Source organism: Phaeovulum sp., assembly GCF_041596715.1.
GTDB lineage: Bacteria > Pseudomonadota > Alphaproteobacteria > Rhodobacterales > Rhodobacteraceae > UBA6213.
This window is the reverse complement of sequence record NZ_JBFHIA010000002.1, coordinates 1-42,107: the sequence shown is the minus strand read 5'-3', so window position 1 is coordinate 42,107 and position 42,107 is coordinate 1. Positions and strand designations below refer to the sequence as shown.

The following is a 42,107-nucleotide window of genomic DNA, read 5'->3' as shown; positions in this document are numbered from 1 at the left end:
TGCCGGCACGGCAAACAGCAATACAAAAAGCCAAAGGCGAAGCGCGGCGATCATGCCGCGTCCTGCTTGATCGCCTTGATCGCTTCTTCCAGTTCCGAAAAGCTCGGGCGGATATGGTGCGGGGTATTCTGACGCCCGACCTCGATGCAGATGTTGGTTGCGTGATTGTGCAAATTGGCCACTAACACTTCACGGATCAACTTGTAGAAATGGCTGTCTTCCTCGACCACGGCTTTGACTTTTTGCGCGAAGGGCCCGGCAAACCCGTATGCCATGAACACGCCCAGAAACGTGCCGACCAGCGCGCCGCCGATCATTTCCCCAAGGATTTCGGGTGGTTGATCTATAGAGCCCATGGTCTTGATCACGCCAAGAACGGCGGCGACAATGCCAAGCGCGGGCAGCGCATCGGCCATGGATTGCAGCGCGTGGCTACCGTGCAGCGCGTGCTGAAGGTTTGCGTCAAGCTGCTTTTCCAACACCTCTTCCACCTGATGCGGATCGTCATAGTTCATTGAGGCAGAGCGCAGCGTGTCGCAGATCAGTTCGATCGCTGCATGATCCTTGAGGATTTTCGGGTATTTGCCAAAGATACTGGAGCTTTCCGGCGACTCGATATGTTCTTCGATCGCCACCGGATTCTGCCGCGCCAGCCGAATAAGCTCGAAGAGCAAGCAGAGCAGATCGCGGAAGTCAGCGGGCTTCCACGTCGCGCCTTTGAAGACCTTGGCGACATCCTTGAGCGTGTGCTTGATCGTGGGAAAATCGTTGGAGATGATGAAGGCACCCACGGCAGCACCACCTATGGTGATCATTTCGTGAGGCACGGCTTCCAAGATGATTTCGAGGTGTCCGCCAGCGAGTTTGAAGCCGCCGAACACCATCACGAAGATGACAATTATGCCGATAATGCCGATCATGCGCGCGCCTCCGTCATGCTCGGAACCTTCGCAGGGCGCTGTTAAGAAACTCTCTGCGCATTATTGCACCGGTGCTGTGGCATTGCGCCCGGCGATCAGCACGCTAATGGCATAGGCCGATTTCGGTTCCAGTCCGGCAAAAACCAAGGCCGCAGCGTCGGGGCGCATACGCGCCAGAAACTCTGCGGCGAATTCGGGTGCCATTTCGGAAAAAACGGCGGCGGCTTCCTTGGGCTTCATGTTTTCATAGACAGTCACAAGCCGCGCAACATCACCCTCGGCCGCGCCATCTGTCATGGCGAGTGTTGCCGCGAGCCGATCCTCCGCCGCCACCAGCTCGGCCAGCTTCAGCTCAAGTTGCGAATGGGCAAGTGCTACTGTTTGCGCGCGGCTTTCCAGCGCGGCCTCGCGCGTGGCTAGCACCGATTCGCGTCTGCGCAGTTCGTTGAGCAGTGCACCGGCGTCGGGCGCGGGTTCGCAGGTTGCCACAGCTTCTGCCTCGTGCGGAGCGCCCGATGCGGCAAATGCTCTGCCGGTGTTCTCTCCGATGCGGATCAGCCCAGAACTTGCGAGCAAAACAACGATAACCCAAAGAGTTCCGGGCCCGCCCCGGCGTCGCCGCTTTGGCGGTGCCGGCCGTGCGATTGCGGCCTGCCTTGCGGGCGCATCGCTCATTCCGCCGCCTCAAGATCTTCGTGTTGCACGCGCCGCCGCACCACCTTGAACCGACGGCCGCCTTTGCCCGGCTCGGGCAGATCGTGCATCGACGCCAGCAACAGCTCTAGCCGTTCGGCGGCCTTCTCAGATCGTTCGGTCAGTGTGCCGAGCGTGGAAACCGATTTGCCGGCGGCATCCTGCGCCTTTTGCAATGCCCGTGTCATGTCATCGACCTGTGCCGATAGAACCGCGATGGCACCGCCCATGCCGGTTTCAAGCTGGTTGAACCGCTTCAGCCGCGCCGCGAGCACAAGGCAATAGACCGCAGCACCAAGTGCGCCCGCGCCAAGTAGAATATCTGCAATAAAATCCATCGCTCGCGCTCCTCAGTTTACCACGAACTCTGTCACCAGCAGGTCGCGCACGCGCCCTTCGCCGGTGACAATCTGCACCCGGCGCAGCATCTGCGCGCGCAGCCTGATGAGTGCAGAGCTATCCTCGAGTTCCGCAATCTCGACGGCGCGCAGGTATCCGTTCAGCACGTCCATCACGCGCGGTAGTAAAAGCTGGACATCCGCTTGAAAGGCCGACGCAACCTCGAGCTGCGCGCGAAAGAGCAGATGGCGCGCCGAACTGCCAGCACCAAGCTGGATAACAAGTGCCTCCAGCGGCACAAAGGCGATATCGGGCAGTGCGGCCACAACGACATCGCTTTGCGTGGTGTGTGTTTCAGTCGCGGCAGGTCCGAGAATCAGCCCGGAGTACACAGCATAGAACGCACCACCGCCAAGCAGGACCATGGCACCAAGCCCCGCAAACAGGGGCAATTTTGATTTTCTTTCGGGTGCGGCTTGCGCCGCAAGGTCGGTATCGGCCATCGCATCCCCGCTGATCCGGTAGCTCGATATAGACCAAAGCTCACTAACCGATTGTTAAGCGCAATCGAGCAATGATCTGGCCGATGAAGGGCAGAAGCCCGTTCACCGGGAGGTGCCTTTGCAACAGTTGATAGCCATCTGGATGACGCTCGACATGCGTCGTCGTGTGACTGTCGGCATTGCCACGTTGGTGGTGTTTGCTGCGGTGCTGGGGCTTTCGAACATTGCATCGAAGCCGTCGATGGCGCTGCTTTATGCGCGGCTGGAGGGAACGCAGGCGGGCGATGTCGTGACCGCGCTTGATCAGCGCGGCGCAACCTACGAGGTGCGGGGCGACGCCATTTATGTGGAATCCGCGCGGCGGGACGAGTTGCGTATGCTTCTTGCCAGCGAAGGGCTGCCGGCACCCGGTGGCGCAGGCTATGAGTTGCTCGATTCTCTATCGGGCTTTGGCACTACTTCGCAAATGTTTGACGCGGCATATTGGCGTGCCAAGGAGGGCGAACTGGGGCGCACGATTGCGTCAAGCCCGCTGATCCGTAGCGCGCGGGTCCATATTGCGAACCCGACCTCGCATCCCTTTCGTAAGGAGCTGCACCCAAGCGCCTCGGTTATCGTGGCAACGGCGGCAGGCGGGCTTTCACCCGCGCAAGCCAAGGCGCTGAAATACCTTGTTTCCTCTGCCGTAACTGGAATGACGCCCGAAGATGTCTCGGTAATCGACACAATCGGCGGCTTGATCGCCTCGGGCGAAGAGCTTGCCGCGGTGCCGGGCAGTGAAAGCCGCGCGCAAGAGTTGAAGCAGAGTGTCGAGCGTCTGCTCGAGGCGCGTGTGGGATACGGCAACGCGGTCGTCGAGGTTTCGATCGAGACTGTTACCGAGCGCGAGGCGATCACCGAACGCACCTTCGACCCTTCGACCCGCGTGGCGATTTCTACAGAAACGCAGGAACGCAGCAATTCCTCGACTGACAGCGGTCAGGGTGCGGTGACTGTGGCGTCCAATCTGCCCTCGGGCGCAGGTGGCGTGGGCGGCAACTCGCAAAGTCAGCAAAGCGAAACCAGCGAACGAGTAAACTTCGAGGTGTCTGAAACCACGCGGGAGGTCTTGCGCAGCCCCGGAGCCATCAAGCGCCTGAGCGTGGCTGTGCTGGTCGATGCCGTACAAACCTCTGCCGCCGATGGCAGCACGGTCATTGAACCGCGCTCCGAGGAAGAGCTTGCGGCGCTGCATGATCTGGTTGCCTCGACCGTCGGTTATGATGCAGCGCGCGGCGATGTCATCACCCTAAAATCGCTGCCATTCCAACCTATTGCGGTGCCAGACGAGGCATTGGTTCCGGGCGTGTTTTCGAGCCTTGCGGTTGATGTGATGTCACTTGTTCAGCTTGCTGTGCTTGCGGTTGTGGCGCTGGTGCTCGGTCTTTTCGTGCTCCGACCGATTTTCACCCGGCCTATGCCTGCGCGGCTTTCCGAATTGCCAGCACCTGAAACGCCAGCCACCACACGGCCCACGGCGGCGCTGAGCGGCGTGATTGACGAGGAAAGCTATGTTCCAGCGGACCTGCCGGTGATTTCAGGTTTCGAAATGGCGATGCCGATGGGAACCGGCGATTTCGGAGAGCGCAATGACGCGCAGGACCCGGTGGCGCGGCTGAAACGGCTGATCAATGAACGGCAGGATGAGTCTGTCGAGATCTTGCGCAGTTGGATGGAAGATCATGGGGAGCAAGCCTGATGGTGCAGCTATTCCGTCTCGAAGCATTTGATACCGAAAACTCGGGCGGTGAAGCAGTCCGGATGAATCTGGCAGACCTTGAAGAGGCAAAGCTTGCCGCATTCGAAAAAGGATATAGCGCCGGGTGGGAAGACGCCGTCGCAGCCCAAGAGGGCGAGGCCGCAAAACTGCGCGCCGACCTTGGCCGCAACCTACAGGCGCTTGCCTTCAGCTATCACGAGGCGCGCAGCCATGTGCTACGCGCGCTTAGGCCACTTCTGCACGACATGGTGGCCAAGGTTCTGCCCCGTCTAGCGCGCGAGTCAGTGGGTATGGTGGCGCTCGAAAAGCTCATGCCTATGGCCGAGAAATTGGCAGAGACGCCCCTGACCGTTGTTGTCAGCCCTGAAAGCCGAGAGACGGTCGAGGCGGTCTTGCGGCCGCGCGCGGGGTTTCCGCTACAGTTTGCCGAAGAGCCCTCGCTTAGTGATGCGCAGGTCTATCTGCGTTTTGACGACGCAGAAACACGCATCGATCTCGACCATGTCACCGCTGCCATGTCTGCTGCCGTGACGGCCTTTTTCCAACTTGAAATCCAGAAAGAATGCGATGGATAGCTCTAGCCAGCCCGATGCGCGCTTCGCCAACCCTTTCACGCAAGTGCCGATCGAAATTACCATTTCTGTCGGCAAGGCACGCCCACTAGTGCGCGAGTTGTTGCGGCTGAAGCGCGACGCGATCCTTCCGCTTGATCGGCGCGTCGATGACCCAGTAGAGCTTTACGTTGGCGACAAGCTCATCGCGCGCGGCGAGTTGACAGAGCTTTCCGGCGACCAGACGGGGCAGCTTGCCGTGCGGCTGACCGAAGTGGTCGATCTGCAAAACGGCCTCTGACATGCGCGCGGCGCTGATCTTTGTGTTCTGGCTGCTGGCCGCGCCAGCCGGTGCGCAGGAAATCACCCTCTCTCTGGGTGATGGCGACAGCCTTGCCGGGCGCACCATGCTGACCATCGCTTTGTTGACCGTGCTGAGTCTTGCGCCGGGCATCGCGATCATGGTCACGTGCTTTCCCTTCATCGTGACTGTTCTGTCGATTCTGCGGCAGGCGATCGGCTTGCAGCAATCGCCCCCGAACATGCTGATCGTCAGCCTCGCGATGTTTCTGACATGGTTCGTTATGGAGCCCGTATTTACCGAGGCTTGGGCAGTGGCCGCCGCGCCGCTGATTGAGGGAGAAATTGATATTCCCACCGCCTTCGGGCTTGGCGCGGCACCATTTCGCACCTTCATGGCGGCGCGGATTGATGCAGATACCTTTACCTCGCTTTTGTCACTGCGCCCCGAACCGCGTGTTGAGGGTGCTATCGGTGATGCACCGCTTTCGGTGCTGGTGCCTTCGTTCATGCTTTCAGAGGTGTCGCGGGCCTTCGAGATCGGCTTCCTTCTCTACCTTCCGTTCCTGATCATCGATCTGGTGGTTTCCGCCGTGCTGATGTCGATGGGCATGATGATGGTGCCGCCCGCAATTGTGGCGCTACCCTTCAAGCTTGCGTTCTTTGTGGTGGCTGACGGCTGGACGCTGGTTTCCGGCGCGCTGGTGCGAAGTTACTTCTGATCAGGAATGGTCCGCGCCCGATGCGCGCAGCAGCGTAACGATCGTGCCGCCGTAGCGACGCTGGTCCAGCAGGTCAAAGCCGGGCGGCGGTGCGGCCACAATGCCCTCTTCCCAAACGACCATCGCGCCGGGTCGAAGCCACCCCCCCACGCTCAACGAGGCAAGCGCGCGCTCGCCAAGGCCGCTTTCATAGGGGGGGTCAAGGAACACAAGATCATAACGCGGGCCGCGGTTTTCGCCCATGTTGCATGCATCGTGGCGCCAGATCTCGGTCGTGTCGTTTGCGCGCATCCGCTCGATATTCTGGCGCAACAAGCCCCGCGCCGCCGTTCCGCTATCGACGAAGGTCGCATGTGCCGCCCCACGCGACAGCGCCTCGAGGCCAAGCGCGCCGGTACCCGCAAATAGATCGAGCACCCGCGCTCCGGGGATCGGGTTGCCATGCGTGCCGTTGACAAGCAGGTTGAAGATCGACTCGCGCACCCGGTCGGATGTGGGGCGCAAATGCGCCAACGGGTCGCCCTCGCCAACCTCGGCCAGCTTGAGGCCGCGTGCGTTGCCGCCGATGATCCTCACAAAAATGCCTTGAGGTCGATCGCAGGGTCGGCAATGGCTGCGGCATCGGGGCTTTTTTGCGCCTCGATCAAGCGCTTGCCGACCATGTAGGCGCGCGCATCGTTCAGCGCGTCAACGGCAATCAGCGTTGTGCCGCGGAAATACCAAGCCGAGAAACCGCCCGCGCGGCGCGTGACCACCCGGTCATGTCCGGTCAACAACCCCGCAATTTGCAGCTTTGCATCATATTGGTCTGACCAGAACCAAGGTTTGGGCACATAAGCGCGGGGTTCGCCCGCGATATTGGCGGCAACCAGTTCGCCCATGTCGATAGCGTTGCCGACGCTTTCAAGCCGCATCCGCCCGCCTTCGAACGGAAAAACCGCGCAATCACCCGCCGCCCAAATGGCCGGGTCGGAGGTGCGGCAAAACTCATCGACGACGATGCCGCCGTCCACGTCCAGCCCCGCCGCCTTGGCAAGCGCCGCCTCGGCGGTCACACCAATGCCGACAATCACAAGTTCGGCAGGCAGGTGGCGGCCGTCTGCCAGATCAACGCCGGTTACACGATCATCGCCCGTGATTTTCGCAATGCCGATACCTTCCAAGATATCAACCCCATGCGCGGCGTGCAGGGCGCGTATTTCGTCTGCCGTTTCGGCGCAGGCAACGCGGCCGAGTATGCGCGGCGCGGCCTCGACCAGTGTCACCTCCAACCCGAGCTTGCGCGCAACTGCGGCCGCCTCTAGCCCGATATAGCCACCACCGATCACCACCAGCCGCGCACCGGGGCGCATATCGGGTGCCATGCCATCGACATCGGCAAGATTTCGCACGACATGCACGCCTTTCAGCGCGCCGCCGATGGCGGCGGGCAAGTGGCGTGGCGCAGCACCGGTAGCAAGGACAAGATGCTGGTAGCCGACGGTCGCGCCGTCTGCCAGTCGCACCTGCTTTGCCGCACGGTCGATTGCCTCTACCCGCGTGCCCAGACGTAATTCCACCTGCTGCTCGGCCCAAAACTCGTGCGGGCGCAGCCAAAGCCGCTCAAGCGGCATCTGCCCCAGCAAGTAGGCTTTTGACAGCGGCGGGCGCTGATAAGGCGGTTGAGGTTCGTCGCCGATAAGGGTGATCGGTTCGCTATAGCCAGACGACCGGAGCTTTGCCGCAGCCGAGGCCGCAGCTTGGCCAGCGCCAACAATTACTACCCCTGCCATGCCGCTACTCCTACTGTTCATTTTCTGCGCGGAACCTATAACTGTGCGTAACCTGAACACAATGCGCGAGGACTTCACGATGTCGATTACAGTCGGTGATAAACTGCCCGCAGCCACGTTTTTGCGCATGGGCCCGTCTGGCCCCGAACCTGTCGAGCTTGCACCAAGGCTTGCCGGAAAGCGCGTAGTGATCTTTGCATTGCCCGGTGCCTATACTGGCCCCTGCACAACCGCGCATGTTCCAAGCTTCATTCGCACGAAGCCACAGTTCGATGCCAAGGGTATTGCTGAAATCATCTGCATCGCGGTCAACGACCCGCATGTGATGAAGGCATTTGGCGATTCAACGGGTGCCGCGAAGGCAGGTATCACCATGCTTTCCGACGCCGAGGCAACCTTTACCAAAGCGATGGGCATGGATTTTACCGCGCCCGCAGCGGGCCTGATCAACCGCTCGCGACGCTATGCGATGCTGGTCGATGATGGCGTCGTGAAAGTGTTGCACGCCGAGGAATCGAACGGCACCTGTGATATTTCTGGCGGCGAGGCGATGCTTGCGGTCGTCTAAGCGGGGGTGTTGGCGCGCACCCATGCCGGGCGCGCCATCAGCCTGTCATGATAGGCAACCAGTGCGGGGCGCGGGGGTAGGGTCTTGAACATAAGGCCCCATACCACCTGCGCACCAAGGTACACGTCTGCCGCTGTAAAGCGCCCGCCCGCCACATAGTCGGAACCAGCGAGCTTGCCTTCCAACGCGGCCACCACTGTATCAAAGTCGCCATAGCCTGCCATGCCGCGGCGCTCGGGCGGTGCCTCAAGGCCCAATGCCCGCGCGGTGACAACGGCTTCAAGTGGCCCTGCGGCAAAGAACATCCAGCGGAAATAGTCGGCCCGTTCTTCGGGCTTTGGCGCAAGGCCCGCTTTTGGAAAGGCTTCCGCAAGGTAGGCGCATATTGCGGCGGCTTCGGTAACCACGGCCTCGCCATGCACCAGCACCGGCACCTTGCCCATCGGGTTCAGCGCAAGAAACTCGGGCGTGCGCATCGGGGCACCGAACTCTAGCACGACCTTTCGATAGGGTTGGCCGATCTCTTCAAGCATTCTTTGCACGATCAACCCGCGTGATTTCGGGTTTGTGTAAAGCGTCAATTCCGCAGTCATGAATGCTCTCCTACCGAACGCGGCGCTGCCGCAAACCGTTGTTACATCAAGCCCTGCTCTGATCGCGGCGAAACGGGCTGAGCGTAGCAAGCTCGTCGATCTCTTGCAGAACCGCCCTGCGCTCTCGTTCAAGATACTCTGCTACCGCGCGGCGAAAGCCGGGATCAGCGATATAGTGTAGCGAATGCACCTCGGTGCCAAGATAGCCGCGCGCGAGTTTGTGTTCGCCTTGCGCACCTGCCTCGACACGCAGCAGGCCATGCGCAATCGCCCAATCAATCGCGCGGTGATAGCACAACTCGAAATGCAGGCTCGCATGGTCTTCGATTGCGCCCCAATACCGCCCGAACAGCGCCTCGCGCCCGATGAAGTTAAGCGCACCGGCAACCCAGCGGCCATTTCGGCGTGCCAGCACCATCAGCACATCGGGGTTGAACGCCATCGCGTTGTCGAAAAACGCCTGCGTCAGATAGGGCCGACCCCATTTCCGCGCGCCAGTGTCTTGATAAAATTGCCAGAGCGCCTGCCAATGTTCCGGCGCAATCTCCGGGCCTGTCAGCGTTACGATTTCGCCGCCAAAGGCCTGCGCCTCGGCGCGTTCCTTGCGCAGTGCCTTGCGCTTGCGCGAGGACAGGTCTGCCAGAAAATCGTCGTATTCTGCGTAGCCCCGGTTCTGCCAATGGTACTGGATCGTAAGGCGGTGCAGAAAACCGTGCGCAGGCCCGGCTGCCGCCTCGTCAGCGGTGCAAAAGGTTACATGCGCAGATGAAAGCTCTGTTTGCTCTGTCATGGTGCGCAGTGCGGCCAATATGCCAGCCCGTGCCTCTGCCTCGCGTCCGGGCCGCGCCAGTAGCCGCCGCCCGGTTGCCGGGGTGAATGGCACCGCCACCTGAAGTTTTGGATAATACTGCCCGCCCGCGCGTTCCAAAGCATCGGCCCATGCATGGTCGAAGATGTATTCGCCTTGCGAATGTTGCTTGATAAACAGCGGTGCCGCAGCGACCAGCACATCATCGGCGCGCAAAAGCAGCGGGCGCGGCAACCAGCCCGTACCCGGCCCGATCGAACCCGAGGACTCAAGCGCCGACAGAAACCTGTAGGTCATGAAAGGATCAAGTGGCCTGCCGCCTAATTGCGCTTCGGGGCAGGCGCAGGAATCCCAATCATCTTCAGATATTTCTGAAAATGACGAAAATACCTGTGCTGCCAGAGGTTCCACCGTTGCCCCTATGCGCTGGGCCGTGCTGCGGCATACCCTTCGAAGGTGATGTTATGCGCCACTTCGCGCGCCTTGGCCTCGGCCTCGGGCGAGCGGATCGTCCAGCATAGAACCTTCGCGCCTGCGGCTTTCAAGTCGGCCACCCGTGGCCGCGCAAGGTCGCTTGCCTCGTGCGAAATGAAGGTTGCGCCGACGCGGTCATAGTCGCGTATGTCGCGCAGATGATCGCAGACGGCACCAAGCAGTTCGGGGTATTCCTCGGGCTCGTAGGCGGCAGTGGTAAGGCCCACGGCGATGCCGGGTGCTTGGGTGTGAAAGGCGGCAACCGAATGCGGGTTGAACGACATCACCGCCACCGGGCCCGCGTAGCCCGCAAGCACCTTGGCAACAGCAGCCTCCAGCGCCCCAACTTCGGGCCCGCTGGTGCCGCTTTGGTCCTTGATCTCGATCAGCAGCGGCACTTTGCCTGCAATCTCGGCCAAAACGTGCGCCAGTGTTGGCACAGCTTCGCACCCGCCGATCAGCGGCAGGCGCGACAGCGCGTCGGCGGAAAGGTCCGAAATCTTGCCCTGCCGCCCCGTCATCCGCGCGAGATCGTAATCGTGAAACACCATCGGCACCGCATCGGCCGAAGGTTGAATATCAATTTCAATGCCATATCCCGCATCGACGGCGGCACGAACCGCTTCGATCGAGTTCTCTGGCCGCCCCTTGGTCTTGTCGTGATACGCGCGGTGCGCAAGGGGCAGGCGCAGAAAATCGGGGTGCAACGCAGGCATCATTTCACCTCGAAAATCGCATCGATTTCGACCGCGACACCGCGCGGCAAAGAGGGCACCGAGACCGCGGCGCGCGCGTGGCGGCCAGCTTCGCCAAAAACCTCAACCATCAGATCAGAACAACCGTTGATCACCTCGGGCTGGTCCGTGAAATCGGGCGAGGAGTTTACAAATCCGGTCAGTTTGACCACCCGCAGGACCTTGTCCAGATCGCCGCCGCAAGCAGCGCGCGCTTGCGCCAAAAGCGCCAAGCCACAATGTCGTGCGGCCACAGCACCCTCTTCGACCCCCATCCCGGCACCGAGTTTGCCGCGGATCAGACCGCTTGCGCCCTGACTGATTTGCCCCGAGACGAACAGCATATTGCCGCTTTGCACAAACGGCACATAGTTCGCCGCCGGAGCGGGAGCCGCAGGCAAGCTGATGCCAAGAGCCTTCAATTGCGCGTCGATCTTTCCACTCATATCCGTTCTCCATGTAGTCAGTGCTGCACCATGCGGCGCAGCGTTGGTATTGAACAGCGCCGCAGCAGCCCTATGAAATCATCGCCTCCGCGCGTTTCAGATCGACGCTGACAAGCTGGCTGACGCCTTGCTCTATCATGGTCACGCCAAACAGCCTATCCATCCGCGCCATTGTCACTGCATGGTGCGTGATGATCAGAAAGCGCGTGTCGGTGCGCCGCGTCATTTCATCCAGCAGATCGCAAAAGCGCGTCACGTTGGCATCGTCCAGCGGCGCGTCCACCTCGTCGAGCACGCAGATCGGCGCGGGGTTGGCAAGGAAAACCGCGAAAATCAGCGCCATCGCGGTTAGTGTCTGTTCGCCCCCCGACAGGAGGCTGATGGACGAAAGTTTCTTGCCCGGCGGTTGGCACATGATTTCGAGTCCGGCTTCCAGCGGGTCATCGGACTCGACCAGTAGCAGCCGCGCATCACCACCGCCGAAGAGATGTTTGAACAGCATCCCGAAGTTCTCGTTGACCTGTTCGAATGCGGTCAACAAACGTTCGCGGCCTTCGCGGTTCAGGCTGCCGATGCCTGCGCGCAGCTTGCGAATTGCCTGTTCGAGGTCTTCGCGCTCTTGCACCAGCGTTTCGTGCTCGCTCTTCACCCCTTGCGCGTCTTCCTCTGCAAGCAAGTTGACTGCGCCAAGCGCCTCGCGCTGACGACGAAGCCGGGCCAGATCGATTTCAAGCGCCTCGGTTGCGGGCAGGTCGGCGGCATCGACGCCAAGTGATGCCAACAAATCTTGGGGTTCTACGTCAGAGGCTTCGCGGATGTTGTCGGCTGCGGCTGCAACCAACTCCGCCCCGGAATCGCGCCTAGCCGCCGCGGCGGCGCGCGTTTCTCGCGCCTCACCTGCGGCGCGTTCGGCCTCGCGTTCTGCGTCACTGGCTGCGCGCAGCGCCGCTTCACCCGCAGCAAGGGCCTCGGCGGCGTTCTTGCGCCGCTTTTCGGCGGTTGCGATCGCGTCTTCAAGTGCTGTGCGACGGGTGGCAAGTTCGGCAGGCGCAGCCTTTGCTGCCTGGAGGGCGGTTTCAGTCTCTTGCCGGCGCATTGATAGCTCTTCGCTGCGCTTTTCTGCGGTGTCGAGCCGAAGCTTCCAACCGGAAACCTCGCGCACAATCTCGTGCCGTCGGCGCAAACGCGCTTCGCCCTCGCGCCGCAGGTCTTCATGTGCCGATCGCTCGGACAACATGCTGCGCCGTGCCGCCTCGACCGAAAGTTTGGTGCGCTCGACCTCGCCGCGCGCGGTGTCGAGATCTGGCAAGGCGGCCTGCGCCGTTTCAGCCTCGGCGGCGCGCAACCCGGCGGCAGAAGCCTCTTCTGCGTGGCGCTGGCGCGCGGCGGTGGCCGATTCGAGCCTGCTTGCGGCAATCGAGCGTTCCGATTCAGCGCGGCTGAGCGCACGGCCTGCCTCGGCCAAGGCCCGGTCGGCCTCGCGCCGGGCCTCTCGTGCGGCGCTATCGGCGCGCCCTGCCTCGGCCAAGGCGCGGGTCAGCATTTCATGGGCTTGCGCAGCCCCGGTAGCGCGCGCCGAAACTTCTTCGAGATCGCGCTTCAACTCGACGAGCCGGTTAAGCTGTTGCAGGCGCAGCGCAGTTGCCGAAGGCGCGTCTTCCGCCGCTGCGCGCAATCCGTCCCAACGCCAGAGATCGCCTGCGACCGTTACAAGCCGTTGCCCCGGTGCCAGCGCGGCCTGTAGGCGCTTTCCGGTTGCGCGGTCGGGCACGACGCCAATTTGCGCCAAGCGCCGCGCAAGCAGCGCGGGTGCCTGCACATGCGCACCAAGCGGGCTTGCGCCCTCGGGCAGCGGCTGCACGGTTGGATAATCCGGCAGCGTGGCCCAGCCGCTATCGGCATTTTCGGCGGCATCGGCGGTGCGAAGGTCGTCTGAAAGCGCGGCCCCAAGCGCAAGTTCAAAGCCACGCGCCACCTGCACACGATCAAGCAGTTGATTGCCACCGCCCGTTTCGCGCTCGACAAGCCGCGCCAAGGCTGCGGCTTGCGCGCGCAACGCACCGGCTTCGCCCTCGGCTTCGGCACGTGCGGCGCGCGCGCGGGACTCGCGCTCTTGCACTTCCGCGCGGGTGTTTTCTGCGGTGCCAAGGGCTGCTTCGGCTGCTTTCGCAGTTGCATCGGCACTGACCCGGGCCGCCTCGGCCCGTGCAAAGTCGCGCCCGGCATTTTCCAGTGCAGCTTGCGCCTCGGTCGCAGTTGCAACCGCGCGCGCCACCTCGGCCTCGTTTCGCGCCACCGCGCCGCGTGCTTCCGCCAACAGCCTCTCGGCTGACTGGTGGCGTGCGGCAAGCCTTGCTGCATCTTCGGTCAATTCGGCAAGTTCGGCTTCGCGCGCTTGCAGGGCTTGCGCTGCCGTTGCCGCGGCAACCGCCGCGGCTTCAAGACGCGCTTCGTAACCGTCGCCTGCCTTGACGATCTGGCCCTGTTCCCATTCCAGCCGCGCGATGGTTTCTGCCGCATCGCGGTTAAGCCCAGCTTCGCGGGCGGCATCTTCTTCGATTCGCGAAAGCTGCGCCTTCAGCCCGGCAATGCGTGCCTCTGCCTCGGCCACCTGCACGCCGAGTGCATCGCGTTGCAGCAACAGCCGTTGAAGAATCGTGCCAGAGACGGCCTCTTCTTCGCGCAGCGGTGGCAGTGCCTGCTCACAACCCTCGCGGCTTCGGGCCGCTCCACGCGCCGCAACCTCGGCGCGCCCCGCGGCCAGGCTTGCCGCCGTCAGTGCTGTTTCGGCCTCGACAAGCTGTTCTGCCGCACCGCGCCAGCGCAGGTAAAGCAAGATCCCCTCGGCGCGCCGCAACTCGATGCCGATTTCGCGGTAGCGCGCCGCAGCCCGCGCCTGCCGCATCAGCGACGCAAGTTGCTGTGCCAACTGCTCTACCACGTCATCGACCCGAAGCAGATTTGCCTCGGCACCGCTCAGCTTCAACTCGGCTTCATGGCGGCGCTGATACAGCCCCGAGATGCCCGCGGCTTCTTCAAGAATCAGTCGCCGCGCACGGGGTTTGGCGTTGATCAGTTCGGATATCTGCCCCTGCCGCACCAACGCGGGCGAATGTGCCCCGGTCGAGGCATCGGCAAACAGCATCTGCACGTCGCGCGCGCGCACTTCGCGCGTGTTGACCCTGTAGGCCGAACCCGAATCGCGGGTAATGCGCCTTGCGATCTCGATCGTATCGGTGTCGTTGAAACCCGAAGGTGCCAGCCGTTCGCTATTGTCGAGCGATAGTGACACTTCGGCAAAAGAGCGGGCGGTGCGCGAGGCGGCACCAGCAAAGATCACGTCCTCCATCCCCTCGCCGCGCATCACGGTTGGGCGGGTTTCGCCCATCACCCAGCGAAGCGCTTCGAGCAGATTCGATTTGCCGCAGCCATTCGGCCCGACAACGCCAGTTAACCCGTCCTGAATGACGAGGTCGGTCGGGTCGACAAAGCTTTTGAAGCCATTGAGGCGAAGCCGGGTGAACCGCAAACCGTTGATCCTTTGCACCGGTGCATCTGTCCGGCAGGAAATAGTTGGCGCGATGGGTCGCGCTGTCAACCGGTGCGCGCAGCATCTGGCGGAATCAGGCGCGTTATCCACAAGATATACGGCTGAACCCCCGGGTCGCTTGCGCGAATGCCCGGTGAAGCCTTGGCCCGCATCCCGATGCAGCTGAATGCGACATGTGCACCCAAAGTCGCAGGGCGATTGCATTTCGCGCGCCGCAGGACTATTTCACCCCGACGTGACGTCACGGGGGCACCGCAGATGAACTGGATCTCGAACTACGTCAGGCCAAAGATCAACTCGCTGTTTTCGCGCCGAGAGCTGCCAGAGAATCTTTGGACCAAGTGCCCCGAGTGCGGGACCATGCTGTTCCACCGCGAGCTGAGCGATAACCTCAACGTCTGCACCTCTTGTGACCACCACATGGCGTTCACCCCGCGCGATCGCTTTGCCGCGCTGTTTGACGCTGGCAGCTTTGTCGAGGTTGCTGTGCCGGATCCGGTGTCCGATCCGCTCGGTTTTCGTGACCAGAAAAAATATCCTGACCGCGTGAAGGCCGCGCAAAAGGCGACTGGCGAAAAAGAGGCGATGCTTGTCGCCGAAGGCGAAATCGGGCGCACGCCGATTGTTGCCGCCGCGCAGGACTTTGCCTTCATGGGCGGCTCTATGGGCATGTATGTGGGCAACGCAATCATCGCCGCCGCCGAGCGCGCGGTGAAACTAAAGCGCCCCTTGGTGCTGTTTTCCGCTGCTGGCGGCGCGCGTATGCAGGAAGGGATTCTTAGCCTCATGCAGATGCCGCGCACGACTGTGGCTGTGCAGATGCTGAAAGAAGCGCGGCTTCCTTACATCGTCGTTCTTACCCATCCGACGACCGGCGGTGTCACTGCCTCTTACGCCATGCTGGGCGATGTTCAGATCGCCGAACCCAACGCGCTGATCTGCTTTGCCGGTCCTCGCGTGATCGAACAGACGATTCGCGAAAAACTGCCCGAAGGCTTTCAGCGTGCCGAATACCTGCTGGACCACGGGATGCTCGACCGCGTGACGCACCGCAAGAACCTGCGCAACGAACTTATCACCATCCTGCGCCAGATGATGCGCTTGCCACCGGCTATTGTGGCCGATCTGCCTGCCCCCCGCGCTGCCACGCCTTGAGGTTTCATTGACCAAAACCCCTTTTGACGGGTGAATGCGCGCTGGCGCAAAAGGGGGGCAGAATGCCTTCCTTATCCCTTAGCCGGAATCCCGCGATGCCGCAGCCATCCGACGAAATCCTGACCCGCCTGATGACGCTTCATCCGAAGATCATCGACCTTACGCTTGATCGGGTAGAGCGGCTTCTGGCGGCCTTGGGCCATCCGGAGGCGGCAATTCCGCCGGTTATCCATATCGCGGGCACCAACGGCAAAGGCTCGACTCAGGCGATGATGCGCGCGGGCATGGAGGCTGCGGGCAAAACGGTGCACGCCTATACGTCGCCGCATCTTGCGCGGTTTCACGAACGCATCCGCATCGCTGGAAAAATCATACCCGAGCCGCAACTTGTCGCGCTGCTAGATGAATGCGAACAGGCAAACCTCGGCCAACCGATCACATTCTTCGAGATTACCACCTGCGCGGCCTTCCTTGGCTTTGCGCGCACGGCTGCTGATTACACCCTGCTGGAGGTCGGCCTTGGCGGCAGGCTTGATGCGACCAACGTGCTACCCCGCCCGGCGCTATGCGTGATCACACCGGTTTCGATCGACCATCAGCAATATCTTGGCGAAACCCTGCCCGAGATCGCAGGCGAAAAAGCTGGCATCCTAAAGCGCGGCGTGCCCTGCGTGGTCGGCCCGCAAGCCACCGATGCTTTGGCGGTGATCGAGGCGCGCGCCGCCCGGCTGGGCTGCCCACTTTTGGTGCATGGGCAACATTGGCACGCCTCAGAGGAACGTGGCCGTCTGATCTATCAAGATGAGACAGGGCTGCTTGATCTGTCGCTTCCAAACCTGCCCGGTCCGCATCAGATCGAGAATGCGGGCGCAGCCATTGCTGCATTGCGCCATCTGGGGTTCGACGATGCTGCCTGCGAAGCCGCCGTTTCGCGCGCCGAATGGCCCGCGCGGATGCAGCGCCTGACGCGCGGACCGCTGGTGGAAGCGGCCCCTCTGGCCGAGCTTTGGCTTGACGGTGGTCACAACCCGGCAGGTGGGCAGGCAATTGCAGCAACCTTGGCAAGAATGCCGCGGCGGCCCACGCACCTTGTGGTCGGGATGCTGAACACAAAAGACATTGCAGGCTACTTGCGCCCGCTGGCTGCGCAAGCAGCCACGCTTACCGCTGTTTCAATTCCGGGCGAGCCGAACACGCTTAGCGCCACCGAAACAGAGGCGGCGGCAAAGGCCGTAGGGATTACCGCCAGCACCGCCGATAGCGTGCTTGCGGCGGTACGGGCGATTTCTGCGGCAGAACCCCGCGCGCGGATTTTGATTTGCGGTTCGCTCTACCTTGCGGGGGGTGTGCTGCGCGAAAACGGCTAGGCGCGCGGTGCCCAATCGGCCGCCTGCATCTCGCGCAAGCGGCTGGCTGTGCGGGCGAATTCAAAGATGCCTTCGCCTTCTACATAAAGCCGCTCGGGCAGGTCTGCGGCAGAGCAGATCAGCCGGAGCTTTGCTTCATAGGCGGCGTCAATCAAAGTCACGAATCGCTTGGCTTCATTGAAATTGGACGCCGAAAGCAGCGGGATCTGGTCGATCATCAACACACGCACCGCCGCCGCAAGCGCCAAGTAATCGGCCGGGCCCAGAGGGCGGGCGCACAGATCCCAGAAACTGGCGCGCGCGACCCCGGCGTGGTGATGCTCTATCACCAACTCGCGCCCCAAAACCGTCAACCGCAGCGGTGTCCCCGGATCGGCCCCGGTCAGATCGTCCCACATTTTCTGCATCATGGCTTCGGCGCGCGCGTCTGCGGGTGTGAAATAGACTTGCGCCCCGGCCAATCGATGCTGGCGGTAATCCGTTTCGCTTTCCAACTCGTGCACCACCATCCGTGCTTGCAATAACGCGATGAAGGGCAGGAACAGGGCACGGTTCAGGCCGTTGCGATAAAGGTCGTCTGGCGCGCGGTTCGACGTTGTCACCACCACCACGCCGAGTTCGTCGAGGTATTGAAACAGACGCCCGACAATCATCGCGTCAGCTATGTCGCCGATCTGCATTTCGTCAAAACACAACAGCCGAACTTTGGCGGCGATTTCTTCCGCCACGGGGCGAATCACGTCTTGCAGTTCGGTCTTGCGCAGCGAGTGCAACTTGGCCTGCACCTCTTGCATGAAGGCATGAAAATGTACGCGTCGCTTGGCGGGCGTGGCCACATGTGCAAAAAACAGGTCCATCAACATCGACTTGCCGCGCCCGACCCCGCCCCAGAGGTAGACCCCCTTGGGTGTCGCCTCAGGCGGTGGGCGCTTGAGTATCGCGCGCAAGCCGCTTGCGCGAGGGCGCGACCTTGCTGCCAGAGACTTTCGCACCGCATCCAGCAGCGGCAAGGCGGCACGCTGCGCCGGGTCCGCACGTAGGGTGCCCGCCGCCACCAATCCATCGTAGATTTCAACTAGGCTCTTGTTCATGTGCCTCCGATAGCCTGCCGCGCCCGGCTTGAGAACCCCGCCCGCATCGCATAGGTTCATCCCGCCGGCCCGGCGATTGAAGGAAACCCGATGGCGCAGCGTATTCACCCCGCGTTCTATCTCTGAACAGTGCCGAACATGCCGCGTTCATTCGCCCTATGGCTGCATCTGCGCACACGCGCAAACGGCAAATCTGTGCAGCATGCGCTACCCGCGCAAGCGGTCGAGCGGCCTGAGGGGCCGCTGCTTTGGCTACAGATCGCCACGCCCGAATCGGCGAATGCGGCGCTCCATCTGATTCACACGATCTTGCGGCTTCGGCCAGATTTGAACATTCTGGTCAGTGGCGCACCCGATGCGATGGTGCTTCCCGAAGGGGTGCTGCGCCAGTCGGGGCCCGTCGAAACCGTGTCTGCCGCGAGGGCGATGGTGTCCGCATGGGACCCTGCGCTATTCGTGCTGCTTGGCGCACCTGCGCCCAATGCTTTGCCTGCCGCGTTGATATCCGAAGCATCGGCGCAGGGTGCTGCACTTGCGCTGCTAGAGGCGCGGCCGCCTCAGCTTGGTGGGCTGCGCACATTCTCAAGGCTTTGGTGGCGGGCTATTGCGCGCGCGGTTTATGCGCGCTTTGATATTGCGATCTCGCCTGACAAGGCTAGCGCCGTCTGGCTTGAGAGGATGGGGATTTCGACCGCGGCGATCACGGTTTCGGGCCCGATCCGAGAGCCGGTAGAACCTTTGTCCTGCACCGAGGCCGAACGCGCAGCATTGGCGCAGCAATTGCAATCGCGACCGCTTTGGTTTGCCGTGGCCGTGCCTGAGGCAGAAGAGGACGCTGTGCTGGCTGCCCATGAAAAGGCACTTCTTCGGGCGCATCGGATGCTGCTGGTATTGATGCCTGATGGCCCGGGGCGCGCAGAACGAATCGCCGCCGAGATCGAGTCGCGTGGCCACCGTGCTGCGTGGCGCGCCGTCGAAGAAGAGCCAGAGGATGACGTGCAGGTTCTTATCGTTGAGGACGAACGCGAACTTGGGCTTTGGTATCGGCTTGCGCCGCTGACATGGATGGGCGGCACGCTTTACGCAGGTGGTGCCGCGCGCTCACCGCTAGAGGCGGCTGCGCTGGGTTCGGCAGTGGTGCACGGCCCGGTCACAGGACAATACGCAGACGACTATGCGCGTCTGGCCGATGCCGGTGCTTGCCGACTGGCCGTTTCGCCAGAAGCATTGGCCGATGTGGTTGCAGAACTGATAGCACCCGACCGGGTGGCGGCGCTGGCGCATAACGCATGGGCCATGATCTCGGGGCAGGCGGGGGCGGCCGAACAGGTAGCGCGACGCTTGCTGGGCGAAGTTGACGCGGCGCTATCGCGCAAAGAACGGGGGAAAGTCTGATGCAGGCCCCGAGATTCTGGTTTACCTCGCCTGAACGACCGGCACTTGCCGCGCGTCTGCTTGCCCCGCTTGGCGCGATTTACGGCGCAGCGACAGCGCGTCGTTTGGCGCAGGGTGGCGCGGGCTTGGTGCCGGGGGTGCCGGTGATTTCGGTGGGCAACCTCAATGCGGGTGGTACCGGCAAGACACCCACGGTGATTGCGCTGGTGCAGCATCTGGCCGCGCGTGGTGTCACGGCGCATGTCGTCAGCCGCGGCTACGGCGGGCATACCAAGGGCCCGCTGCGGGTGTCAGAGCGCGACCACACTGCCGAAGAGGTGGGCGACGAGCCGCTGTTATTGTCTGCATTCGGTCCCACATGGGTGTCGCGCGACCGCGTCGCAGGCGCGCTGGCGGCGGTCTCTGCGGGGGCGCAGGCATTGGTGTTGGACGACGCGCACCAGAACCCGGCGCTACATAAGGATGTGTCAATCGTGGTGGTTGATGCCGTGAAGGGTTTTGGCAATGGCCGATGCCTGCCCGCCGGCCCGCTGCGCGAGCGGGTGCCGGTGGGGCTGGCGCGTGCCGACCTTGTGCTGTCGATCGGGCCCGATACAGCACAGGCCATGTTTGCCGCGCGCTGGGGCAGCCAAATCGGTGTGCCGCATATGACTGGCGTGCTCGCGCCATTGGAAACCGGGATGGACTGGGCCGGGCTGCGGGTTCTGGCCTTTGCCGGTATCGGCCACCCGGAAAAGTTTTTTGCCACGCTGCGCGCGCTTGGCGCTGACGTGCTGCGGGGCGAGGCGCTGGAAGATCATCGGCCTTTCAGCCCCGCGCTTCTAACCCGGCTGGAAACCGAGTCGCGCCTGCGTGGCGCGCAACTGGTAACGACCGAAAAGGATGCCGTCCGCCTGCCGCCAGAGTTTCGCCCCAAGGTTCTTGCACTTCCAGTGCGCTTGCGGCTGTCTGATGAAGCGCCGCTTGATGCGGCGCTGGCGCGGCTAGGGCTTTAGGCTTTCGCGCACTTCGTGGTCATGTTCGCCCAACCGGGGCGAGGGGCGATCGAGCGCCAGTTCAGCCCCCGAAAAGCGGACCGGCAAGCGCACCCCCGGCACCCCGCCCGGTGCGATCTGCATCCCGCGCGCAACGATTTGCGGATCGGCAAACACCTCTGCCATTTCGTTGATCGGCCCGGCGGGTACGCCAGCGGCTTCGCAGGCGGCCAACAGGTCTGCCTTGTGCCAATGCAGCGTCGCTGCCGTGATAAGGTCTGTCAACGCATCGCGATTGGTGATCCGGTCGGCGTTGGTTCGGTAGGGCGCAGCTTCTGCAATTTCTGGAAGTTTCAGAATATGGCAAAGCCTACGATACTGCGCGTCATTACCGGTTGCCAGAATGAGGTGGCCATCGGCGCAGGGAAATACCGCGTAGGGCACAAGGTTCGGGTGTGCATTGCCCAACCTGCGCGGCGAGGTGCCGGTGGCAAGGTAGTTCATCGCCTGATTGGCCATCACCGAGGTTGCCACATCGAAAAGCGCCATATCGATCATCTGCCCGGCACCTGTGGCGGCACGCTGGTGCACAGCGGCAAGAATGGCGGTGCTGGCGTAAACCCCTGTGAACACGTCCACCACAGCCACGCCCACCTTTTGCGGCTGCCCCGCCGGATCGCCGGTAACACTCATCAGCCCCGACATGCCTTGGATGATATAGTCGTAGCCCGCGCGCTCGGCATAGGGACCATCTTGTCCGAAACCGGTGATCGAGCAATAAATCAGCCGCGGGTTCAGCGCACGCAAACTGGCATAGTCGAGCCCATATTTGGCCAGCCCGCCAACCTTGAAGTTTTCGATCACCACATCTGCATCGGCGATCAGATCGCGCACGAAAGCCTGCCCCTCGGGCGTGCGAAAATCACATATGACAGAGCGTTTGCCGCGATTGGTGGCATGAAAATAGGCCGCCGCCTCTTCCCCTTCATGGGTCAGAAACGGCGGCCCCCAACGGCGGGTATCATCGCCTTCGGGCGCCTCGACCTTGATAACGTCAGCGCCAAGATCCGCCAGAATCTGCCCAGCCCAAGGCCCTGCAAGGATTCTTGCAAGCTCGACGACCTTCAGCCCGGCTAGCGGAGTCATGCTTATTTCGCCAGTTCGGCGTCGATGATTTTCTTGAGGTCCGCGTAGGCCATGTTGGAATATTTTACGCCATTTACAAACAGCGTCGGGGTGGCGTTGACATCGTCAGCACCGGCGCGTGCAAGGTAGTTGGCGACCATGGCTTCGGCCCGCGCATTGTCGGAGATGCAGGCGTTGACTGCCTCTTGCGAAAGGCCCGATTTCAGGCCGATCTTGATGAGGTTGTTGATGATCGTGGACTCTGCGCCGTCGCCGTACCATTCCACTTGAGTGTCATAGATGACACCCATGACCGGAAAGTATTTCTCAGGCCCGCCGCAATTGGCGATCATAGCGGCCATCAGGCCGAACTTGTCAAAATACACCTCGCGGTGGATGAACTGGACCAGCCCGGTGTCGATGTATTCGGATTGCAGCGGTGCAAAGACATTGGCGTGAAAATCACCGCAATGCGGGCATGTGAACGAGGCGTATTCGATCACCGTGACTTTTGCATCCTCGTTGCCGATTACCATGTCGGGCAAAAGCTCTGCGGTCTCGGTGCTTGCCTCTTGCGCAATCGCCGCAAGGGTAAAATCCGCAACGCTTGTTTTAGGCCGGACAAGCCACCAACCGCCAGCAGCCACGGCGGCCGCTGCGACTAGTCCAAGGAGCATCATCGGGGTGGTTTTTGCCATGTTTCAGCCTTTCAGGGTGTCTTTGTCGGTCTGGTCGCGGTCTTGCGCACGTTTCGCGCGAAGTAATACGTTCTGCCCTAATATCGCAAGGGCGCTACGAAGGTCCGGGTCGGAAACCGCCGAAACCGCCGCCTCGGCACGCTTCAATAGCGCAGGATCGGGGGCAGGGGCCTGCGCTTTAGGCGCGGGGCGGAAAACCGCCCGCCCCTCGGCAAAACCCGTTGGCGCGGTTTGGGTCAGCACGACACGCGAGACGGCGTTGTAGCCGTAGCAGGCATTTACACGCTCGCGGATGCGTTCGGACTGCATCTGCATGATTGGCGCCGCAGGCCCGCTTGTCAAAAGCGTCAGCGTGGCCCCAAGCCCGCCGCGCCCGTAGCTAACCCTGACAGGAAGTGTTTGCGCCGCGATATCTTCGCCAACGACTTCCGCCCACTGCGTCAGCAACCGGGTTACCGAAAAGCCCCGTGCCTCGCCTGCCTTGCGCAGCGGGTCGCGCACAAGCCCGGAGGCGGGCTCGAAGCCGCGCATCCGGCGCTTGCTGGGCGTTTGAGACATTGATGGCTTTCCCTTTTTCCATGGTCATTCTAGGCAGGTTGGTAGCATTTGCCAGTGGAATGCCGAGCGGAGGCATAAAGATTGCGTGACGCCAAAGAAGCGGAAATCAGCGCGGCGCTGCTGGATTGGTACGACCGGCACGCCCGGGTTCTGCCTTGGCGGGTAGGGCCCGCCGCGCGCGCTGGCGGCGAGCGGCCCGACCCCTACCGCGTCTGGCTTTCCGAAGTGATGTTGCAGCAAACGACGGTTGCCGCTGTTGCGGGCCACTTCGCGCGGTTTACGACCACTTGGCCTAATGTGGCTGCATTGGCCGCGGCACCCGACGCAGAGGTGATGGCGGCATGGGCCGGCCTTGGCTACTATGCGCGCGCACGCAACCTTTTGGCCTGCGCAAGAAAGGTTGCAAACGAACACGGTGGCCACTTTCCCGAATCCGCGGCAGCGCTTGCTGCGCTGCCGGGAATAGGCCCCTATACAGCGGCCGCAGTGGCCGCCATCGCCTTTGACGCACCGGAAACTGTGGTCGATGCGAATGTCGAGCGCGTGGCGGCGCGGTTGTTCGCGGTGCAGACGCCGCTTCCCGCAGCCAAGCGCGACCTGATCGCGATTGCCGCCCGGCTTACACCCGAACGACGCGCGGGCGATCATGCGCAAGCGATGATGGACCTTGGCGCAACCATTTGCGCGCCGCGCACGCCCGACTGTAAGGTTTGCCCTGTCGCGGGCTTTTGCAAAGGCCGCGCCGAGGGCATTGCCGCGACGCTGCCACAGAAGGCGGCCAAGCCGGAAAAGCCGAACCGCTATGGCACGGCCTATGTGGCCCGCCGCGCCGACGGTGCCCTGCTGCTGGAAAGGCGCCCGCCGCGTGGCCTGCTGGGCGGAATGCTTGGTTGGCCGGGGTCGGAATGGGGCCCGCACACCAACAGCGCCCCGCCTTTGGCCGCCGACTGGCGCGAAGCACCGGGAGAGGTGCGCCACACATTCACACATTTTCACCTGCATCTGCGGGTGCTGGTGACCGAGGTGCCGCAAGGTGCCAACCCCGAGCGCGGTGATTTTACCCCACCCGCAGAGTTCCAGCCTGCCGCGCTGCCCACATTGATGCGCAAGGTGTGGCTACACGCGCAAATCGGGTTTTTGCCGCGCTGATGCGGGCGTAAGTGCCGCAGCGCGACATGATTGCGCGACACTATCGCTACGCTATCATTCCCGCGCTTTTGCAAGCTTTGAGGTCGCCCATGTCCAGTCGTGAAGAAATCCGCAAACCATCCCGCGCCTTTCCGTTCTGGTTGTCACTGGGCACTGTTCCACTGATCCTGCTGGGCGCGACTGTCGGCGGCTGGACGGTGATCTTGCCGCCACTTTACGCTTGGACAGCGGTTTCGGTGCTGGACGCGATCCTTGGGCGCAACGAAGACAACCCCGATGTGGAAACCCCCGAGTCGGACCTGATGTGGTACCGGCTGATCACGATGATCTGGCTTCCGGTGCAGTTTCTTACGATCTTCGGCATGATCTGGTGGGTGACGCATACCGATCATTTGACGACGCTGGAAACGATCGTGTTGTTCTTCGGCGTCGGCGTGATGTCGGGCACGGTGGGCATCGTTTACAGCCACGAGCTGTTTCACCAGAAGAACAAGCTGGAAATCTGGCTAGGCGACCTTTTACTTTCCACGGTTTTCTACGGGCATTTCCATACAGAGCACCTTTTGGTGCATCACTGGTATGTGGGCACCCCGCGAGATGCAGCAACTGCGCGCTATAACGAGGGGTTTCATCGCTTTTTCTGGCGTGTGCTGCGCGATTGTCCGCGTTCGGCGTGGCGTGCCGAAAAACTGATGCTGGCGCGCGCCGGGCGCAACATGTGGCACCCCTCAAACCCGTTCTGGCGCTATGGCGCGTTGCAAATTGCGACGATTGCTTTGGCGATCTACCTTGGCGGTTGGATCGGATTGGCGCTGTTCGTGTTTCAGGGTTTCATCGCGATCTGGCAGCTTGAACTGACCAACTACGTCGAACACTACGGGCTGACCCGCTTGCACAAGGGCGCGGGCAAGTATGAGCATGTGCTGCCACGCCATAGCTGGAACGCCAGCCACATGGCCTCTAACTGGCTGCTGATCAACCTGCAGCGCCATTCAGACCATCATTACAAACCCGACCGCCGCTTTCCGCTGTTGCAAACCTATTCCGACGACGAAGCGCCGCAACTGCCCTTTGGCTACCCGATCATGACCGCGCTTGCGATGGTTCCGCCATTGTGGCGGCGGCGGATGAACCCGCGCGTGCGCGCGTGGCGCAAGAAGTACTACCCCGAGATCACTGACTGGTCGGCCTACAATACAGGCGAAAACCCCATGCCGGCAGGATCAATTTGATAGCTGCGCCTCAGGCGGGGATATTTGGCCTGAAGCATATGGGAAAAAGCCCCGCCGTTTGCACACGGCGGGGCAAGGTAGTGCAATGCGGGCGGGCCGCGAAGCACAGGCGTTTGCGGTAGAAATCAGGCGCCGGGAACTTCCATTTCAGCGCGGATCTGCTGGCGCAGAATGTCGATGGGCACCATCTTACCCTCGCGCTTGAAGTGCCAATAGGTCCAGCCGTTGCACGAGGGCGCGCCTTCCAGATGCGCGCCGACCTGATGGATCGAGCCCTTCACGTCATTGCCGATCAGCGTGCCATCGGCGCGGACCTTGGCCTTGAAGCGGTTGCCGAGCGAATAAAGCTCTTCGCCCGGGCGCAACATACCGCGTTCGATCACCTGCCCGAAGGGAACGCGCGGTTCGGCGCGTTTTGAGCCGGTGGTCTCCAGCGCCTCGCGGTCATAGCGGCGTACGCGGGCAAGGCGACGCTCGGCCACTTCGCGGTAGGCGGCCTCGCGCTCGATGCCGATGAACTCTCGCCCAAGCATCTTGGCGACCGCACCCGTGGTGCCGGTGCCAAAGAACGGGTCGAGTATGACATCGCCGGGGTTGGTGGTGCCAACCAGAACGCGGTGCAACAGGCTTTCGGGCTTTTGCGTCGGGTGTGCCTTGTCGCCAGCGGCATCCTTTTCGCGTTCGTGCCCGGTGCAGATTGGCAGGACCCAGTCAGACCGCATCTGCACACCTTCGTTCAGGGCTTTCAGCGCCTCGTAGTTGAAGGTGTATTTGCTGGCTTCTTCCTTGCTGGCCCAGATCAGCGTTTCATGCGCGTTGGTCAACCGCTTGCCGCGAAAATTGGGCATCGGGTTCGACTTGCGCCAGACCACGTCGTTGAGGATCCAGAATCCCTGGTTCTGCAACTCGGCGCCCATGCGGAATACGTTGTGGTACGAGCCAATCACCCAGATCGCGCCATGCGGTTTCAGCAAGCGGCGCGCGGCGGCAAGCCAAAGCTTGGTAAAGCGGTCGTAGGCGGCAAAGCTTGCGAATTGGTCCCAAGCGTCATCAACGGCATCGACCTTGGAGTTGTCGGGCCGGTGCAGGTCGCCCTTCAGCTGAAGATTGTAGGGAGGGTCGGCAAATATGAGATCGATGCTGCCCTCGGGCAGGCTGTTCATCACGTCAATGCAGTCGCCCGCAAGGATTTGGTTCAGCGGCAGCGCGCTTTGCGCTGGCCGTGTAATGGTCTTGGTCATCTGCTGCCTCTGTCCCCGGCATTTGCGCCGTTTTCTTTGGGACAGAATGAGTCAAAGGCGATTCGCCGTCAAACTCTTTTTGAATCAAGGGGTTAGAGAAACATCTTGATACAAGATGTTGTGCACAGGTCGGAACGAACGCCTATGGTGAGGGGTCACGCCGAGATTTTTCAGCGCCGCGAGGTGGTCGGGCGTGGGGTAACCTGCGTTTTTTTGCCAGCCATAGCCGGGGTGCTGTTGCGCCAAATCCACCATCAGTGCATCGCGCGCCACTTTGGCAATGATCGAAGCGGCGGCGATAGAGAGGCTGCGCGCATCGCCTTTGACGATACATTCGCCGCTCATCACCATGTCACGCGGCATACGGTTGCCGTCGATCAAGGCATGATCCGCAGGCACCGCGAGTGCTGCAAGAGCGCGTCGCATCGCCAGATGTGACGCTTGCAGGATGTTGATACTGTCGATTTCCTCGACGCTGGCATGGGCCACGGCACAATCGGCGCTTGCCAGAATTGCCTCGGCAAGCGTGGTGCGTTGTGCTGCGCTGAGCGCCTTGCTGTCGTTCAGCCCGGCGGGAATACGGGTAAGGTCCAATACCACCGCCGCAGCCGTAACCGGCCCTGCCAGCGGCCCGCGGCCAACCTCGTCAACCCCGGCGATGCGGGTGAAGCCGCGCGCAAGGGCTGCGGTTTCAAAGACAAGATCGGGGGTGGGTTTCATGCGCGCATATGGCCGCATCAGCGTGGTGTGCGCAACGAAAAAGGCGGGGACCGAAGTCCCCGCCACAGCTTGCCGCAAGACAATGCGTGTAACACGCGGCGTACAAACCTTAGCGGCGCGAAACGCGGAAGCCCGAGTCGGCAAGGCAGCTGGTGCCATAGACGCGCTGCGTGCCCCAATCGGTGCGAATGTCGAACGCGCAGCTGGAAGGTAGACGCGCCGTCACGCCCTCGTCACGAAGGCACTGCGCCGATACCACGTCGCGCGAGCGCGAGTTGATCCGGACGGAGCGCACGCACGACCCGGGAAGCCAGATGCTGCGCTGTTCCCAGCGGTCATCGCGCGGCGGCGCGGGGTTGTGCGAGGGGCGGGAGGGTGCAGGCTGCGCCTTGCTGTTGCTTGCCTGATTGATGATCGTGCCGAGGATGGCAAGGCCGACAATCGCGCTAAGCGCCTGTTGCTCGTTCTTGCCCCATGCGGCGGCGGGGGTTGCGGTGACAGCGGTCAGTGCAAACGCGGCGGCGGTTGTCAGGGCGATGAGACGTTTCATTATATGCGGTTCCTTTTCAGGGGCGACTGGCAGGCAGCGCCGGTTGCGATGACCGAACCATCGCCCCGTCACGCTCTGCCAAGCAATATCAGCGGCCTGCTATCGGCTAGCACCCATGCGCGGAGGCGTTGCTATTGTATAGCAGCCCTGCTCTGACGCATTCTCGCTGCATGAAAACGCGCATCCTCACCCTTCTGCTGGCGCTTGCCGTCAGCCCCGCAAACGCCGCTTGCTACGCCGATTACAAGGCAAAGCGCGACGATCCGCTTCGCCTGCAATACGGCGTGGCGCAACTGCCCGACGCCGCCTGCGGTTCAGTCAGCGACGCCGCAGCGGCACTGGCGCCGCGTCTGGCGCAAAACGGCTGGACGCTGCTCAACATTCTCTCCATCTTTGGCCCTGAAGGTCTGGATCAAAGGAAAGAGAGTGCCGGAGCGAATTACCTCCGCTACTGACAGCCTGCGCAGCGGCAGCCGCGCGGTGGTCTGGGGCATCGGTGCCATTGTCGTCATTCTGGCGGCTGCGGCCATAGGGCTGTTTGTTGCGCTGCCCGACGCCAACGCCTTCAACGCGCGTGTCGAGCGCATTTTCATGGAAAACGACGCGCTGACCGGTGCCGGTGAACTGCGCTTGCTGGAAGTGCTGGCGCAATCTGGCACCTCGTTTTCAGAAGTGCTCTCTAGCTACCGGGTCATCATCTTCATCCTGCTGCTTTTCGCGGCTGCGTTGCTGATTGCGGCGCTGGTGTTCTTACTGATGATCGTTTCGCTTAACCGCCGCATGGGCGAGATTGAGCGGGCAGGCATCGAGGTGCGCAGCCTGACCATTGCGCGCGCCGAGAATACGGTGATCTTGAACGATATGGCCTTTACGTTAACGCCTGCCGCAATCGAGACATTGGCTGTTCTTGCAGAAGCGCGGATGGATGATGACGTGCTTTCGGGTGCCGAGATCGAGGCGGTCATTTCTGGCCGCAGCGCCGCCGATTGCGACGAATCGGCGGGTGCCACGCGCATCAAGCGGCTGCGCGATGCGCTGGGCAATCAGTTGGTGGCCGAACTTCTGGTGCGCAACATCGCGCGCAAGGGCTATATGCTTTCTGTCGATAAAGCCGCGATCCGCATGACCTGATGGCAGATTGGTGACCCCGGATGGATTCGAACCATCGACCTGCCGCTTAGGAGGCGGCCGCTCTATCCCCTGAGCTACGGGGCCAATGGTGCCTTAATGCGGGCAATCGCAGCCCCGTGCAAGCCGTCAGGGTGGCTGTGATCGATTTGGCATCGCAAGAAAATTGCATTGAATTGTCGCTATCATGGCATTCTTTGCCTGTTAGCGTTAACATCGCGGGTTCCAGATACTTGCGCTGTTGAAAGAATTGGGGCTAAGCATGGGGCGGCCCCCCAAGCGAAAGGTCTGACTCATGACCCATACCCCTCTCGTTCCTCGTCGAACATTGACGCTGCGCGACGTATCCGAAGCCTCGGGGGTTTCGGAAATGACCGTCAGCCGCGTGCTGCGCAACCGCGGCGACGTTTCGGCGGCAACACGAGAGAAGGTGTTGGAGGCGGCACAGCGGCTTGGCTATGTGCCCAACAAGATCGCAGGCGCTTTGGCCAGCCAGCGCGTCAATCTGGTCGCCGTGATTATTCCTTCGCTATCGAACCTTGTGTTCCCTGATGTGCTGGGCGGGATTTCCGAGGAACTTGAAGATACGGGGCTTCAACCCGTGGTGGGGGTTACGAAATATTCGGCCAAGCGCGAAGAATCTATTCTTTACGAGATGCTCTCGTGGCGGCCATCAGGGGTGATTATCGCTGGGCTTGAACATACGCCTGCCGCGCGCAACATGCTGCAAAACGCCGGTATTCCGATTGTCGAGATCATGGATGTCGATGGGCCGCATGTTGATTCGGTCGTGGGCATTTCCCACAGACGCGCCGGGCGCGAGATGGCCGATGCAATTGTCGCCGCAGGTTACCGCAAGATCGGTTTCTTGGGCACCAAGATGCCTGACGACCATCGCGCACGCAAACGGCTTGAGGGCTTTATGGAAGGGCTTGCCGCTGCCGGGCTAGAACTGGTCGACTCGGTCTATTATTCGGGCGGCTCGGCGCTGGCAAAGGGCCGCGAGATGACTATGGCCCTTATGAAGCGCCATCCGGAAGTAGATTTTCTATACTATTCCAATGACATGATTGGTGCAGGCGGTCTGCTGTGGTGCCTTGAAAACGGCTACGACGTGCCGGGAAAACTGGGACTCGCGGGCTTTAACGGTGTCGATCTGCTCGAAGGGTTGCCGCGCAGGTTGGCGACGATGGATGCGTGCCGCCACGAAATCGGCATCCGCGCCGCGCAGATCATTGCCGGGCGCAGTCATGCCGGGTTGGTCGGCGGCGAAGTCGTAGAACTGAAGCCGGTGCTGCAATTCGGTGACACAATCCGCAAGGCCTAGGGGCTTTGTGCCCCCATCGGCCCATTCGCCCCCGCGGGTGTTGCGGCGGGAACCTAAGCCTTGGGCCGAAAGGCCACGATGCGGGCCGGGTCGGTTTCGATGCGCGCGGCGCCGATCAGGTCTAGGCAATAGGGCACGGCGGCAAACACAGCATCAAGGCAGGTAGCGATTGCGGCGGGCTTGCCCGGAAGGGTGATGATCAGGCTTTTGCCCGCGATCCCTGCGCTTTGGCGCGAAAGGATGGCGGTGGGCACCTCGCGCAGGCTGGCGCGCCGCATTTCCTCGCCAAACCCGTCGAGCGATTTTTCGATCACCTCGGCGGCACCCTCCGGCGTCAGATCGCGCGGTGAGGGGCCGGTGCCGCCGGTAACAAGGATCAGGTCTGCGCTTTCGGCAACAAGGCGGCGCAGCGTGGCGGCAACGCTTTCGCGCCCGTCGAGTATGATGTCACGCGTGACGGTCAGGGGCGACGTGACTACGCCCCTGAGCCACGTTTCGCAGGCTGGGCCACCCTTGTCTTCATATTCGCCGCGCGATGCGCGGTCGGACACCGTAACAATTGCGGCCCGCGCCGTCATTTCCGCGCCACGCGGGCGTTGCGGGTTGCGATCAGCTTCAAGCGCAGCGCGTTGAGGCGAATGAAACCAGCGGCATCTTTCTGATCGTAAGCGCCTGCGTCTTCCTCGAACGTGACATGCGCTTCGGAATAGAGCGAATGTTCAGACCAGCGCGCCACGGTGCGTGCAAAACCCTTGTAGAGCTTGACCCGGACGGTGCCGGTGACATGTTCTTGGCTCTTGTCGATCAAGGCCTGCAGCATCTCGCGCTCGGGCGAATACCAAAAGCCGTTGTAGATCAGTTCCGCATAGCGCGGCATGATCGAATCTTTCAGATGCCCGGCACCCGCATCTAGCGTGATCTGTTCGATTCCACGATGCGCTTCAAGCAGGATCGTGCCGCCGGGGGTTTCGTAGATACCGCGCGATTTCATGCCGACAAAGCGGTTTTCGACCAGATCAAGCCTGCCGATGCCGTGCTTGCCGCCAAGTTCATTGAGGCGGGTCAGGATGGTTGCCGGCGACATAGCCTCGCCGTTGATCGCAACCGCGTCGCCGCGCTCGAAAGTGATTTCCACCATCTCAGGCACATTGGGCGCGTCTTCGGGGTTGACGGTGCGCTGATAGACGTAGTCGGGCGCTTCGTTCGCGGGGTTTTCCAGCGCCTTACCCTCTGACGAGGTGTGCAGCAGGTTTGCGTCAACCGAAAACGGGGCTTCGCCGCGCTTGTCCTTGGCGATCGGAATCTGGTTCGCCTCGGCAAACTCAAGCAGTTTGGTCCGGCTGGTCAGGCTCCATTCGCGCCACGGCGCAATAACGCTGATCGAGGGGTTGAGCGCATAGGCCGCAAGTTCGAAGCGCACCTGATCGTTGCCTTTGCCGGTGGCACCATGCGCCACGGCGTCAGCGCCACATTCTTCGGCGATGCGCACCAGATGCTTGGAAATCAGCGGGCGCGCGATCGAGGTGCCCAGCAGGTAAAGCCCTTCGTAAAGCGCATTGGCGCGGAACATCGGAAACACGAAATCGCGCACGAACTCTTCACGCACATCGACGATGTGAACGTTTTCCGGCTTGATGCCCAGCAACAGCGCCTTCTTGCGCGCAGGCTCTAGCTCTTCGCCTTGGCCTAGGTCGGCGGTGAAGGTTACCACCTCGCAGCCGTATTCGGTTTGCAACCATTTCAGAATGATCGAGGTGTCTAGGCCGCCCGAATAGGCAAGAACGACTTTTTTTGGTGCGGACATGGGGGGCCTCTGTGCAGGAGCATTAGATACCGCGTCGGTTTATTGGGTTTTGCACAGGGCGGCAAGGGCATGTGCCGGGGCACCTGCCCGGCCAGAACCCATTTGTCGGGGTGGGCGCGGCCAGCGCGGGTGCGAGTGTCGGTTGCGCAGAGTTACGCGATCACATGTATGGCGCAAATTGCCATCGGAAGAACGCGGCGTGGGGGGGCGAAAATCCCGATGCGCAACGATCCACCGCGCCAAGCCTGCTTGACAGCGCAGGCTGAAACTGGCGCAAGAGGGTTGACCCAGACAGGAGGGCCGCATGCCCCAGTTCTCTGATGCCGCCCTTTCCGCAACAGCCGCACTCCGCGCGCTGTTCGAGCAAACGCCCCTGCAACGCAACGACCATCTCTCGGCGCGCTATGGCGCAGACATCTGGCTAAAGCGCGAAGATCTGGCACCTGTGCGCAGCTACAAATTGCGCGGTGCCTTCAATGCCATGCGCAAAGTGCGTGCTGACAACCCCGCTCAGGGGCACTTCGTCTGCGCCAGCGCGGGCAACCACGCGCAGGGTGTCGCTTATGCCTGCCGCCACTTTGGCGTGCGTGGCACGATCTTCATGCCGGTTACGACGCCGCAGCAAAAGATCGACAAGACCCGCGCTTTTGGTCGTGATGCCATCGAGATCGTCCTGACAGGCGACTACTTTGACCAGACCCTTGCGGCAGCGCAAAACTATTGCACCGAGGCGGGCGCGCATTTTCTTTCGCCCTTCGACGATGCCGATGTGATCGAGGGGCAAGCTTCGGTGGCGGTGGAAATACTCGAACAGCTCGGTCGCGCGCCCGATCTGGTGGTGCTGCCGGTCGGTGGCGGTGGCCTTGCGGCAGGGGTGACGGGCTATTTACGAGAAGCTGCGCCATCGGTTGATTTTCGTTTTGTCGAGCCGGCAGGCGGTGCCAGCTTTGCCGCGGCCCTAGCCGCAGGCGCGCCGGTGACGCTGAAGAAGGTAAACAGTTTTGTCGATGGCGCTGCGGTTGCGCGAGTCGGGGCGCTGCCATTTGCCAAACTTGGCTGGGTGCACCCCGAACAGGTGTTGCAGGCACCCGAAGACCGGATCTGCATCACCATACTGGAAATGCTGAACGTCGAGGGCATCGTGCTAGAGCCTGCCGGGGCGCTGTCGCTGGACGTTTTGCCAGAGTTGACGGATGAAATTGCGGGCAAGACCGTGGTTTGCATCACCTCGGGTGGCAACTTCGATTTCGAGCGTTTGCCTGAGGTAAAAGAGCGCGCGCAGCGCCATGCCGGGCTGAAGAAGTATTTTATCTTGCGCATGCCGCAGCGCCCCGGCGCTTTGCGCGAGTTTCTCAACCTACTTGGCCCAGACGACGACATTGCCCGCTTCGAATATCTCAAGAAATCGGCCCGAAACTTCGGCTCTGTGCTGATCGGTATCGAAACCCGCCAGGCGGCAAACTTTGCGCGGCTTACCGCGCAGCTTGACGCTGCGGGCTTCAACTACCGTGACATCACTGATGACGACGCACTGACGGAGTTTCTGGTCTAGCTCACCCGGTCGCGACCGCTTTCGCAAAACTCGCCGACGCGGGCGAAAAAAGCCATTTTGGATCTTTCGTAACTGGACAAGATCGCCGCGATATCGACTTCGGCGGCATGGCCTGCGGTGGCTTGGCGCTCTCCTTCCTGGCAGGCCGCGCCAAAGGTGGCAAACCCGATGTTCCACGCGCTGCCCTTCAGAAAATGCAAATGGTCCCCAAGGCTTTGTGGGCAGGTGCCAAGGTGCGTGAGAATGGATTCGACCTCGTCAAGAAACAGATCCACCACTTCGGCGAAACTTTCTTCGCCAATCTCGTCATGCAGTTCGGTCACGCGTTCCCAATCGATCACGGAAATCTCCAATAAGCGCAAATCCTTCACCTTTTGAAACGCTATGTCGCAGAGTTTGCCGAAAGCTTAAAAACCACATCCACCGCAATTTCACGCGCTGTTAAGCGGCCCGCGCTAGGTTTGCCCGGAAGCGGATTTCAAGGGTTTTTCTTGTCACAAGCGCTCATCAATGCGTCCGAGCAGCCAAGGCCGCATGGCCGCCGTGTCCTTGTTGTCGATGACAGCCGGATGCAGCGGCGCATTCTGGCATCGCAACTCGCCCGCGCCGGATACGAGGTGTTGGAGGCCGAGTCGGGAGAACAGGCCTTGCTGCTTTGCGCGACAGAACAGGTTGATCTTGTGCTGTCCGATTGGGTGATGCCCGGTATGTCGGGGCTAGATCTCTGCCGCGCCTACCGCGCCTTGCCGCGTGATGATTACGGCTACTTTGTTCTGCTGACCTCCAAAATCGAAAAGGGCGAGGTGGCGCGCGGGCTTGCAAGCGGTGCCAATGACTTTCTGGTAAAGCCGGTCAACGGCGATGAACTGCGCGCGCGGCTGGCGGCGGGCGAACGCATCCTTCGCATGCAATCGGAACTCAAAGCCAAGAACAACCTACTCAGCAGCACGCTTGCCGAGTTGCAGCGCGTCTATGATTCGGTTGACCGTGATCTGCGCGAGGCGCGAAAGCTTCAACAAAGTTTGCTGAAGGATAGGCACCGAAAGTTTGGTGGCACCGAAGTATCGCTGCTGCTGCGCCCCTCTGGCCATGTCGGGGGCGATCTGGTGGGGTATTTCCCAATCAATTCACGCCGCGTCGGCTTGTTCGGCATCGACGTTTCAGGGCACGGTATCACCTCTGCGTTGATGACCGCGCGGCTTGCGGGCTTTCTTTCCGGCTCGTCGCCTGAACAAAACATCGCGCTGGTGCTGACGGATCTTGGGATCTATGACGCCCGCCCCCCGCACGAGGTTGCCGCCTACCTCAACGCGCTCGTGCTCGAAGAAATGCAGACAGACAGCTATTTCACCTTGGTCTATGCCGATGTCGATCTGATCACCGGCAAGGTCGATCTGGTGCAGGCGGGGCATCCGCACCCGGCGGTGCAGCGCGCCGATGGCACGATCGAATATCTGGGCAATGGTGGGCTGCCGGTGGGGCTGATCGAGGGCGCGGAATACGAGCTTTGCAGCACGACGCTTCGGCCCGGCGACCGGCTGTTTCTGATGTCCGATGGCGTGACCGAGGCGGCCGACGCGCGCGGTGCGCTTTTAGGTGAAATCGGGCTGCGCGCGGTGATGACGCGAAACGCCAAACTTCGTGGGCAGGTATTTCTGGAAGGCGTGATGTGGGATGTATCCGAATTCGCGGATGGTGATCTGACCGACGATGTTTCGGCGGTGCTTTTAGAGTTCAACAGCGCAAAGGAAAACGACGGCTAAACGCGCGGTCGCACCCGTCGGCGCTTTAAGCGAGCCTGAAGGCTCGGCGCAGAAAATGCCTGTCGCCTTCGTTGCCAAGTTGCTCGGCGGCTTGTTCTGGGCGCATCCAGACGGCGCTATGCCCCGGCTCGCGCGGTTTGCCGAAGCAGCGGGTGGGGCGGGCTATGTAAATTGTGCAAAGCTTTTCGGCCCAGCGGTCGTATTCAGGCATATAGGCAAAGCGGCGAAAGGCACCAATGCGGCGCGGCGCGGCAATGCCCCAGCCGGTTTCCTCAAACACCTCGCGGTGCAGCGCGCCCAGCGGGCTTTCGCCTGCGTCGATGCCGCCGCCGGGCAGCTGAAACTCGGGCTGCGGCTTTGCCTGATGGGTAAGCAGAACGCGCCCGTCAAGCGGCAAAATGGCGTAGGCACCTGCGCGAAGATGGTATTTTTGCCCACGCACCAATGGCTCGCAAAACCTGCGGATCATGCATTTCCCCTTGGCAGCGCCGCCTTGGCCCCCATATAGGCGCGGTATGCCAGCCGTTGAGCTGCAAGAAAACCCCCGGGATGCCCGATATGACAACGCCACTGCCGATCGAATGGGACGATACCGTTCTGCCCTTCCAACTTGACCTCGCCGATGTGCGCGGCCGCGTTGCGCGCCTTGACGGGGTGTTGCAGCAGGTGCTTTCGCAACACGCCTACCCGCCCGCGATCGAGGCGCTTGTCGCCGAGGCCGTGGTGCTGACCGCGCTCATCGGTCAGGCGATCAAGCTGCGCTGGAAGCTTAGCCTGCAAGTTCGTGGCAAAGGGGCCGTGCGGATCATTGCAACCGATTACTACGGTCCCGGTGCCAACGGCGAGCCTGCGCAAATACGCGGCTGGGCAAGTTATGATGCCGAAAGGTTCGACCCCGAGGTTGATGCATTCTCGCAAATTGGCGAGGGCTATTTTGCCGTTCTGATCGATCAGGGCGAAGGGTCTTTGCCGTATCAGGGGCTGACCTCGCTGGCAGGAGGGTCGCTGACATCCTGTGCCGAAGCGTATTTCGCTCAGTCGGAACAGATCGCCACGCGCTTTGCGCTGGCTTTCGGACAGTCGCAACTGCCGGGGCAAGAGATGCGCTGGCGGGCGGGCGGGCTAATGCTGCAACACATGCCCGAGGCTTCGCCGCTGGCCGTGGAGCCCGAAAACAAGGCGATGCACGAAAGCGTGCCGGGCGAAAATTGGACGCGTGCCAACGTGCTGCTCGATACTGTCGAGACGTTGGAACTGATCGGCCCGAAGGTTGCGCCGACCGAGTTGCTGCTGCGGCTTTTCCACGAAGAAAATCCGCGCGTGTTCTTCTCGCAACCGGTGCGGTTCGGCTGCACATGCACGCCCGACAAGGTGCGCCAGACTTTGTCAATCTATTCGGCCAAGGACATTGCCTATATGACGACGCCAGAAGGCATCGTTACCGCCGACTGCCAGTTTTGCGGGGCGCATTACCGCTTTGACCCCGCAACACTCGGCTTTGAAGCGTTGCTTGCCCCCGATGGCTCGCCCTTGCCGGATAAAAGCCGTGACTGACGCGTTTGCGCCCCTCGCGGCGGCGCTGGCGCGGCCGGGGCGGCCTTCTTCTGATTACGATCTCAACCCCGGCACGGTGTTGCCCGAAGGAAGGGTTCTGCGCCCTGCCGGGGTTCTGATCGGGATCGAGTTCTACCGGGGCGATTTGCGCGTGCTTTTGACCAAGCGCGCCTCGCATTTGCAGCACCACCCGGGGCAGATCGCCCTTCCCGGCGGCAAGGTCGATGCGACCGACGCTGACGCCTCTGCGGCGGCATTACGCGAGGCGGAAGAAGAGGTTGGCCTGCCCCGTGGCAATGTCGAGCTTTTGGGCAGCATGGCGGCGCATGAAACCGTGACCGGATTTCTTGTCACCCCAGTGCTTGGCCGGATCATCGCGCCTTTCACCCCGCGCCCCGAGGCGGGCGAGGTGGAAGACGTGTTCACCGTGCCGCTTGCGCATTTTGCCGACCCTGCGAACTACCGCGTTGAAGGGCGGCGCTGGCGCGGGCAGATGCGGCACTATTATGTTGTGCCATATGGGCCTTACTATGTCTGGGGCGCAACAGCGCGGATATTGCGCGCGCTGGCCGACAGAATGGCGGGATGATGCGGGTTCACGGGGCGTGGTTGACTGATCCGGGCGTGCAGGCGGTGCTGGCGATGCTGGCAGAGGGCGGGCACCAAGCGTTGATTGTTGGCGGTGCGGTGCGCAACGCACTTTTGGGGCATGACGTATCGGATATCGACATTGCCACCGACGCGCGGCCCGAACGGGTGCAGCAACTTGCCAAGGCCGCCAATATTCGCGCTGTTCCGACAGGTATCGAACATGGCACCGTCACGCTTGTTGTCGCGGCCGTCGGGCATGAGGTAACCACCTTTCGCCGCGATGTCGAAACCTTCGGTCGCCACGCGGTCGTAGCCTTTGCTGACAACATCGTAGACGATGCCGCGCGGCGCGATTTCACGATGAACGCGCTTTATGTCGATGCGGCGGGCAACGTGATTGACCCCTTGGGTGAAGGGCTGGCCGATCTGGCTGCCGGGCGCGTGCGGTTTGTCGGGCATCCTGATGATCGCATCTTGGAAGATTATCTGCGGATTCTGCGGTTTTTCCGATTTACCGCTTGGTTCGGTGCGCCTGACGCGGGGGTGGATGCCGACGCACTCGCGGCGTGTGCCGAACATGCGCTAGGGGTCGAGGGGCTATCTCGTGAACGGGTGGGGGCCGAAATGCGCAAGCTGCTGGCGGCGCCAAACCCCGCGCCTGCGGTGACCGCCATGCAGACGGCTGGCGTGCTGGCACATCTTTTGCCGGGCGCGGATGCGCGCTCGCTTGCGCCGTTGGTTCATTTTGAGGCGGGGCGCGTGCCAGATTGGCGTCGGCGGCTGGCGGTTCTGGGCGGCAAGGACGTGGCCGAGGCGCTGCGCCTTGCGCGCGCCGATGCGCGTGCGCTCGACGTGCTCGTGACGGCATCACGGGATGACGCACCCGCGGCGGTGCTTGGCTATCAATTCGGCGCTGATCTGGGGGCAAGTGCGCTGCTGGCCCGCGCGGCGCTGACCGGGTATGCACCGTCCGATGGCTGGCAGGCTGAGTTGGCGCGGGGGGCCGGGGCGACGTTTCCGCTCAAGGCCGCCGATCTGATGGCTGCGGTTTCCGGCGCAGCTTTGGGTGCGCGGCTGAAAGAGCTTGAGGCGCGCTGGATCGCCTCGGATTTCGCGCTTACGCGGGCCGAGCTTTTGGCGTGACGTGGCGGGTTTCGTCGGCGCGGCAAGCGGCCTATATCGGTGCCATGGGCAAAACCGCGCGCAAATCTTTGATCGATGCCTTCAAACCCGCCGAGGGCACCCCGCCGCAGCGGCTGTTGCCGTTCATGGGGTGGTCGCTGAAGGGCGCGTGGCCTGCGCTTTCGGTTTCGGGCGGGCTTTCGGCCGCGTCCGGGGCGCTTGAAATCATCTCGGCGATGTTGCTTGGCTGGGTCATCGACGCGGCAATTGCCGCCGAACCGGGGCGCTTTTTCGCAGAGAATTGGCCGCTTGTTGCGATGTTCGCAGGTTTTTACCTATTGCTTCGCCCGCTCGTCTTTGGCCTTTCCTCGTTAACCTCGAACGTGATCGTCGCGCCAAACCTGCTGCCGCTGGTGCTGTCGCGTCTGCATCGGTGGACAATGGGCCAAGCGGTGACGTTTTTTGACAACGATTTTGCCGGCCGCATTGCACAAAAGCAGATGCAAACCGCGCGCGCGGTCACCGATGTGGCGACCGAGATCATCAATACGGTTTTCTATGCGCTTGCCTCTATCATTGGTTCTGCGGTTTTCTTGCTGGCCATCGACGGTTGGGCGACCTTTGCGCTTTGCCTTTGGCTGCTGGCCTATATCGGGCTGATCCGCTGGTTTTTGCCCAAGGTGCGCGGCCGTTCGGCGGCGCGGGCTTCGGCGCGGGCGATGGTGACGGGGCAGGTGGTCGATACCATCACCAACATCAAAACGGTCAAGCTGTTCGCCCATGCCGAACACGAAGATCGCGCCGCCTTGGCCGCAATGGCTGGGTTCCGCGACCGCGCGCTTGATTTTGGCGTCGTTTCCGCGTGGTTCCGCTTTGCTCTGATGACGCTTTCGGGCCTGCTGCCGGTACTGATGGTGGGCGGTACCTTGCTGCTTTGGCAGAACGGCGGCGCGAGCACGGGCGACATCGCCGCTTCGGGGGCGATCGCAATTCGGATCGCGCAGATGACCGGTTGGGTCAGCATGTCGCTGATGGGCATCTGGGGTTCGGTCGGTGAGGTCGAGGACGGCATGCACACGCTGACGCCGCCACATACGCTGACCGATACGCCCGATGCGCTGGATCTGCCGCGAGTTTCGGGTGAGGTGCGATTTGAGGGCGTGCACTTTGCCTATGGCCGCGCCACCGGCGGCATTGAGGGTATCGATCTGACCATTCGCGCAGGCGAGCGGTTGGGGATTGTCGGTGCCTCGGGCGCGGGCAAATCAACCTTGGTGGCCTTGCTGCTGCGGCTTTATGATACCGAACAGGGGCGCGTGCTGATCGACGGGCATGACATTCGCGATGTCACGCAGGAAAGCCTGCGCCGCCAGATCGGTACGGTCACGCAGGAAACCGCAATGTTCAACCGCAGCGCGCGCGAGAACATCCTCTATGGCCGCCCCGATGCCACCGAAGCCGAGGTTGAAGCCGCAGCGCGCAGCGCCGAGGCGCACGATTTCATTCTTGGATTGAAGGATCACAAGGGCCGCACGGGCTATGACGCCGCGCTGGGCGAGCGCGGGGTCAAGCTTTCGGGTGGGCAACGCCAACGCATTGCGCTGGCGCGGGCGTTTCTGAAGGATGCCCCCATACTGGTGCTGGACGAGGCCACCAGCGCGCTTGACAGCGAGGTAGAGGCCGCCATTCAAGAGGCGCTCTCACGGGTGATGCGCGGCAAGACCGTGCTGGCCATTGCGCACCGGCTTTCGACCATTCAACAGATGGACCGAATCGTGGTGCTCGACGACGGCCACATCGTCGAAGTCGGCAGCCATGACGAGCTTTTGGCGCGCGGGGGTCTTTATGCCCGCTACTGGAGCCGCCAGTCGGGCGGCTTTATCGGCACCGAGGATGTTGCATGAACCGCACCGATTTCACGACAGTTTGGGTTACGCAACTTGGCCGGGTGCCAGCGGGCGCGGTGCGCGCATGAAGGTCACGATTACGCGCCTTGGGCATCTGGGCGATGGCATAGCCGAAACGCCTGAAGGCCCGGTTTTTGCGCCTCGCACGCTGCCCGGCGAGGTGATCGAGGGCGAAGTTCTGGCCGGGCGCATTGACGCCCCGGCGATTGTCACCCCCAGCCCGGATCGGGTGCGCCCGCCCTGCCCGCATTACCGCACCTGCGGTGGCTGCGCGCTACAGCACGCTTCGGATGGTTTCGTCGCGCGTTGGAAGGCCGAGGTTGTGCGCACTGCTCTTGCGGCGCAAGGGCTTCAGGCACCGATTGGCGCAGAGCACCTTTCGCCACCCGCATCGCGCCGCCGGGCAGTGCTTGCGGGGCGGCGCACCAAGGCTGGCGCAATGGTAGGGTTTCACGCCCGTGCTTCCGAAACGCTGGTCGATGCGCCCGATTGCCGGGTGCTGCGGCCCGAATTGCTGGCGGTGCTGCCAGCGCTGCGCGCGGCAACCGTTCTGGGTGCCAGCCGCAAGGGCGAGATCAGCTTTGCGCTGAGCGCGACCGATGGCGGCGTCGATGTTGCGGTTTCAGGTGGTCGAGAGCCGGATGCGCCGCTGCGCCAATCGCTTGCCGCGTTGGCCGAGACGCATGGCTTCGCCAGACTGGTTTGGAACGGCGAGCCGCTGGCCCTGCGCCGCCCGCCAAGCCAGCACTTCGGCCTCGCGCGGGTAGAGCCGCCACCCGGCGCGTTTTTGCAGGCCACGCGCGAAGGCGAGGCGGCGCTGCTGGCGGCGGTGAAAGCCACAGTGGGCGGTGCTTCGCGTCTAGCCGATCTTTTTGCCGGTTGCGGCACCTTCGCCTTGCCGCTGGCCTCGCAAGCCGAGGTGCACGCGGTCGAGGGCGATCCGGCGATGGTGGCGGCCCTGCTGGCAGGCGCGCGCGGGGTGTCGGGCCTTAAGAACGTCAGCGCCGAGGCGCGCGACCTTTTCCGCAGGCCACTGCTGCCCGAGGAGCTTGGACGCTTCGATGCGGTGGTGCTTGACCCGCCGCGCGCAGGTGCCGAGGCGCAGGTGGTCGAGATTGGGCGGGCCGCAGTGCCGCTGCTGGCCTATGTGTCGTGCAACCCGGTCAGCTTTGCCCGCGATGCGCGCGCGCTTGTGGCGGTGGGTTACCAACTTGACTGGATCGAACTGGTGGATCAGTTCCGCTGGTCAACGCATATCGAGCTTGCCGCACGATTTTCACTTAGACCGCGTGGCGCGGCATCCGGCCGCTAGGCAAGCGCCGCGTTTTCGGGTAAAAATCGCGAAAAGGGCGCGAAGCGCTCGGCAGGCACG

The 42,107-nt window shown here is 62.2% G+C and carries 43 protein-coding genes and 1 tRNA gene; 21 read left to right on the top strand and 23 right to left on the bottom strand.

The genetic code is table 11. The features are described from left to right. Positions 1-50 precede the first annotated feature (50 nt). From motA to fliL, 4 genes are read right to left on the bottom strand one after another with little or no spacing between them, the layout of a single operon-like run. Entirely contained in the window at positions 51-920 is an 870-nt protein-coding gene (gene motA / locus ABY403_RS00515; RefSeq protein WP_372837538.1) for a flagellar motor stator protein MotA, read from the bottom strand. Between the two features lie 60 nt (positions 921-980). Next, positions 981-1,595: a MotE family protein gene (locus ABY403_RS00510; RefSeq protein ID WP_372837537.1), complete on the bottom strand. Its 615-nt coding sequence runs from the start codon at positions 1,593-1,595 to the stop codon at positions 981-983. Next, the gene (locus tag ABY403_RS00505; RefSeq protein ID WP_372837536.1) at positions 1,592-1,951 is read right to left on the bottom strand and encodes a hypothetical protein; all 360 of its coding nucleotides are present in this window, start codon (positions 1,949-1,951) and stop codon (positions 1,592-1,594) included. Before ABY403_RS00505 ends, ABY403_RS00510 begins: the two co-directional genes overlap by 4 nt. Before the next feature lie 12 nt (positions 1,952-1,963). Continuing rightward, a complete protein-coding gene (gene fliL, locus ABY403_RS00500) occupies positions 1,964-2,455 on the bottom strand; it encodes a flagellar basal body-associated protein FliL (RefSeq protein ID WP_372837535.1) in 492 nt (163 codons plus the stop codon). A 142-nt stretch (positions 2,456-2,597) separates the two neighbouring features. Between fliL and fliF the strand changes: the two genes are divergently transcribed. From fliF to fliP, 4 genes are read left to right on the top strand one after another with little or no spacing between them, the layout of a single operon-like run. Beyond that, a complete protein-coding gene (fliF, locus tag ABY403_RS00495) occupies positions 2,598-4,193 on the top strand; it encodes a flagellar basal-body MS-ring/collar protein FliF (RefSeq protein ID WP_372837542.1) in 1,596 nt (531 codons plus the stop codon). Continuing rightward, a complete protein-coding gene (locus ABY403_RS00490) occupies positions 4,193-4,789 on the top strand; it encodes a flagellar biosynthesis protein (RefSeq protein WP_372837534.1) in 597 nt (198 codons plus the stop codon). The genes fliF and ABY403_RS00490 overlap by 1 nt, the downstream gene beginning before the upstream one ends. After that, a complete protein-coding gene (locus ABY403_RS00485) occupies positions 4,782-5,066 on the top strand; it encodes a FliM/FliN family flagellar motor switch protein (RefSeq protein ID WP_372837533.1) in 285 nt (94 codons plus the stop codon). The genes ABY403_RS00490 and ABY403_RS00485 overlap by 8 nt, the downstream gene beginning before the upstream one ends. A 1-nt stretch (position 5,067) precedes the next feature. Next, entirely contained in the window at positions 5,068-5,787 is a 720-nt protein-coding gene (gene fliP, locus ABY403_RS00480; protein ID WP_372837532.1) for a flagellar type III secretion system pore protein FliP, read from the top strand. Here fliP and rsmD read toward each other — a convergent pair whose 3' ends face one another. Both rsmD and ABY403_RS00470 read right to left on the bottom strand, forming a co-directional pair. Then, positions 5,788-6,363 (bottom strand): 16S rRNA (guanine(966)-N(2))-methyltransferase RsmD, encoded by a 576-nt coding sequence (gene rsmD / locus ABY403_RS00475; protein WP_372837531.1) that lies wholly within the window; start codon positions 6,361-6,363, stop codon positions 5,788-5,790. Continuing rightward, positions 6,360-7,559, bottom strand: a complete 1,200-nt coding sequence (locus tag ABY403_RS00470) for an NAD(P)/FAD-dependent oxidoreductase (protein WP_372837530.1) — start codon at positions 7,557-7,559, stop codon at positions 6,360-6,362. The genes rsmD and ABY403_RS00470 overlap by 4 nt, the downstream gene beginning before the upstream one ends. Before the next feature lie 79 nt (positions 7,560-7,638). Between ABY403_RS00470 and ABY403_RS00465 the strand changes: the two genes are divergently transcribed. Continuing rightward, complete coding sequence (locus tag ABY403_RS00465; RefSeq protein WP_372837529.1) at positions 7,639-8,127, top strand: peroxiredoxin; 489 nt, start codon at positions 7,639-7,641, stop codon at positions 8,125-8,127. Here ABY403_RS00465 and ABY403_RS00460 read toward each other — a convergent pair. The 5 genes from ABY403_RS00460 to smc form a co-directional block, all read right to left on the bottom strand. Then, positions 8,124-8,720, bottom strand: coding sequence for a glutathione S-transferase family protein (locus ABY403_RS00460; RefSeq protein WP_372837528.1), 597 nt, complete (start codon positions 8,718-8,720; stop codon positions 8,124-8,126). The two genes, ABY403_RS00465 and ABY403_RS00460, sit on opposite strands and share 4 nt — an antisense overlap. 46 nt (positions 8,721-8,766) lie before the next feature. After that, positions 8,767-9,939, bottom strand: coding sequence for a GNAT family N-acetyltransferase (locus tag ABY403_RS00455; RefSeq protein ID WP_372837527.1), 1,173 nt, complete (start codon positions 9,937-9,939; stop codon positions 8,767-8,769). 8 nt (positions 9,940-9,947) lie between these two features. Beyond that, a complete protein-coding gene (locus tag ABY403_RS00450; RefSeq protein WP_372837526.1) occupies positions 9,948-10,721 on the bottom strand; it encodes a glycerophosphodiester phosphodiesterase family protein in 774 nt (257 codons plus the stop codon). Then, the gene (locus tag ABY403_RS00445) at positions 10,718-11,182 is read right to left on the bottom strand and encodes a RidA family protein (RefSeq protein WP_372837525.1); all 465 of its coding nucleotides are present in this window, start codon (positions 11,180-11,182) and stop codon (positions 10,718-10,720) included. Before ABY403_RS00445 ends, ABY403_RS00450 begins: the two co-directional genes overlap by 4 nt. Before the next feature lie 70 nt (positions 11,183-11,252). Continuing rightward, positions 11,253-14,711, bottom strand: coding sequence for a chromosome segregation protein SMC (gene smc, locus ABY403_RS00440; RefSeq protein WP_372837524.1), 3,459 nt, complete (start codon positions 14,709-14,711; stop codon positions 11,253-11,255). A gap of 279 nt (positions 14,712-14,990) precedes the next feature. Between smc and accD the strand changes: the two genes are divergently transcribed. Further along, positions 14,991-15,887: an acetyl-CoA carboxylase, carboxyltransferase subunit beta gene (gene accD, locus ABY403_RS00435; protein ID WP_372837523.1), complete on the top strand. Its 897-nt coding sequence runs from the start codon at positions 14,991-14,993 to the stop codon at positions 15,885-15,887. A 95-nt stretch (positions 15,888-15,982) separates the two neighbouring features. Next, the gene (locus tag ABY403_RS00430; protein WP_372837522.1) at positions 15,983-17,254 is read left to right on the top strand and encodes a folylpolyglutamate synthase/dihydrofolate synthase family protein; all 1,272 of its coding nucleotides are present in this window, start codon (positions 15,983-15,985) and stop codon (positions 17,252-17,254) included. Here ABY403_RS00430 and zapE read toward each other — a convergent pair. After that, positions 17,251-18,345 carry a cell division protein ZapE gene (gene zapE, locus ABY403_RS00425; protein ID WP_372837521.1) on the bottom strand — a complete coding sequence of 365 codons (1,095 nt, stop codon included), beginning with the start codon at positions 18,343-18,345 and terminating at the stop codon, positions 17,251-17,253. The genes ABY403_RS00430 and zapE overlap by 4 nt on opposite strands. 138 nt (positions 18,346-18,483) lie before the next feature. Between zapE and ABY403_RS00420 the strand changes: the two genes are divergently transcribed. Both ABY403_RS00420 and lpxK read left to right on the top strand, forming a co-directional pair. Then, on the top strand, positions 18,484-19,740 hold the full coding sequence (locus ABY403_RS00420) for a 3-deoxy-D-manno-octulosonic acid transferase (protein ID WP_372837520.1): 1,257 nt from the start codon (positions 18,484-18,486) through the stop codon (positions 19,738-19,740). Continuing rightward, the gene (gene lpxK, locus ABY403_RS00415) at positions 19,740-20,735 is read left to right on the top strand and encodes a tetraacyldisaccharide 4'-kinase (RefSeq protein WP_372837519.1); all 996 of its coding nucleotides are present in this window, start codon (positions 19,740-19,742) and stop codon (positions 20,733-20,735) included. Before ABY403_RS00420 ends, lpxK begins: the two co-directional genes overlap by 1 nt. On the opposite strand, the gene ABY403_RS00410 is transcribed toward lpxK, so the two are convergent. From ABY403_RS00410 to ABY403_RS00400, 3 genes are read right to left on the bottom strand one after another with little or no spacing between them, the layout of a single operon-like run. Beyond that, positions 20,724-21,860 carry a CaiB/BaiF CoA transferase family protein gene (locus ABY403_RS00410; protein ID WP_372837518.1) on the bottom strand — a complete coding sequence of 379 codons (1,137 nt, stop codon included), beginning with the start codon at positions 21,858-21,860 and terminating at the stop codon, positions 20,724-20,726. The genes lpxK and ABY403_RS00410 overlap by 12 nt on opposite strands. Positions 21,861-21,862: 2 nt before the next feature. After that, entirely contained in the window at positions 21,863-22,537 is a 675-nt protein-coding gene (locus tag ABY403_RS00405; protein ID WP_372837517.1) for a DsbA family protein, read from the bottom strand. Between the two features lie 3 nt (positions 22,538-22,540). Continuing rightward, positions 22,541-23,095: a DUF721 domain-containing protein gene (locus ABY403_RS00400; RefSeq protein WP_372837516.1), complete on the bottom strand. Its 555-nt coding sequence runs from the start codon at positions 23,093-23,095 to the stop codon at positions 22,541-22,543. A gap of 81 nt (positions 23,096-23,176) precedes the next feature. Between ABY403_RS00400 and ABY403_RS00395 the strand changes: the two genes are divergently transcribed. Together ABY403_RS00395 and ABY403_RS00390 are read left to right on the top strand one after the other, a co-directional pair. After that, a complete protein-coding gene (locus tag ABY403_RS00395; RefSeq protein WP_372837515.1) occupies positions 23,177-24,244 on the top strand; it encodes an A/G-specific adenine glycosylase in 1,068 nt (355 codons plus the stop codon). Between the two features lie 89 nt (positions 24,245-24,333). After that, the gene (locus ABY403_RS00390) at positions 24,334-25,476 is read left to right on the top strand and encodes an alkane 1-monooxygenase (protein ID WP_372837514.1); all 1,143 of its coding nucleotides are present in this window, start codon (positions 24,334-24,336) and stop codon (positions 25,474-25,476) included. Positions 25,477-25,601: 125 nt separating this feature from the next. Here the strand turns inward: ABY403_RS00390 and ABY403_RS00385 are convergent, their stop codons facing one another. The 3 genes from ABY403_RS00385 to ABY403_RS00375 all read right to left on the bottom strand — a co-directional run bounded on the left by ABY403_RS00385 (position 25,602) and on the right by ABY403_RS00375 (position 27,987). Continuing rightward, positions 25,602-26,717 (bottom strand): site-specific DNA-methyltransferase, encoded by a 1,116-nt coding sequence (locus ABY403_RS00385; RefSeq protein WP_372837513.1) that lies wholly within the window; start codon positions 26,715-26,717, stop codon positions 25,602-25,604. 84 nt (positions 26,718-26,801) lie between these two features. Next, a complete protein-coding gene (locus ABY403_RS00380; RefSeq protein WP_372837512.1) occupies positions 26,802-27,437 on the bottom strand; it encodes a ribonuclease HII in 636 nt (211 codons plus the stop codon). Between the two features lie 109 nt (positions 27,438-27,546). Beyond that, the gene (locus tag ABY403_RS00375; protein ID WP_372837511.1) at positions 27,547-27,987 is read right to left on the bottom strand and encodes a hypothetical protein; all 441 of its coding nucleotides are present in this window, start codon (positions 27,985-27,987) and stop codon (positions 27,547-27,549) included. Positions 27,988-28,157: 170 nt separating this feature from the next. Between ABY403_RS00375 and ABY403_RS00370 the strand changes: the two genes are divergently transcribed. Both ABY403_RS00370 and ABY403_RS00365 read left to right on the top strand, forming a co-directional pair. Next, on the top strand, positions 28,158-28,442 hold the full coding sequence (locus ABY403_RS00370; RefSeq protein WP_372837510.1) for a hypothetical protein: 285 nt from the start codon (positions 28,158-28,160) through the stop codon (positions 28,440-28,442). Then, positions 28,414-29,118: a transcriptional regulator gene (locus ABY403_RS00365; protein ID WP_372837509.1), complete on the top strand. Its 705-nt coding sequence runs from the start codon at positions 28,414-28,416 to the stop codon at positions 29,116-29,118. Before ABY403_RS00370 ends, ABY403_RS00365 begins: the two co-directional genes overlap by 29 nt. An 8-nt stretch (positions 29,119-29,126) precedes the next feature. Here the strand turns inward: ABY403_RS00365 and ABY403_RS00360 are convergent. Beyond that, positions 29,127-29,202, bottom strand: a tRNA-Arg gene (locus ABY403_RS00360). A 208-nt stretch (positions 29,203-29,410) separates the two neighbouring features. Here ABY403_RS00360 and ABY403_RS00355 point away from each other — a divergent pair. Beyond that, the gene (locus ABY403_RS00355; protein WP_372837508.1) at positions 29,411-30,442 is read left to right on the top strand and encodes a LacI family DNA-binding transcriptional regulator; all 1,032 of its coding nucleotides are present in this window, start codon (positions 29,411-29,413) and stop codon (positions 30,440-30,442) included. Between the two features lie 53 nt (positions 30,443-30,495). Here ABY403_RS00355 and mog read toward each other — a convergent pair whose 3' ends face one another. Together mog and ABY403_RS00345 are read right to left on the bottom strand one after the other, a co-directional pair. Further along, the gene (mog, locus tag ABY403_RS00350; protein ID WP_372837507.1) at positions 30,496-31,020 is read right to left on the bottom strand and encodes a molybdopterin adenylyltransferase; all 525 of its coding nucleotides are present in this window, start codon (positions 31,018-31,020) and stop codon (positions 30,496-30,498) included. Further along, complete coding sequence (locus ABY403_RS00345) at positions 31,017-32,246, bottom strand: argininosuccinate synthase (RefSeq protein ID WP_372837506.1); 1,230 nt, start codon at positions 32,244-32,246, stop codon at positions 31,017-31,019. Before ABY403_RS00345 ends, mog begins: the two co-directional genes overlap by 4 nt. A 304-nt stretch (positions 32,247-32,550) precedes the next feature. On the opposite strand from ABY403_RS00345, the gene ilvA reads away from it, so the two are divergent. Continuing rightward, positions 32,551-33,798, top strand: a complete 1,248-nt coding sequence (gene ilvA / locus ABY403_RS00340; RefSeq protein WP_372837505.1) for a threonine ammonia-lyase IlvA — start codon at positions 32,551-32,553, stop codon at positions 33,796-33,798. On the opposite strand, the gene ABY403_RS00335 is transcribed toward ilvA, so the two are convergent. Continuing rightward, positions 33,795-34,139, bottom strand: coding sequence for an Hpt domain-containing protein (locus ABY403_RS00335; protein WP_372837504.1), 345 nt, complete (start codon positions 34,137-34,139; stop codon positions 33,795-33,797). The two genes, ilvA and ABY403_RS00335, sit on opposite strands and share 4 nt — an antisense overlap. Positions 34,140-34,289: 150 nt before the next feature. On the opposite strand from ABY403_RS00335, the gene ABY403_RS00330 reads away from it, so the two are divergent. Next, positions 34,290-35,561 (top strand): PP2C family protein-serine/threonine phosphatase, encoded by a 1,272-nt coding sequence (locus ABY403_RS00330; RefSeq protein ID WP_372837503.1) that lies wholly within the window; start codon positions 34,290-34,292, stop codon positions 35,559-35,561. A 25-nt stretch (positions 35,562-35,586) separates the two neighbouring features. Here the strand turns inward: ABY403_RS00330 and ABY403_RS00325 are convergent, their stop codons facing one another. Then, positions 35,587-36,030: an NUDIX domain-containing protein gene (locus ABY403_RS00325; RefSeq protein WP_372837502.1), complete on the bottom strand. Its 444-nt coding sequence runs from the start codon at positions 36,028-36,030 to the stop codon at positions 35,587-35,589. 89 nt (positions 36,031-36,119) lie between these two features. On the opposite strand from ABY403_RS00325, the gene ABY403_RS00320 reads away from it, so the two are divergent. The 5 genes from ABY403_RS00320 (at position 36,120) to ABY403_RS00300 (ending at position 42,047) form a co-directional block, all read left to right on the top strand. Further along, a complete protein-coding gene (locus tag ABY403_RS00320) occupies positions 36,120-37,115 on the top strand; it encodes an Hsp33 family molecular chaperone HslO (RefSeq protein ID WP_372837501.1) in 996 nt (331 codons plus the stop codon). Beyond that, positions 37,108-37,704, top strand: coding sequence for a CoA pyrophosphatase (locus tag ABY403_RS00315; protein ID WP_372837500.1), 597 nt, complete (start codon positions 37,108-37,110; stop codon positions 37,702-37,704). Before ABY403_RS00320 ends, ABY403_RS00315 begins: the two co-directional genes overlap by 8 nt. Beyond that, entirely contained in the window at positions 37,704-38,849 is a 1,146-nt protein-coding gene (locus tag ABY403_RS00310; protein WP_372837541.1) for a CCA tRNA nucleotidyltransferase, read from the top strand. The genes ABY403_RS00315 and ABY403_RS00310 overlap by 1 nt, the downstream gene beginning before the upstream one ends. Before the next feature lie 44 nt (positions 38,850-38,893). Next, entirely contained in the window at positions 38,894-40,732 is a 1,839-nt protein-coding gene (locus ABY403_RS00305) for an ABC transporter ATP-binding protein (RefSeq protein WP_372837540.1), read from the top strand. Positions 40,733-40,799: 67 nt separating this feature from the next. Then, entirely contained in the window at positions 40,800-42,047 is a 1,248-nt protein-coding gene (locus ABY403_RS00300) for a class I SAM-dependent RNA methyltransferase (RefSeq protein WP_372837539.1), read from the top strand. Positions 42,048-42,107: the final 60 nt, after the last annotated feature.

Bases quoted from the DNA above. Each gene is read 5' to 3' on its own strand.
- motA (WP_372837538.1), bottom strand. From the start codon at position 920: ATGATCGGCATTATCGGCATAATTGTCATCTTCGTGATGGTGTTCGGC.
- ABY403_RS00510 (WP_372837537.1), bottom strand. From the start codon at position 1,595: ATGAGCGATGCGCCCGCAAGGCAGGCCGCAATCGCACGGCCGGCACCG.
- ABY403_RS00505 (WP_372837536.1), bottom strand. From the start codon at position 1,951: ATGGATTTTATTGCAGATATTCTACTTGGCGCGGGCGCACTTGGTGCT.
- fliL (WP_372837535.1), bottom strand. From the start codon at position 2,455: ATGGCCGATACCGACCTTGCGGCGCAAGCCGCACCCGAAAGAAAATCA.
- fliF (WP_372837542.1), top strand. From the start codon at position 2,598: ATGACGCTCGACATGCGTCGTCGTGTGACTGTCGGCATTGCCACGTTG.
- ABY403_RS00490 (WP_372837534.1), top strand. From the start codon at position 4,193: ATGGTGCAGCTATTCCGTCTCGAAGCATTTGATACCGAAAACTCGGGC.
- ABY403_RS00485 (WP_372837533.1), top strand. From the start codon at position 4,782: ATGGATAGCTCTAGCCAGCCCGATGCGCGCTTCGCCAACCCTTTCACG.
- fliP (WP_372837532.1), top strand. From the start codon at position 5,068: ATGCGCGCGGCGCTGATCTTTGTGTTCTGGCTGCTGGCCGCGCCAGCC.
- ABY403_RS00470 (WP_372837530.1), bottom strand. From the start codon at position 7,559: ATGGCAGGGGTAGTAATTGTTGGCGCTGGCCAAGCTGCGGCCTCGGCT.
- ABY403_RS00465 (WP_372837529.1), top strand. From the start codon at position 7,639: ATGTCGATTACAGTCGGTGATAAACTGCCCGCAGCCACGTTTTTGCGC.
- ABY403_RS00460 (WP_372837528.1), bottom strand. From the start codon at position 8,720: ATGACTGCGGAATTGACGCTTTACACAAACCCGAAATCACGCGGGTTG.
- ABY403_RS00450 (WP_372837526.1), bottom strand. From the start codon at position 10,721: ATGATGCCTGCGTTGCACCCCGATTTTCTGCGCCTGCCCCTTGCGCAC.
- ABY403_RS00445 (WP_372837525.1), bottom strand. From the start codon at position 11,182: ATGAGTGGAAAGATCGACGCGCAATTGAAGGCTCTTGGCATCAGCTTG.
- accD (WP_372837523.1), top strand. From the start codon at position 14,991: ATGAACTGGATCTCGAACTACGTCAGGCCAAAGATCAACTCGCTGTTT.
- ABY403_RS00430 (WP_372837522.1), top strand. From the start codon at position 15,983: ATGCCGCAGCCATCCGACGAAATCCTGACCCGCCTGATGACGCTTCAT.
- zapE (WP_372837521.1), bottom strand. From the start codon at position 18,345: ATGAACAAGAGCCTAGTTGAAATCTACGATGGATTGGTGGCGGCGGGC.
- ABY403_RS00420 (WP_372837520.1), top strand. From the start codon at position 18,484: ATGCCGCGTTCATTCGCCCTATGGCTGCATCTGCGCACACGCGCAAAC.
- lpxK (WP_372837519.1), top strand. From the start codon at position 19,740: ATGCAGGCCCCGAGATTCTGGTTTACCTCGCCTGAACGACCGGCACTT.
- ABY403_RS00410 (WP_372837518.1), bottom strand. From the start codon at position 21,860: ATGACTCCGCTAGCCGGGCTGAAGGTCGTCGAGCTTGCAAGAATCCTT.
- ABY403_RS00405 (WP_372837517.1), bottom strand. From the start codon at position 22,537: ATGGCAAAAACCACCCCGATGATGCTCCTTGGACTAGTCGCAGCGGCC.
- ABY403_RS00400 (WP_372837516.1), bottom strand. From the start codon at position 23,095: ATGTCTCAAACGCCCAGCAAGCGCCGGATGCGCGGCTTCGAGCCCGCC.
- ABY403_RS00390 (WP_372837514.1), top strand. From the start codon at position 24,334: ATGTCCAGTCGTGAAGAAATCCGCAAACCATCCCGCGCCTTTCCGTTC.
- ABY403_RS00385 (WP_372837513.1), bottom strand. From the start codon at position 26,717: ATGACCAAGACCATTACACGGCCAGCGCAAAGCGCGCTGCCGCTGAAC.
- ABY403_RS00380 (WP_372837512.1), bottom strand. From the start codon at position 27,437: ATGAAACCCACCCCCGATCTTGTCTTTGAAACCGCAGCCCTTGCGCGC.
- ABY403_RS00375 (WP_372837511.1), bottom strand. From the start codon at position 27,987: ATGAAACGTCTCATCGCCCTGACAACCGCCGCCGCGTTTGCACTGACC.
- ABY403_RS00370 (WP_372837510.1), top strand. From the start codon at position 28,158: ATGAAAACGCGCATCCTCACCCTTCTGCTGGCGCTTGCCGTCAGCCCC.
- ABY403_RS00355 (WP_372837508.1), top strand. From the start codon at position 29,411: ATGACCCATACCCCTCTCGTTCCTCGTCGAACATTGACGCTGCGCGAC.
- mog (WP_372837507.1), bottom strand. From the start codon at position 31,020: ATGACGGCGCGGGCCGCAATTGTTACGGTGTCCGACCGCGCATCGCGC.
- ABY403_RS00345 (WP_372837506.1), bottom strand. From the start codon at position 32,246: ATGTCCGCACCAAAAAAAGTCGTTCTTGCCTATTCGGGCGGCCTAGAC.
- ilvA (WP_372837505.1), top strand. From the start codon at position 32,551: ATGCCCCAGTTCTCTGATGCCGCCCTTTCCGCAACAGCCGCACTCCGC.
- ABY403_RS00325 (WP_372837502.1), bottom strand. From the start codon at position 36,030: ATGATCCGCAGGTTTTGCGAGCCATTGGTGCGTGGGCAAAAATACCAT.
- ABY403_RS00320 (WP_372837501.1), top strand. From the start codon at position 36,120: ATGACAACGCCACTGCCGATCGAATGGGACGATACCGTTCTGCCCTTC.
- ABY403_RS00310 (WP_372837541.1), top strand. From the start codon at position 37,704: ATGCGGGTTCACGGGGCGTGGTTGACTGATCCGGGCGTGCAGGCGGTG.
- ABY403_RS00305 (WP_372837540.1), top strand. From the start codon at position 38,894: ATGGGCAAAACCGCGCGCAAATCTTTGATCGATGCCTTCAAACCCGCC.
- ABY403_RS00300 (WP_372837539.1), top strand. From the start codon at position 40,800: ATGAAGGTCACGATTACGCGCCTTGGGCATCTGGGCGATGGCATAGCC.